Origin of the sequence: Staphylococcus pragensis, assembly GCF_004785665.1 — a bacterium.
Taxonomy (GTDB): Bacteria; Bacillota; Bacilli; order Staphylococcales; family Staphylococcaceae; genus Staphylococcus; species Staphylococcus pragensis.
In genome coordinates, this window is the sequence record NZ_SRPJ01000005.1 from 1 (window position 1) to 57,671 (window position 57,671).

43 protein-coding genes, 2 tRNA genes, 1 riboswitch and 1 other annotated feature (1 of these 47 running past the window's edge) are annotated in these 57,671 nt (G+C 34.9%); of the genes, 29 read left to right on the top strand and 16 right to left on the bottom strand.

Annotation, left to right across the window (positions count from 1 at the left end; genetic code table 11):
• Positions 1-89: 89 nt before the first annotated feature.
• The 6 genes from E2558_RS09230 to lepB all read right to left on the bottom strand — a co-directional run bounded on the left by E2558_RS09230 (position 90) and on the right by lepB (position 5,621).
• The gene (locus tag E2558_RS09230; RefSeq protein ID WP_126564611.1) at positions 90-308 is read right to left on the bottom strand and encodes a hypothetical protein; all 219 of its coding nucleotides are present in this window, start codon (positions 306-308) and stop codon (positions 90-92) included.
• An 87-nt stretch (positions 309-395) separates the two neighbouring features.
• Positions 396-1,016 carry a metallophosphoesterase gene (locus tag E2558_RS09235; protein ID WP_126564610.1) on the bottom strand — a complete coding sequence of 207 codons (621 nt, stop codon included), beginning with the start codon at positions 1,014-1,016 and terminating at the stop codon, positions 396-398.
• Positions 1,017-1,031: 15 nt separating this feature from the next.
• Entirely contained in the window at positions 1,032-2,684 is a 1,653-nt protein-coding gene (locus tag E2558_RS09240) for an ABC transporter permease (protein ID WP_126564609.1), read from the bottom strand.
• Between the two features lies 1 nt (position 2,685).
• Positions 2,686-3,717, bottom strand: a complete 1,032-nt coding sequence (locus E2558_RS09245) for an ABC transporter substrate-binding protein (protein WP_126564608.1) — start codon at positions 3,715-3,717, stop codon at positions 2,686-2,688.
• Entirely contained in the window at positions 3,701-4,765 is a 1,065-nt protein-coding gene (locus E2558_RS09250) for an ABC transporter ATP-binding protein (RefSeq protein WP_126564607.1), read from the bottom strand. The genes E2558_RS09245 and E2558_RS09250 overlap by 17 nt, the downstream gene beginning before the upstream one ends.
• Before the next feature lie 283 nt (positions 4,766-5,048).
• On the bottom strand, positions 5,049-5,621 hold the full coding sequence (lepB, locus tag E2558_RS09255) for a signal peptidase I (protein ID WP_126564606.1): 573 nt from the start codon (positions 5,619-5,621) through the stop codon (positions 5,049-5,051).
• A gap of 425 nt (positions 5,622-6,046) precedes the next feature.
• Between lepB and E2558_RS09260 the strand changes: the two genes are divergently transcribed.
• The 5 genes from E2558_RS09260 (at position 6,047) to E2558_RS12475 (ending at position 18,248) form a co-directional block, all read left to right on the top strand.
• Entirely contained in the window at positions 6,047-6,457 is a 411-nt protein-coding gene (locus tag E2558_RS09260; RefSeq protein ID WP_229716427.1) for a YxeA family protein, read from the top strand.
• Between the two features lie 24 nt (positions 6,458-6,481).
• The gene (locus E2558_RS09265; RefSeq protein ID WP_126564604.1) at positions 6,482-7,240 is read left to right on the top strand and encodes an ABC transporter ATP-binding protein; all 759 of its coding nucleotides are present in this window, start codon (positions 6,482-6,484) and stop codon (positions 7,238-7,240) included.
• The gene (locus E2558_RS09270) at positions 7,230-9,113 is read left to right on the top strand and encodes an FtsX-like permease family protein (RefSeq protein ID WP_126564603.1); all 1,884 of its coding nucleotides are present in this window, start codon (positions 7,230-7,232) and stop codon (positions 9,111-9,113) included. The genes E2558_RS09265 and E2558_RS09270 overlap by 11 nt, the downstream gene beginning before the upstream one ends.
• Before the next feature lie 36 nt (positions 9,114-9,149).
• Positions 9,150-9,341 (top strand): VraH family peptide resistance protein, encoded by a 192-nt coding sequence (locus E2558_RS09275; protein WP_126564602.1) that lies wholly within the window; start codon positions 9,150-9,152, stop codon positions 9,339-9,341.
• A gap of 336 nt (positions 9,342-9,677) precedes the next feature.
• On the top strand, positions 9,678-18,248 hold the full coding sequence (locus E2558_RS12475; protein WP_229716428.1) for a Spy0128 family protein: 8,571 nt from the start codon (positions 9,678-9,680) through the stop codon (positions 18,246-18,248).
• 94 nt (positions 18,249-18,342) lie between these two features.
• On the opposite strand, the gene E2558_RS09305 is transcribed toward E2558_RS12475, so the two are convergent.
• The 9 genes from E2558_RS09305 to rpmH all read right to left on the bottom strand — a co-directional run bounded on the left by E2558_RS09305 (position 18,343) and on the right by rpmH (position 25,544).
• Positions 18,343-18,882: a TetR/AcrR family transcriptional regulator C-terminal ligand-binding domain-containing protein gene (locus E2558_RS09305; protein WP_126564601.1), complete on the bottom strand. Its 540-nt coding sequence runs from the start codon at positions 18,880-18,882 to the stop codon at positions 18,343-18,345.
• Positions 18,845-19,243 (bottom strand): DUF3147 family protein, encoded by a 399-nt coding sequence (locus tag E2558_RS09310; protein WP_103297295.1) that lies wholly within the window; start codon positions 19,241-19,243, stop codon positions 18,845-18,847. The genes E2558_RS09305 and E2558_RS09310 overlap by 38 nt, the downstream gene beginning before the upstream one ends.
• 18 nt (positions 19,244-19,261) lie before the next feature.
• The gene (locus E2558_RS09315) at positions 19,262-19,636 is read right to left on the bottom strand and encodes a DUF3147 family protein (protein WP_371869284.1); all 375 of its coding nucleotides are present in this window, start codon (positions 19,634-19,636) and stop codon (positions 19,262-19,264) included.
• Positions 19,637-19,825: 189 nt separating this feature from the next.
• The gene (noc, locus tag E2558_RS09320) at positions 19,826-20,665 is read right to left on the bottom strand and encodes a nucleoid occlusion protein (protein ID WP_126564600.1); all 840 of its coding nucleotides are present in this window, start codon (positions 20,663-20,665) and stop codon (positions 19,826-19,828) included.
• Between the two features lie 45 nt (positions 20,666-20,710).
• On the bottom strand, positions 20,711-21,433 hold the full coding sequence (gene rsmG, locus E2558_RS09325; RefSeq protein WP_126564599.1) for a 16S rRNA (guanine(527)-N(7))-methyltransferase RsmG: 723 nt from the start codon (positions 21,431-21,433) through the stop codon (positions 20,711-20,713).
• Positions 21,433-23,310, bottom strand: coding sequence for a tRNA uridine-5-carboxymethylaminomethyl(34) synthesis enzyme MnmG (gene mnmG, locus E2558_RS09330; RefSeq protein WP_126564598.1), 1,878 nt, complete (start codon positions 23,308-23,310; stop codon positions 21,433-21,435). The genes rsmG and mnmG overlap by 1 nt, the downstream gene beginning before the upstream one ends.
• 89 nt (positions 23,311-23,399) lie before the next feature.
• Positions 23,400-24,779: a tRNA uridine-5-carboxymethylaminomethyl(34) synthesis GTPase MnmE gene (mnmE, locus tag E2558_RS09335; protein ID WP_126564597.1), complete on the bottom strand. Its 1,380-nt coding sequence runs from the start codon at positions 24,777-24,779 to the stop codon at positions 23,400-23,402.
• 147 nt (positions 24,780-24,926) lie between these two features.
• The gene (gene rnpA / locus E2558_RS09340; protein WP_126564596.1) at positions 24,927-25,271 is read right to left on the bottom strand and encodes a ribonuclease P protein component; all 345 of its coding nucleotides are present in this window, start codon (positions 25,269-25,271) and stop codon (positions 24,927-24,929) included.
• A 135-nt stretch (positions 25,272-25,406) separates the two neighbouring features.
• Positions 25,407-25,544, bottom strand: a complete 138-nt coding sequence (gene rpmH, locus E2558_RS09345; RefSeq protein ID WP_000240855.1) for a 50S ribosomal protein L34 — start codon at positions 25,542-25,544, stop codon at positions 25,407-25,409.
• A 693-nt stretch (positions 25,545-26,237) separates the two neighbouring features.
• Between rpmH and dnaA the strand changes: the two genes are divergently transcribed.
• The 6 genes from dnaA (at position 26,238) to gyrA (ending at position 35,476) form a co-directional block, all read left to right on the top strand.
• Complete coding sequence (dnaA, locus tag E2558_RS09350) at positions 26,238-27,593, top strand: chromosomal replication initiator protein DnaA (protein WP_126564595.1); 1,356 nt, start codon at positions 26,238-26,240, stop codon at positions 27,591-27,593.
• Between the two features lie 290 nt (positions 27,594-27,883).
• Positions 27,884-29,017, top strand: a complete 1,134-nt coding sequence (gene dnaN / locus E2558_RS09355) for a DNA polymerase III subunit beta (RefSeq protein ID WP_126564594.1) — start codon at positions 27,884-27,886, stop codon at positions 29,015-29,017.
• Between the two features lie 386 nt (positions 29,018-29,403).
• Positions 29,404-29,646: a S4 domain-containing protein YaaA gene (gene yaaA, locus E2558_RS09360; RefSeq protein ID WP_186805210.1), complete on the top strand. Its 243-nt coding sequence runs from the start codon at positions 29,404-29,406 to the stop codon at positions 29,644-29,646.
• Positions 29,643-30,758, top strand: a complete 1,116-nt coding sequence (gene recF, locus E2558_RS09365; RefSeq protein ID WP_126564592.1) for a DNA replication/repair protein RecF — start codon at positions 29,643-29,645, stop codon at positions 30,756-30,758. The genes yaaA and recF overlap by 4 nt, the downstream gene beginning before the upstream one ends.
• Before the next feature lie 9 nt (positions 30,759-30,767).
• Positions 30,768-32,702: a DNA topoisomerase (ATP-hydrolyzing) subunit B gene (gene gyrB / locus E2558_RS09370; RefSeq protein WP_126564591.1), complete on the top strand. Its 1,935-nt coding sequence runs from the start codon at positions 30,768-30,770 to the stop codon at positions 32,700-32,702.
• Positions 32,703-32,806: 104 nt separating this feature from the next.
• Positions 32,807-35,476, top strand: a complete 2,670-nt coding sequence (gene gyrA / locus E2558_RS09375) for a DNA gyrase subunit A (RefSeq protein WP_126564590.1) — start codon at positions 32,807-32,809, stop codon at positions 35,474-35,476.
• A 541-nt stretch (positions 35,477-36,017) separates the two neighbouring features.
• Here the strand turns inward: gyrA and E2558_RS09380 are convergent.
• Positions 36,018-36,830, bottom strand: a complete 813-nt coding sequence (locus E2558_RS09380; RefSeq protein ID WP_126564589.1) for an NAD(P)H-hydrate dehydratase — start codon at positions 36,828-36,830, stop codon at positions 36,018-36,020.
• A gap of 301 nt (positions 36,831-37,131) precedes the next feature.
• Positions 37,132-37,336: a binding site (T-box leader), on the top strand.
• An 83-nt stretch (positions 37,337-37,419) separates the two neighbouring features.
• On the opposite strand from E2558_RS09380, the gene serS reads away from it, so the two are divergent.
• From serS to E2558_RS09470, 18 genes are all read left to right on the top strand, one after another.
• On the top strand, positions 37,420-38,706 hold the full coding sequence (gene serS / locus E2558_RS09385; RefSeq protein ID WP_126564588.1) for a serine--tRNA ligase: 1,287 nt from the start codon (positions 37,420-37,422) through the stop codon (positions 38,704-38,706).
• 444 nt (positions 38,707-39,150) lie between these two features.
• Positions 39,151-39,846, top strand: a complete 696-nt coding sequence (locus E2558_RS09390) for an AzlC family ABC transporter permease (protein WP_126564587.1) — start codon at positions 39,151-39,153, stop codon at positions 39,844-39,846.
• Positions 39,843-40,172: an AzlD domain-containing protein gene (locus tag E2558_RS09395; protein ID WP_126564586.1), complete on the top strand. Its 330-nt coding sequence runs from the start codon at positions 39,843-39,845 to the stop codon at positions 40,170-40,172. The genes E2558_RS09390 and E2558_RS09395 overlap by 4 nt, the downstream gene beginning before the upstream one ends.
• A gap of 98 nt (positions 40,173-40,270) precedes the next feature.
• Positions 40,271-40,374: riboswitch (SAM riboswitch) on the top strand.
• 72 nt (positions 40,375-40,446) lie between these two features.
• Positions 40,447-41,415, top strand: a complete 969-nt coding sequence (metX, locus tag E2558_RS09400; protein WP_126564585.1) for a homoserine O-acetyltransferase MetX — start codon at positions 40,447-40,449, stop codon at positions 41,413-41,415.
• 85 nt (positions 41,416-41,500) lie between these two features.
• Positions 41,501-42,427 (top strand): YybS family protein, encoded by a 927-nt coding sequence (locus tag E2558_RS09405; protein ID WP_126564584.1) that lies wholly within the window; start codon positions 41,501-41,503, stop codon positions 42,425-42,427.
• A 27-nt stretch (positions 42,428-42,454) separates the two neighbouring features.
• Positions 42,455-44,422, top strand: coding sequence for a DHH family phosphoesterase (locus E2558_RS09410; protein ID WP_126564583.1), 1,968 nt, complete (start codon positions 42,455-42,457; stop codon positions 44,420-44,422).
• Complete coding sequence (rplI, locus tag E2558_RS09415; protein ID WP_126564582.1) at positions 44,419-44,865, top strand: 50S ribosomal protein L9; 447 nt, start codon at positions 44,419-44,421, stop codon at positions 44,863-44,865. The genes E2558_RS09410 and rplI overlap by 4 nt, the downstream gene beginning before the upstream one ends.
• A 739-nt stretch (positions 44,866-45,604) precedes the next feature.
• Positions 45,605-47,005 (top strand): replicative DNA helicase, encoded by a 1,401-nt coding sequence (gene dnaB / locus E2558_RS09420; RefSeq protein WP_126564581.1) that lies wholly within the window; start codon positions 45,605-45,607, stop codon positions 47,003-47,005.
• Between the two features lie 287 nt (positions 47,006-47,292).
• Entirely contained in the window at positions 47,293-48,576 is a 1,284-nt protein-coding gene (locus tag E2558_RS09425; RefSeq protein WP_126564580.1) for an adenylosuccinate synthase, read from the top strand.
• Positions 48,577-49,027: 451 nt separating this feature from the next.
• Positions 49,028-49,102 (top strand) — tRNA-Glu (locus E2558_RS09430).
• A gap of 7 nt (positions 49,103-49,109) precedes the next feature.
• A tRNA-Asp gene (locus E2558_RS09435) sits at positions 49,110-49,182 on the top strand.
• A 532-nt stretch (positions 49,183-49,714) separates the two neighbouring features.
• Positions 49,715-50,416, top strand: coding sequence for a response regulator YycF (gene yycF, locus E2558_RS09440; protein ID WP_103297271.1), 702 nt, complete (start codon positions 49,715-49,717; stop codon positions 50,414-50,416).
• Positions 50,417-50,428: 12 nt separating this feature from the next.
• Positions 50,429-52,255 carry a cell wall metabolism sensor histidine kinase WalK gene (walK, locus tag E2558_RS09445; protein ID WP_126564579.1) on the top strand — a complete coding sequence of 609 codons (1,827 nt, stop codon included), beginning with the start codon at positions 50,429-50,431 and terminating at the stop codon, positions 52,253-52,255.
• The gene (locus E2558_RS09450; protein ID WP_126564578.1) at positions 52,245-53,576 is read left to right on the top strand and encodes a YycH family regulatory protein; all 1,332 of its coding nucleotides are present in this window, start codon (positions 52,245-52,247) and stop codon (positions 53,574-53,576) included. The genes walK and E2558_RS09450 overlap by 11 nt, the downstream gene beginning before the upstream one ends.
• The gene (locus tag E2558_RS09455) at positions 53,577-54,368 is read left to right on the top strand and encodes a two-component system regulatory protein YycI (protein WP_126564577.1); all 792 of its coding nucleotides are present in this window, start codon (positions 53,577-53,579) and stop codon (positions 54,366-54,368) included.
• 611 nt (positions 54,369-54,979) lie between these two features.
• On the top strand, positions 54,980-55,780 hold the full coding sequence (locus E2558_RS09460) for an MBL fold metallo-hydrolase (protein ID WP_126564576.1): 801 nt from the start codon (positions 54,980-54,982) through the stop codon (positions 55,778-55,780).
• A 403-nt stretch (positions 55,781-56,183) separates the two neighbouring features.
• Complete coding sequence (gene rlmH, locus E2558_RS09465; RefSeq protein ID WP_126564575.1) at positions 56,184-56,663, top strand: 23S rRNA (pseudouridine(1915)-N(3))-methyltransferase RlmH; 480 nt, start codon at positions 56,184-56,186, stop codon at positions 56,661-56,663.
• 795 nt (positions 56,664-57,458) lie between these two features.
• Positions 57,459-57,671, top strand: partial view of a DUF4011 domain-containing protein gene (locus E2558_RS09470; RefSeq protein WP_229716430.1) — the 5' portion only. The gene runs 4,767 nt beyond the window's last position; only the first 213 of its 4,980 coding nucleotides appear in the window; its start codon is at positions 57,459-57,461; its stop codon lies off the right edge, out of view.

A 57,671-nucleotide genomic window follows, 5' to 3' on the forward strand; every position in this document is an offset into this window, starting at 1 on the left:
GATTTTTATCTTTAATTCTTAATGTATTTAATATAGACTTACACATAGGCGCATTACCTTTCTTTTTTATTTGGTGTGGTAGCTAATAATTATAGAGGTAATTGCGCTATTTTTGTATTCAAAACATGAAAATTGGGAATAATATTGAGTAAAAATCCTATCATAAATAACGCCGGAGCAATATTTTTCATCACATCTAGAAAAAGAATAAGAATTAAACTGATTAGACCTAAAAAAATAAATAAATTTGAAATATAATTAAGCGTTTTACACCAAACTGGTTCTTCATTTATCTTCTTATCACTCATTTTTTAACTCCTTCTTAATGATTAATTGATTGCTACGTACACTTTATATCATACAAACTTATTATTTTGAAACTAAATTACGGTTTCTTATAAATTTCTACTCATTGTTTTAATAACGACTTCTTTCTTTTCATCTAAGACATCAATTGAATACTTTATTCGATTCGTTAAATCTACTAACGTTAAATATTTATCATGACCTGCTCCAGTGTCTATGCCGATAATTCTATTTTCAAAAAGAAGTTCGTCATCTTCATAACCAAGTCTAAAATTCGGTACATGCCCATGAACTAAAACTTTATTTTCAGGTAAATTTAAATTTAATTCCTTAGGTTGATGTCCCGTCACGATACTGCGGTCTTGATGTTGTAAATCTTTGTTAGTATCAATGCCTGCATGGGCAAAGATGTAGTTATCTAATATTTTAATATGTGGCAATTCTTCAATAAAATGACGCCACTCTAAAGCTTGTTCCTCATCACTTTCCAACCATCTCATTTCATGATTACCAATTAACACAATGGCACCTTCTGCTTGTAATTGCTTAACTAATTTCAAAGTGCCTATTGAGTCAGGGCCTTTATTCACATAATCACCTACTAAGATAAGTTGATCATTTTTCGAGTTATATTTTGTGACCTCTAGTAATTGTGATAAGGAGTCTACGTGGCCATGAATATCAGAAACAGCTAAAATTCTTTTCTTCAACGGCATTGTACCCCCTTATTCAATTCGTTTTTTCTTTCTTTGATATATTTCAAGTATCATTAAAATAATAGAAGTTAATCCTATAGATAAAAGTGCCATGGCCATCCCTTGTGCAGAATCGCCTTGTTCAAATTGTCGATAAATAAATGTAGAAGACGTATCTGTATTAGGCGGTCTCAACATTAAAGAAGCAACAAGTTCCCTCATCGAAATACAAAATATTAAAATCCATCCCGAAAGAATACCAGGCGTTAATAATGGTAATGTAATAGTTCTAAATAATGTCCATCCCTTACTACCAGATATTTCTGCAGCTTCAATCAAGTTTTTACTTATTTGTTGATTTACTGTTTTAATATTTTGCACAGCATATGGAATATAGAGCACAGTATAAGCAACAGCTAAGATGGCAATCGTATTGTAGATAGGTAATACATTGTATTTATTATTCCAAAAAAGTATCAGACCGATTACTACAATAATCCCTGGTACTGTATTAGGTAATAAACTTGTAAAATCTATAAAGCGACCTAACGTATTCCCTCTTTCTGTAATCAATACAACCCATAAGCCAATTAAACTCGCTAATGTGGCTGACATTGTAGCCAATAAAAAGCTATTAAATAGTGCGATGCTTCCATTGCCCGATAAAACATCAATAAAATGTTGAATTGTAAAATTATTTAAATGAAATCCTTGCGACATCTTTTTCATAAATGCGTTAGCGAAGATGCTCGCATAAGGTAAAACAATCGTTACGATCAGTTCACAAATCACATATACGTAACATAATATATTCCATTTACTTGATTGATGAATTTTAATTTTCCGACCTTTTCCAGAACTAGAGTTGATATTCGTTTTAGTCTGAAACCATTGTTGAAAAGCCCATACCGACATACTTACAGCTAATAATAAGGTTGATAATAACGCTGCTCTTTGAAAATCAATCGGCCATATTGACGCACTATGATGAATCTCAGAAGTCAGTACTCTAAACCCTATACGATTACCCATTGTAACTGGTGTCCCAAATTCTCCTATTGTTTTCACAAATATTAATAGGGCACCCATGCTATAACCCGAGATAAATAATGGCGCGATAATTTTTTTAAAACGATAAAAGAATGTCCCACCGTAAATTTCAGCCGCTTCTTCTTGAGACTGGTGAATATTCATAAGCGCATTTTTTAAAATAATATATAAAAATGGCGTCAAGTGACAGCTCATAATAAGTACCATCCCAAAAAAACTGAAAAAATAAGGCGTCATATGAGAGAAAATAGGGCTAATTTGTTCTAGCAACCCATTTCGTTGCATCGTAAGCATCCATCCCATTGATCCAATATAGGGAGGTGTCATAAAAGGAATCATAATTAATAAATCCAACCATTGGTGTTTTGCTAAAGTCGTTTTAGTCATAATATAGCTTAAAGGAAGGGCAATGAGCGTACATAAAATGACTACAGAAACACCTAATAGAATGGAATTCAATAATATCTTCAAATGGTACGATTGTCCCAGTTGTTTAAGGTGATCAAAAAATGTTTGATCACCTTCTGGAACAAAGCCTTTCAACAGTATGAGACATAAAGGCATGATGATTAAAATAAATAATACAATGAATGCTAAAATCTGATTAAATCTATTTATTAATTTGCTATTCATTCTATCTCATCAATTCCGTAAATTGTTTTAATACTTTCTCACTTTTATCACTTAAATTATTCCAATCATATTTAAATTCTTTAATATCTGCTCGTTTTGCTTTATCTTTTTTCTTTTCTGCTGACTTATCTGCTGGAATTAAATAGTGATCGTCTACTTGTTTTTGTCCTTTTGAACCTGTTACATAATCCATATATTGTTTTGCTAATTCTTTATGAGATGAAGATTTTAAAATAAATGCAGGTCGTGGAGATATAGCAGTACCTGATTTAGGATAAGCAATATCAACTGGTTCTCCCTTAGCTTTAGCTGCATAAACCATATAATCTACGCCACCATATACAACGTCATTTTCACCTTTAATAACCGATTCTAATGCTGGCTTATTAGCCCCAGCTAATTTCATTCCATTGTTTTTTAATGCTTTATATTCATCCCATGCTTTATTTCCTTCATTATTTACTTTAATAGATAATAAATCTAAAGCTGTACCAGATTCAGATGGGTCAGGTATTGCAATCTTATCTTTATATTGTGACTTAGTTAAATCTTTATCATCTTTAGGAGGGTTTTTAACATTTTTAGTATTATAAGACATACCTAAAGCACTACCGCTAAATCCGTAATAATAACCGTCTTTATCAATCCAGTCCTTGTATAACTTGTTATGATTTTTAACTTTATAAGGTTCAATTAAACCTTTCTTTTTATAATCTAAAGCTGCAGGTAAAGAAGCAAGCTGTACAACATCAGCTTTTGGGTTATCTTTTTCAGCTTCTAAACGTCCTAACACCTCACCTGTTGTACCTTGGAAGACTTCTACTTTCTTTCCTGTTTCTTTTTCAAACTCTTTGACCATATCTTTAACTAAGTTGTCAGGTCCAGCTGCATATAAAACAAGCTTACCTTTTCCATTACTATATGATTTCGATTTATCATCACTACTATCGCTATTTTCAGGTTTATTTTGACATGCGGCTAAAACGACAACTAATGCAAGTAATAAAAAAAGATATTTAGTAACGTGCTTCATCTTTATTCTCCTCCGAATTTGAATAAATAAAATAATTTTCTGGAATGTTAAACTCTAAATTAACTTGTGTATCTTTTGCATAAGATTTAATATCGTAAAACATAACTTTTGTATTATTAATGCGAGCTAAATATTGATAACGTTCTCCTGTAAATTGAATGTTTTCTATTGTAGCTGGTAGCGATTTTTCATTTTTTGAAATACTAATATTTTCTGGACGTACAAGTACGCCACATTCGCCACTTTTTAATGAATTAGGAACTTCAAATTTAAAATCATCCAACGTTTTGAAATATTGATTATCTATAGCTCCTTCAATATATGTACCTTTTCCAATAAATGTAGCGATTTTTTTAGATTTTGGATGGTAATATAGGTTTTCCGGCGAACCTTTTTGAATAATTTGACCTTGAGATAGTACGATAATTTCATCAGACATTGTCATGGCTTCATTTTGGTCATGAGTCACAAATATAGCTGTCATGTTATTTTCTTTAATTAATCGTTTTATGAGTATTTGCATATCTTCTCGTAAAGTGGCATCAAGTGCAGATAAAGGTTCATCCATTAAAATCAATTTTGACTGCGATATAATAGCACGTGCTAATGAGACACGTTGCTGTTGTCCTCCAGATAACTGATGAATCGCTTTGTCCCAATGTTCTTCTAGATGAACTTCTTTTAAAGCATCCATGACGCGTTGTTTTAAATTTTTTGTATCTTTTTTTACTTTTAACGGATAGGCTACATTTTGAAATACGGACATATGAGGCCATAAAGCAAAATCTTGAAATACCATCCCTAAATCTCGATTTGCTGGAGAAATGAAACGTTTATTTTCTGTAGAATAGTATGTATTCTCGTCATGTATGATTTTTCCGAAGTCAGGTTTTTCTAGCCCTGCTATGAGTCGTAATAACGTCGTTTTACCACAACCCGATTCTCCCAATAAAGAAACAAACTTTCCATTTTCAATTGTTAAACTCACATCTTTAATTACATTCTTTTTATCAAACGATTTTTTAATATTTACTAACTCTAATGTCATCTTTTCACCTCTTTTCAATATTTACTATAAAAAAAGGTTGTTTATATTAATTGAATATATTATTAATGTATATCAAAAAAATTTATAAAAAATTGAAGTTTAAATAGATTTAATCTATATAATAGTTCGTGAAAAAGAAAAGCTGTTTAATTCTCTTCTCGAATTAAACAGCTTTTCAATTAGTATAATGACAATAATTACCTATAAACACGCCTTCATAACAGTTTTCATAAAAAAAGTTGCTTCACACGTAATAACGCATTAAGCAACTTTTCCTATATTATTAAAATGTACCTGGATTAAAATTTGCTTTCCACTCATTGAACGGCCAGTATCTTAATACAACTTTACCTACAAGTTGTTTCTTATCGATTAAACCGACTTCTGGGAAACGACTATCCACACTATTTTGTCTATTATCTCCTAAAACTAAATATTTGTCTTTAGGAATTTTAGTTTCTCCATTAGCACCTTCAAGTTGGCTAGATTTGAATGTACCTGTTAAGTATTCACCTTGTTTGTGCTTTTTATTGTAATCTAAATACGGTTCAGATACTTTTTTATCATTTACGTATAATTGATCTTTTTTATATTCTACTTTATCGCCAGGTGTACCGATGACACGTTTGATAAAGTCGCGTTGTGCATCTTCATGAAAGACCACGACATCTCCATTATCGATATGATTTAATGATTTTGAAATTTTACTTACGATTACTTTATTTCTGTCTTGGAACGTTGGATACATTGAAGAACCTGATACGGTATAAGAAACACCAATAAATTTCCATACTAGCCCCACTACTAAGAGGGCTACACCAATGGCTACGACCCATTCAATTATTTCTTTTTTCAAGTTAACCCCGCCTATCATCTTTTATAAACATAATTTACTTTATCACAAATTCATTGCAAAGTCGTTTCACTTATTTTTAAATATGATAACGTTCTTGACTTCCATCTTCTTTTGGAAAATATGTATGTTTCACATAGTGTCCTGCGACCACATTTTTTGTCAGTCAAAATAGAACATCTTCTCATCATAAAATCCTTGAGATTTATATATATGATTTCCTCTCTATTGTCTCGATAGCTTCATAGTAACAAACCTCTTACATGATTACTATTCAAGTTGTCACTTTTAAGAATGCCCAACTACTTATTTTTCCAAAAAATAATCTAACCTTTCACATCCGTAAGATATGGCTCCTACTTTGTAAGATTAGATAAAGGCAGTGATAACGCAACACTCCTACAATTATAAATGTAATAGAAAAAGGAGTGAGGATATTGAAAACATTAAGAAATATTCTAATTGCAGTCGTTATTATTGCAATTATTGCTGTAGGAGGACTATTCGGATTAAATGCATATTCAGATAAACATCCTAATAATCGTTCAGTCAATGATTGGAATAAACTCAACCCCCTAGCACCAACATATGCATATTATGTTAAAACCCAAAAACCATCAAAAGTTGAAACGTTAGATAAAGAAAAAGACTTTTATCTCTATCATTACGATCAAAAAGGCTACACAAAAGATGGTAAATCTAAAAAAATTGAATATACAGCACCTAAAAAATTAAAAACAGATCATTATCTAGTTGTAAAAGAAAAATCACATACTATTACTTCATATGAAGAAGTTAAAAAATCAGATATTCCTAATAAAGCTAAAGAAAAACTATAAAATCAGATAAGGAGCGTTGCAACAATGACAATTTTAAATGTGAATCATTTATCTAAAGTATATGGAAGTAAACAAAAATTCAAAGCACTTAATGATATTAACTTTTCAGTAGAAAAAGGAGAATTTGTAGCAATCATGGGGCCTTCTGGCTCAGGTAAAACAACGCTTTTAAACGTGATTAGCTCAATTGACAGTATTTCTAGTGGCACTGTAGAAGTCGATGGCAATGTAATTAATAAACTATCTGATAAAAAATTAGCGCAATTTCGTAAAAAGGAACTGGGGTTCATTTTCCAAGATTACAGTGTTCTTCCTACTTTAACCGTTAAAGAAAATATTATGTTACCGTTATCTGTTCAAAAAGTAAGTAAGGACGATATGGAGAAACATTATAAAGAAGTGACGGAAGCGCTCGGCATTTATGATTTAAGCAATAAATACCCAAGTGAGATTTCAGGTGGGCAACAACAACGTACCGCTGCAGCGCGTGCCTTTGTACACAAACCTTCTATTATATTTGCCGATGAACCAACCGGAGCTCTAGATTCTAAAAGTGCGAAAGATTTATTAAATCGCTTAGAAGAAATGAACAAAAAATTCAATAGTACTATCATCATGGTTACGCATGATCCTTCAGCAGCTAGTTTCTCTGAGCGCGTTATTATGTTAAAAGACGGTAATATTCATTCAGAAATTCATCAACAGAATAAATCTAAACAAGATTATTATAAGGAAATTATTCAATTACAGTCAGCCCTAGGTGGTGTCGCAAATGACGTTTAATCAAATTACGCTCAAAAATTTAAAAAGTAATATAAAGAACTATGCACTTTATTTATTCTCTTTAGTGCTCAGTATTATTTTGTATTTTAGCTTTGTCACTTTGCAATATACACATAGTTTAAATAGTAGTGAATCACCTGGGATTATTCGTAATGGCGCTAAAGTCGGCTCTGTATTTTTATTCATTATTATCATTGTTTTCTTAATGTATGCAAATCACTTATTTATTAAGCGACGTACACGTGAATTTGCGTTATTTCAATTAATTGGGCTAACGCGTGGCAATATTTTAAGAATGTTAGCCATTGAACAACTAACATTTTTCATTATAACTGGCATCATTGGCATTCTCATTGGTACTTTAGTGTCAGTTGGCTTACTCAATATACTAGTTAAGATGATGCATTTATCGGTCCATGTAGCCATCGGATTTGAGCTACCTGCGTTAATTCAAACTATCTTAATGCTTGTACTTGCATTTATCTTGATTATTATTCAGGACTCCCTTTTCCTAAAAAGAAGAACTATCCTTACAATGATGAAGGATAGTACGAAGACTGAAGCAACAAAAGCTAAGATTACACCGGCCGAATTAGTTGCAGGTATTCTAGGCATCGTGATGATTGCATTTGGTTATTACATGTCTACTGAGCTGTTTGGTACGTTTAGACAATTAACAATGAGCTTACTTACACCATTTATTATTCTATTCTTAACTGTAGTAGGCGCTTATCTCTTCTTTAGAAGCTCTGTTTCAATAATCTTTAAATCCCTTAAGAAAGCTAAACATGGACGCGTATCTATTACAGATGTCGTCTTCACATCATCAATTATGCACCGAATGAAGAAAAATGCGATGTCATTAACAGTTATCGCAGTTATTTCAGCAGTAACAGTAACAGTCCTATGTTTCGGCGTAGTAAGCAAAGCTAATGCTGACTATTCAATCCAATCTATGGCACCACAAGATATTAACTTTGCTCAAAAAAGTTCAGCAGAAAAGTTAAAACATTCTTTAGATCAACGTCATATTAATTATGATGAGAAACATTATGAAAGTGCGAATATGCGCATGGGTAAAAATGATGTGTTAACAAGTAAAACGGATGATGATTTTTCACATGCTGAAATGGGAATAACGCCAGATAAAAATATTAAGGGCAATCATGCGACTATTACGAACTTACAAGGCCCTATCGAAGGTATGGTAGATGTTCATATAGACAAAGATATTACACTTATTGGTAAGACGAAAAAAACATTCCATGTCGACAAAAAAGATGACTCTGGAATCATCCCAGGCAATGCTTCAATGGGTGGTCCAGTACTAAAAGTAAGTCCAGAAAATTATCAAGCCTTAAAATCAAAAGATAAAATAATGCATCAATACGGTATCAATATTAAAGATAAGCATGATCTTCCTAAAGCTGAAAAGATAGCTAAAAAAATATATCCTCAAGTTCCTCTTCAAAGTGAAATCAAAAAATTGATTGATGAAAATATGGGTATATTAATGTTTGTCTCTTCATTCTTAGGACTTGCATTCTTAATTGCGGCAGGCTGCATCATCTATATTAAACAGATGGATGAAACAGAAGATGAAGTGAATAATTACCGTATCTTAAGACGTATCGGTTTTACACACACTGATATGATGAAAGGTTTAGCAATGAAGATTCTATTCAACTTTGGTTTACCACTAATTGTCGCATTGTTACACGCACTATTTGCTGCTATGGCCTTCATGAAATTCGTTGGCGAATACGCACCAGTAGCAATTCTAGTTGTCATGGTTATTTATTCACTGGTATACCTTATCTTTGCAGCTATTTCATTCGTGCATGCTAATCGCATTATCAAACAATCTATCTAAGGTGCTTGGTCAAACGTAAAGAAAGAAGGTATCTAAATGAACATTAAAGAATTAATTCATAAATCTTATGAAGATTTATTAAGTTTAAAAGTGAATTGGTTTAACGGTTTCATGCTAGTTCTTATCGTTTTTGTTTTAAGTAGTATTGCGACGCCGATTGTCGGTGTTCCAGTTGGTTTACTTGGTGGCGGTTACTTCTTAAAACGCTACGAAGAAAAGAATGATTAAATTAAAATTGAATGATTTTAGTATTTAAATGCCAAGAGGAGTAGATTCAACTGCTTCACTTGGTATTTTTATATAGTGCTTAATAATGACATTTTCCCAATGACCTTATCATTAGTTTTTCATGGCAAAATTATATATTTCAAATGAAATAAACTTACCTTTACAAAGCTATATTTTCAATATAAATAATTCATGCAAACAACATTTATTTATTCATTAAAATTTTATAATCGTATCTTATAAATATTTTATTTTAATGTTGTATTTTCTTTTAACTCATTTATAATATATGTATTAGGCCTAAGCTTAAAATTTAATACTGGAGGACATCAAGATTTGAAACAACATTTGAAACAGAAATTCTCTATTAGAAAGTTCACAGTCGGTACTGGTTCTGTCTTATTAGGAACGTTTCTAATTTTGAGTGTTCATGATGTAGCTCATGCGAGCGAATTGAACACTAACAACACGAAATCAACAACGGCTAATAGCTCAGCAAATGCTGATGCTCAAGCCCCAGTAACTCAAGCACCTACGAAAGAGGCTTCTCAAACTGAAACTACAAATAAAGATAATACAGTTGCTAAAGAAACTCCGACAACTGAAGTGCAAGCTAGTGAACAGTCAAGTACTCAACATAACACTGTTGCTGATAACTCAGCGACGCCTAAAACTGAAGTTGCCCCTTCTTCAACAACTAAAGGTGAAGACAGAGAAGCAAAAACGGAAGCTGCTCCTCAAACTGAAACAAATACAATTACAGCCGCTTCAGATACAACAAGTCAACCAGCAGTACATAAACGCTCACGTCGCTCAGCTACTGCACCACTTTCATCGGAAGGTATATTAGAAAATAATGCTACAACAGCATCACCAAACATGGATGATCCTAATGGAGCAACAATTCAAAGTAGACCCGTTAAGATTCCAAAAGCTAAAGATCCTAACACAATTCCAACACAAAACGTATTATTCGAAAAAAATCCAGATCCTAATCAATATACTTTTGCGATTACTGACTTGAAAGACTTTAACGCTTCGTATCATACAAAATATTATTATCGTTTATCAAAACCATTTGATGACTCTAAAAATGTAACGATTGAATTAGTAGATGGTGAAACAAACGCCGTAGTAGAAACTAAACGTATTAATTCACCTGGAACTGTATCAATAGGTGAAACTTCTTTAGCAAGAGTTGTCGCTGCACGTGATCCTAAAAAAGCGAAATACGGTCATATTAATTTTACGTTTTTACAAACGTTAGACTCATTTAACAAGACGCTTTCAACAATCAGAGGACGTTTCGCAATAGATGACCAAGGTAGCTTAGAGAATGAACGTAGTGGTATGCAAATCTATGACGTATTTAACCAAGCAAATGAAGGTACAACAATCACGGACCCTCAATACTATGTACCTGAGGTTGTCCCTCAAACTACTTACTATCGTGTCGTAAATAAAAACAATCCTACTTACCAAGCGAATAAAACCGATGTTAATGCGCAAACATACGAACCAAATGAGACTGAAACAGAACTTGCGCGTTATGTAATAAAAGGTATGGATGGTCAAACATACAATGCATCAAACGTGCGACAATTTGAAGGCTATCATTTATATCAAATGGCAGATCCTGCTAACATGACTGGTCCTATTACGCGTCCTTATCAAGTAGGTTTAAGATACGTAGATGCCGAAACTAATAATGGTGGGGTTAAACGTATTAAAGAAATCGTTGAAGAGGATGGTACAACTCGCGTAGAAGTTTGGACATTATCGGCGGACCATATGTCTGAATCAGCTAAAAACACAGGTATCGATACAACAAACTATGTCAAAGTATACGAAACAACATTAAAGCCTGGTCAAAGAAATATGAATGATTTAGGTAAGGAAATTTCGATTCCTAGTTATTCTAAACCATTTAAAATTCTCGACGCTAGCCAAGGTGATGGTGCGGTAGGTAACGTTTTCGTACCTGACCAAACAATTAAAGGTGTTCAAGTAGGTCGTGGTAGTAACTTCCGTTTACAAAACTTATTAACGAAAGCACACCCTGTTATCTACTATTACACTAAGATTGAACCAGTAGAGGTAACATTATCTGCTAGAAAAGTAGTTAAACGTAATACTTCTTTACCAGGCGGGCAACTAACTAATGGACAATTTACATTCAATATCGTAGCTGGACCAAATTCACCAGCCATCCCAGCTGCATCTCAATCTAAAACAAATGCAGCAGACGGTTCGGTAACGTTTGATAAAATTTCATTTACTAAACCAGGTACGTACACTTATACAATAACTGAAAATAAAACTAACTTAAGTCCAGATTATGATGCTGAGCCTTTAACAGTGACTGCAACAGTTACAGTCACTGAAGAAAACGGTGTCTTAAAATCAAATGTAGCTTATGCTTATAATTCTGATACTGATGGGAACCAAGCATTTACAAACTATTATGTTGCACCAAAACAATTAAATTTTGATGTACATTTCACTAAAGATTTAACTGGTCGTCCATTAACTGATGGCGAATTCCATTTCAATATGAAAAATGCTGCTGGTGAAGTCATTGCCACAGGTACAAATGATGCTCAAGGTCAAATTAACTTTGAATTCATCGATGGTAAACGCCCTACTTACACAAATACTGACGCAGGTAGAACTTTCACTTATACTGTTGAAGAAGTGCCTGGTAGCGAACAAGGCGTAACTTACGATCCGATGAAAGCTACAGTAACTGTTAATGTTACTAAAACTCAAAACCAAGACTTACATGTGCTCACTGTAACTTCTGTAGCACCTAGAGATACTGAATTCAATAACGTTTATACACCTACTCCTGCTAAAGCAAAAATTGAGTTCACTAAAGTATTAGCAGGTAAAAAATTAACAGATGGTGCTTTTGAATTCACTCTTTCTGAAGATGGAGAAGTACTTCAAACAGTTAGAAATGTAAATGGTAAGGTAACATTCCAAGATATTTCTTATAGTAGTGAAGGAAACCATACTTACACTATCCAAGAAGTTAGAGGCACAGACGCAAACATCGATTATGACCCAATGGTAGCAACTGTAAACGTTAACGTTATCGAAGATCCATCTACACATAATCTTGAAGCAATCGTTGACAATCCTCAAGATACTGAATTTGATAACTACTATGTTGCACCTAAACAATTAAATTTTGACGTGGACTTCACTAAAGATTTAGCTGGTCGTCCTTTACGCGATGGCGAATTCCACTTCAACATGAAAAATGCTGCTGGCGAAGTCATTGCCACAGGTACAAACAATGAAAATGGACGAATTACATTTACATTTGTTGATGGCAAACGTCCTACTTATACAAATACAGATGCTGGTAAATCATTCACTTATACTGTGGAAGAAGTGCCAAGTGATGAACTAGGTATTACAAGTGACCCTATGAAAGCCACTGTTACCGTTAATGTAACAAAATCTGAAGACCAAGGTCTTCGTGTACTTACAGTAACATCTGTTGCACCTAAAGATACTGAGTTCAATAACTTATTCACACCAACAACTATAAAAGCGAAAATTGAATTGACTAAAACTTTAGCTGGTAAAGCATTAACTGACGGTGAATTCCAATTCACACTTTCTGAAAATGATGAAGTCATTCAAACTGTGACAAACCAAAACGGTAAAATAGTATTCGACAACCTCACATATACTGAAAAAGGCATGCATATGTACAATGTTAAAGAGGTAGTTGGTACTGATACAAATATCGACTATGATCCGATGGTAGCCGTAGTATTAGTCAATGTAATTGAAGATCCTTCAACTGGTGGTTTAGAAGCTGTCATCGTTAACCCTGATGATACTGAATTCGACAACTACTACGTTAAACCAAAAGAATTAGACTTTGGTGTTAAATTCACTAAAGAACTAGCTGGTCGTCCTTTACAAGATGGTGAATTCCACTTCAATATGAAAGATGCAAACGGTGAAGTGATTGCGACTGGTACTAACAACGCAGCTGGTGAAATCACATTTACATTTGTTGATGGTAAACGTCCTACTTATACAAATGCTGATGCTGGTAAATCATTCACTTATACTGTGGAAGAAGTGCCTAGTGATGAACAAGGTATGATTAGCGACCCTATGAAAGCAACTGTTACAGTGAATGTAACGAAAGACTTACATGTTCTTACTGCAACATCTGTTGCTCCAGCAGATACTGAATTCAATAACATCTATACACCGGCACCAGCGAAAGCAAAATTTGAATTTACTAAAGCATTAACTGGTAAAGCGTTAACTGATGGTGAATTCCAATTCACACTTTCTGAAAATGGTGAAGTGATTCAAACCGTTACTAACAAAGACGGCAAAGTTTCATTCGATGAAATTTCTTACAACGAAGAAGGACTTCACACTTATACTGTCAAAGAAGTAGCTGGTACTGATGCAAACATCGATTACGATCCTATGGTAGCTACAGTAATAGTTAATGTTACTAAAAACAGTACAACTGGTAACTACGAAGCTAACGTGATTACACCTGACGATACTGAATTCGATAACTACTATGTTAAACCGAAAGAATTAGAATTTGGTGTTAAATTCACTAAAGAATTAGCTGGTCGTCCTTTAGCTGACCAAGAGTTCCACTTCAATATGAAAGATGCGAACGGTGAAGTGATTGCGACTGGTACAAACAATGCTGATGGTGAAATCACATTTACATTTGTTGATGGTAAACGTCCTACTTATACAAATGCTGATGCTGGTAAATCATTTACTTATACTGTGGAAGAAGTACCAAGTGAAGAACAAGGCGTTACAAGCGACCCTATGAAAGCAACTGTAACAGTGAATGTAACGAAAGACTTGCATGTTCTTACTGCAACATCCGTTGCACCGGCAGACACTGAATTCAATAACATTTATACACCTGCACCAGCGAAAGCAAAATTTGAATTTACTAAAGTGTTAACTGGTAAAGCGTTGACTGACGGTGAATTCCAATTCACACTTTCTGAAAATGGTGAAGTAATTCAAACCGTTACTAACAAAGACGGCAAAGTTTCATTCGATGAAATTTCTTACAACGAAGAAGGACTTCATACTTATACCGTTAAAGAGGTAACTGGCACAGATAGTAATATCGACTATGATCCTATGGAAGCAACAGTTACAGTAAATGTAACGAAAAATAGCACAACTGGTAACTACGAAGCTACTGTCATTACACCTGATGACACTGAATTCGATAACTTCTATGTTGCACCTAAAGAATTAAACTTTGATGTAGAATTCACTAAAGCATTAACAGGTCGCGACTTAAAAGATCAAGAATTCCAATTCAATATGAAAGATGCGAATGGCGAAGTCATTGCGACTGGTACTAATAATGCAGAAGGTAAAATCTCATTTACATTTGTAGATGGTAAACGTCCTACTTATACAAATGCAGATGCTGGTAAAACATTTACTTACACTGTTGAAGAAGTACCAAGTACAGAAGTAGGTGTTACAAGTGATACAATGAAAGCCACTGTAACAGTGAATGTAACGAAAGACTTACATGTCCTTACTGCAACATCTGTTGCACCGGCAGACACTGAGTTCAATAATACTTTTGTACCACCAACACCGCCAACACCACACTTCCAACCTGAAAAATTCGATTTATCAGTAGAAAAATTTGATATCACAGGTAACAAATTATTAGATGATGATAGCGAATTGGCAAATAAATATGCTGATACAGTTAGCAACCCATATGCTGATCAAACAGATAATAATGAACCTGAAAATATTAATACAAAAGCATTAAGCCATGGTGACACAATCGTTTACCAAGTATGGTTAGACACAACTCAATTAACTGCTGCTAACAAAATTAATCAATTAGGTATTACCGATGATTATGATGAAGCAAGCGTAGAAGTTTCTGATATCAAAGCTTATGATGGCGTAACTGGTCAAGATGTGACTCATTTATTCGATATCGTTAACAATAATGGTGTAATCACTGCGACTACTAAAGAAAACTTAGTAACTGACCATGTAATTGATAATAATCAAATGCCATTTGGACGTTATTACAAATTTGATATCGTTGGTACAGTTAAAGCTGACGCAGTCGGTGGAAAAGAAATTACAAACGTAGCTAACCAATCTGCTCAATTCTTTAACCCAGTTAAAGGTGGCAATGAAGTACCACCTCCACCAACAACTGAAAAACGTATTAATAAAGTGAAACCTGAACCAGCTAATATCGAACTTAAAGTCACTAAGAAACTTGAAGGTGGAGACCTTAAAGGCGGAGACTTCACATTCGTATTAACTGATTTAGATCATCCTGAACAACCAGTTCAACAAGCTACTAACGATGCAAATGGTAATGTAAAATTCTTACCAATTAAATATAACGAAGTAGGTAAGCACTCTTACCTTGTAACTGAAAAAGTTGGTACAGAAGCTAACGTTCATTACGATACAATGTCAATCATCGTTAATGTTGATGTAACTAAAGACGAAGTTACTGGCAACTTAAAAACACATGTGAACTATGTAAGTACAGGCGGTAATTCTATTGGCTCAAACGATACTGAGTTCAACAATACAATTACTCCACCGCCACCAGTAGTTCCGCCAACACCGGTATATCAACCTGAAAAATTTGATTTATCAGTCGAAAAATTCGATTTAACTGGTAATAAATTATTAGATGATGACAGCGAATTAGCGAATAAATACGCTGATACAAATAAAAACCCTTACGCTGACCAAACTAATAATAATGAACCTGAAAACATCAACACGAAAGAACTAAACCGTGGAGATAAAATCGTTTACCAAGTATGGTTAGATACTACGAAATTAACTGAAGCGAATAAAATCAATAAATTAGGTATTACTGATGATTACGATGAGTCTAGCGTAGATGTACAAAGTATCAAAGCTTATGATGGCGTAACTGGTCAAGATGTATCTTACTTATTCGACATCGTTAACAATAATGGTGTTATCACAGCTACATCTAAAGAAAGCCTAGTGAAAGATCATGTCATCGATAACGAACAAATGCCATTTGGACGTTACTATAAATTTGATATCGTCGGTACAGTGAAAGCTGACGCAGTAGCTGGAAAAGATTTCACTAACATTGCGAACCAATCTGTTCAATACTTCAATCCAGTTAAAGGTGGCAATGAGGTACCACCTCCACCACCATCAGAAAAACGTGTAAACAAAGTAAAACCAGCACCAGCTGATATCGAACTTAAAGTGACTAAGAAACTTGAAGGTGGTCAACTTAAAGGTGGAGACTTCACATTCGTATTAACTGATTTGGATAATCCTAACCAAGTCGTTCAAGAAGTAACAAATGATGCGAATGGTATTGTGAAATTCTCAACAATGAAATATAAAGAAGTAGGTACACATTCTTACCTTGTTACTGAAAAAGTTGGAACAGATGCAAATGTAGATTACGATGCAATGAACATTTTAGTTAACGTTAATGTAACTAAAGATGAAACTACAGGTAATCTTAAAGCAGCTGTGAAATATATCAGTACAGGTGGTAAATCTATTGGTGCAAATGATACTGAATTTAACAACACAGTTAAACCTCCAGTACCGCCAACACCAGTGGTACAACCTGAGAAATTTGATTTATCAGTTGAAAAATTCGACTTAACTGGTAAGAAATTATTAGACGATGATAGTGAGTTAGCGAATAAATACGCTGATACAAATAAAAACCCATACGCTGATCAAACAAGTAACAATGAACCTGAAAATATTAATACAAAAGCATTAAATCGTGGAGATAAAATCGTTTACCAAGTATGGTTAGATACTACGAAATTAACTGAAGCGAATAAAATTAATAAATTAGGTATTACTGATGATTACGATGAATCAAGCGTAGCTATACAGCACATTAAAGCTTATGACGGTGTTACTGGCCAAGATGTGACTCACTTATTCGATATTGTTGATACAAATGGTGTCATCACAGCAACTACTAAAGAAAACTTAGTAAAAGACCATGTGATTGATAACGCACAAATACCATTTGGACGTTACTACAAATTTGACATTGTTGGTGTAATTAGAAATGATGCTAAAGCTAATAAAGACATCACTAACGTGGCTAACCAATCTGTTCAATTCTTTAACCCAGTTAAAGGTGGCAATGAGGTACCACCTCCACCAACAACTGAAAAACGTATTAACAAAGTCAAACCAGTACCAGCAAAATTCGAATTCAAAGTGACTAAGAAACTTGAAGGTGGTCAACTTAAAGGTGGAGATTACACATTCATCTTAACTGACTTAAATAGTCCTGATCACCCAGTTCAATTAGCAACAAACGATGTTAATGGTAAAGTGAACTTCTTACCAATTAAATTCGATAAAGTAGGAACTTACTCTTACCTAATCACTGAAAAAGTGGGTACAGACCAAAATATCGACTACGATACAATGTCAATCGTAGCTACTGTAGTTGTAACTGAAAATCCAACTACAGGTGACTTACAAGCGAAAGTAAGTTACATCAGTACAGGTGGTAAAGCAATTGGATTAGATGATACTGAGTTTAACAATAAAGTTAAACCACCAGTACCACCAAAACCTGACAAACCACCATATTGCCCACCACGTCATCCAGGTAAGCCACCGGTTCATCCGCCACATCATCCGGGTAAACCACCGGTTCCACCTAAAACACCAGGTGTACCACCGACACATCACGTGCCACCTACACCTGAACAACCAAATAAACCTAAACATCTTCCTAAAACTGGTAGCGAAGAAACTAACACTAACGCGCCATTATTAGCTACAATGTTTGCAGGTTTAGGTAGCATCTTATTATTTGGTAGAAGAAGAAAAAAAGAAGATAAATAATCTCCTTTAACTGCCAAAAGACCTAAGAAGACTTTGCTCTTCTTAGGTCCTTTTTTATACTATAAAAGTGACACAAGACATGTTTAGCCTTGTATCACTTCTCATAAGCTTTCAAAACAATTTTCAACATTTTTTCGATATAATCTTCGTCTAGTACATTAGGTTTAATTAAAATATTAAAATAAATTGGTGAAAAAATTAAATCAATAAACATATCTTGATCCGCTTCATCAATATGTCTAGCTACGATAGCCTTTAAACTCTTGCGATTACTCTCAAAATAACCTTTCATAAACAATTCGCGAGCTTCACTTTGTTGATTACTAATCAATATTTCAATAACTGCGCGTCCCAAATTTGTTTTATAAACTTCCATAATTCTTACTAAAAATGAATATAAATCACTATATAAATCTTCATATCCATGTTCAAAAACTTGAGTTCGACTGACAAACATATCTACAATAATTGAGGATTTATCTTTCCAACGTCGATATACTGTAGCTTTAGATATACCTGTATTCTCTGCAAGTTGATCAATTGTAATTTCTCTAAAATGTGTCGTTTCTAATAACTTATCTATTTCATTAAATATTTTATGATTGATTGTCGGATCTTTCGGTCTTCCAGCCATGTTTTCCCCTTCTTAAATGTGCAATAAATTCTACTAGTTCAAATATGATTACCGCACTAACAAACCATACGATAAATCCTACTACAATACTTAATAACCATTGATTAGTATAGTATAGCATCGCCCAAGTGGCTAAGATACTAAATAGCACACCAGTCATTCCAAAAACAGCGCCCCTACTCACGTGTTTCGCAATGACGTCGCCATGTTGCATGCCCGTAATAAATAATGAAACTAAAAAGACTGCAGGTAATGTAGCAAATACTCCACCTAATTCTTTCCAAGGTAAAATAACTGAAATAATATAGCTTAATGTGACTGCCATGCCACCAACAAGAAATTTGATAAATGCTAATTTCATTGAAAATGCCTCCAACTATTACGAAATATGTCTAATTGCAAAAATAGAAAGTGAAATAATGACCCAGCAAATTAATGCAAAAATCGTTCCTCGTTTATAATCTCTTTTACTGATGTAGAGAGAAGTTAAAAAGACAGTAACAATACATGAAATGATGCCGATAACCGCACCAGCACTTAAATGAATCGACATTTGAACTAACTTGTCTCCACGATGGTCTATAGCTAATGCAATGATAGCTGCGAGGTAGACTGCGGGCATAGTTGCAATAATACCTCCCATTTTACCTCCAACTTTTTCAGCCATAATAGAAGCAAAGGCGACTGCCAATCCGCCAATCACAAAATGAAGTATAGCACTTGAAATTGAGAACACTTTGAAACCCTTCTTCATTAATTATTAAACGAAACGTTTCGTTTAATAATATTGTAAAACTAAACAACTCAGTTGTAAATATCGAATGAAATATCATTAATTTTCAAATTATTACATCTGTTCTCATGCATATCACTCTTTTCTCAAAACACAAAAACCTCCTTTCACGCTTAGCTAAATCTAGCATATTGTGAAAGGAGGATAGTTTTACTTTTTATAAATTTTAATTTTAATTTCGTAATAATCATCATGGTCTTTATCACGTTGTTCTACGCGTATACCTGATGATTCGATAGCTTGTATACTTTTTCCAACTTCATCTCGAGCTTGTGTTAAGTCTTTCTCAAATTGGAAATTCTGAGCTTTAACTTTTTCAGGTCCGATTTTTTGTTTTACACGGGCTTCTGTTTGTTTAACATTTAATTTTTGGCTTATCACTTGTTCAATTAGCTTTTCTTGTTCTTCATGTTCAAGAGATAGCACCGCACGGGCATGACGCTCTGAAATCTTACCTTCTCGTAAGCGCGTAATGACTTTCGGCGCTAATTTCAATAATCTTAATTTATTCGCAATAAAGCTTTGGCTTTTACCTAAACTCTTAGCAAGTTCACTTTGTGTTGTTTCGCCAATCTCAAGTAACTTTTTATAAGCTTCCGCTTCTTCTACCGCAGACAAGTTTTCACGTTGAATATTCTCAATCAACGCAACTACTGCTGTTTCTTCATCATTCATATTTCGAATAATCACGTCTGCTTGAGCTTTATGCAAGGATTGCAATGCACGGAAGCGTCGCTCACCTGCGATAATTTCATACATATTTTCTTCGATAGGTCGTACAACAATCGGCTGTAATAATCCATGTTCGTCAATCGATTCAGCAAGTTCTGTAATTTTACTCGCATCAAAGACTTGTCGTGGTTGATAACGGTTAGGTACGATACGCTCAATTTGAATGGATTCAACGCTTGAATTACGATCTTCTTCAATGTATCCAACGATGTCATCTTTATTTTTCAATCCAAATAATTTTGAAAAAGGTTTTTTCATTATCCATTCACTCCTCTTAAAATTAATTTTAACACGAGTTCACTATTAATTTTCTAATAAAGGAGATTTATTAGGCGTACCGGGCTTTCTAGGATACTTTTTAGACGTTTGGCGACGTTTATCAATAATGATCATTTGTCTTTCGCCAGCATCTTCAGGTAAGTCAAATGTATACGAATCACTGAAGACGCCACCTAAAATACCAATCCCATAATGCGCTTCTTCTAACTCTTCTTCTCCTTTTGAAGACTTCAACGCGATGAAGTGCCCGCCTTTTTTAACTAAAGGTAAGCATAATTCACTTAAAACAGTTAATCTTGCTACGGCACGTGCCGTCACTACATCGTAAGTTTCTCGATTAACACCTTTACCAAATGTTTCGGCACGATCGTGGACAAAGCTGACTTCTGTTAAACCAAGTTCAGCAGCTAAATGATTTAAGAACTGAATTCGTTTATTTAAAGAATCAACGATAGTTACTTTTAACTCTGGATAAACAATTTTCAATGGAATACTTGGGAATCCAGCGCCTGCACCTACATCACAGATAGTCAGTGGTTGGTTAAAGTCATAATAAAAGCTTGGTGTAATAGAATCATAGAAGTGTTTCAAATAAACTTCATGTTCATCCGTAATACTTGTCAAATTCATTTTTTCATTCCATTCAACAAGCAATTTATAATATGTTTCAAATTGTTCTTTTTGTTTATCTGATAATTCAATTCCATGTTCACTTAATTCTTTGGATAGCCATTCTACGCCACTCATTAACTTTTCACCCTTTGCAATTTACCTTGTTCTAAATACACAAGTAAGATTGAGATATCTGCTGGATTTACGCCTGATATACGTGATGCTTGTGCAATATTTAACGGTTTAACTTCAGCTAATTTTTCACGCGCTTCAGTCGCTAAACTATCCACTTTACTGTAATCTAAGTCTTCTGGAATTTTCTTCTCTTCCATACGTTTTACTTTTTCAACTTGTTGTAATGATTTATTGATATAACCTTCATATTTCGTTTGAATTTCGACTTGTTCTTCAACCGCTTCAGGTAATTTATGGTCTTCTTCTAAGATTTCTAAGATTGTATCATAAGTCATTTCAGGACGGCGTAGTAAATCAATAGCTAAGATACCGTCTTTAAGACGTGAACCACCATTTGCTTCAATAACAGATTGTGTATGCTCATTAGGTTTAATTCGAATATTTGTTAAGCGTTCAATTTCGTCTTCAATTTGTTGACGTTTTTCGTTAAATCGCGCATAACGTTCTTCTGAAATCATTCCTAGTTCATGACCTACATCTGTTAAACGTAAGTCTGCATTATCATGACGAAGTAATAAACGATATTCAGCACGAGACGTTAATAAACGATATGGCTCGTTTGTACCTTTTGTCACTAAGTCGTCGATTAACACACCGATATATGCATCTGAACGGCTTAAGATTTTTTCGCCTGTACCTAAAACTTTACCTGCAGCATTAATACCTGCCATGATACCTTGACCTGCCGCTTCTTCGTATCCTGACGTACCGTTAATTTGACCCGCAGTGTATAAGTTTTTAATCATTTTAGTTTCTAATGTTGGCCATAATTGCGTTGGCACGATTGCGTCGTATTCAATGGCATAACCTGCACGCATCATGTCAGCCTTTTCAAGACCAGGAATCGTTGCTAACATTTCGCGTTGCACGTGTTCTGGAAGGCTTGTTGATAAACCTTGAACGTACACTTCGTTCGTATTACGACCTTCAGGCTCTAAGAAAAGTTGGTGTCTAGGTTTATCATTGAAACGCACAAATTTATCTTCAATTGATGGACAGTAACGTGGGCCAGTACCTTTAATCATTCCTGAGTACATAGCTGATAAATGTAAATTATCATCAATGACTTTATGCGTTTTATCATTTGTATACGTTAACCAACATGGAAGTTGATCTAAAATGTATTCTGTTGTTTCAAAGCTAAACGCACGTCCTACATCATCACCAGGTTGGATTTCTGTTTTAGAATAATCAATTGTTTTAGAATTCACGCGTGGTGGTGTACCTGTTTTGAAGCGCACGACTTCAAAGCCAAGCTCTCTTAAATTATCAGCTAAAGTAATTGAAGGAAGTTGGTGGTTCGGTCCACTTGAATATTTCATATTACCTAAGATAATTTCACCACGTAGGAAAGTACCTGTAGTAACGACAACCGCTTTGGCACGATATTCTGTTCCAATATTTGTGCGCACACCTTTAACTTCGTTATCTTCAATCATTAATTCATCTACCATGCCTTGCATGATATCTAAATTCTCTTCATCTTCAATCACACGTTTCATTTCTTGTTGATATAACACTTTATCTGCCTGTGCTCTTAATGCACGTACTGCCGGGCCTTTCCCAGTATTTAACATACGCATTTGGATATGCGTTTTATCAATTGCTTTCGCCATTTGGCCACCCAATGCGTCAATCTCACGTACTACAATACCTTTAGCTGGTCCCCCTACTGATGGGTTACATGGCATAAAGGCGATATTGTCTAAGTTAATTGTTAACATTAATGTTTTAGCGCCACGTCTTGCTGAAGCTAGGCCTGCTTCAATCCCAGCATGACCTGCTCCAATGACAATTACATCATATTCTTGAACCACTTTATTGACCTCCTTCATATATTCCTACTTTTTTTATTTATGAAAATTAAGACACCCTACCGTCTCGATTTTTTAATATTTATTTATAACTACTTACCTAAACAGAATTGACTAAATAATTGATCGATTAACTCGTCACTTGCAGATTCACCAATAATCTCACCAAGTAGCTCCCAAGTACGTGTTAAATCAATTTGAACCATATCCATTGGAATACCTGCTTCAGCAGCATCAATAGCATCTTGAATGGCATGTCTGGCTTGTTTTAATAACGAAATGTGTCTTGAATTAGAAACATAAGTCATATCTTGGTTTTGAACTTCGCCACCAAAGAATAAATCTCTGATTTGAATTTCTAATTCATCGATACCTTCTTGTTTCAACATAGACGTTTGAATAAGTGGCGTATCGCCAATCATTTCTTTCACTTCTGCAATATCTAATTTTTGTTCTAAATCAGTTTTATTAACAATAACAATCGCATCTTCATTTTTAATGACTTCGTATAATGTACGATCTTCTTGTGTTAACGGTTCGTTATTATTAAGTACAAAAAGGATTAAGTCCGCTTCGCTTAATGCTTTACGCGAACGTTCTACACCGATTTTCTCTACAATATCTTCAGTGTCACGAATACCTGCCGTATCCACTAATCTTAATGGCACGCCACGGACGTTAACATATTCTTCTAAGACGTCACGTGTCGTTCCTGCGACTTCCGTTACAATGGCTTTATTATCTTGAATAAGGTTATTTAACATTGAAGATTTACCTACGTTTGGTTTACCTACAATAACTGTTGAAAGCCCTTCTCTCATGATTTTACCTTGCGTACCAGTTTCTAATAGAAGGTTAATTTCGTTTTTTATTTTTTTAGACTGTTCTAATAAGAATTCAGTTGTCGCATCTTCAACATCGTCATATTCAGGATAATCAATATTCACTTCTACTTGTGCGAGAATTTCTAAAATAGATTGACGTTGGCGTTTAATTAAATCACTTAAACGACCTTCAATTTGGTTCATTGCTACTTTTGAAGCACGATCTGTTTTAGAACGAATGAAATCCATTACCGCTTCAGCTTGAGATAAATCAATACGTCCATTAAGGAAAGCACGCTTAGTGTATTCACCTGGTTCAGCTATTCTAGCACCATGCGTCATTGTAAGTTCTAAAATACGGTTGATCGTTAAAATACCACCGTGACAGTTGATTTCAATAATATCTTCACGCGTAAATGTTCTTGGCGCACGTAAGACTGAAATCATTACTTCTTCGACAATTTCATTCGTTTCTGGATCTACTATATGCCCATAGTTAATCGTATGTGAATCTACGTCTTCTAATTTTTTCTTTCCTTTATATAGCTTATCTCCAATTTCTACTGCTTGTGGTCCAGATAAACGGACAATACCAATAGCACCTTCACCCATCGGCGTTGAAATACTAGTTATTGTATCAAAATCCATGATTATCCTCGCCTCCTTATCCAAGTAAAATTTCATTATAACATTGTAATTTGTTTCTTTTGAAAATGCGAATATCTTGATTTATAGCATCTAGGTAAGACTTCGGGTTGTCTGAAGTTAGACTGAAGTCTGTGTAGTATTCGCGATTTACTTTATCTTTTTATTAAATACTTTCGCAATCTTCAACACGTGCTCTAAACTACCTTGTATTTCTAATGTCGACATATCTTTCGCAGGTTGTCTTGCTATTACGATAATATCGCGAGCAATGAAATCTTGTTTGTGTACTTTAAAATTCTCTCTGATAGCTCTTTTAATTCTATTTCTAGTTACGGCATTTCCTAATTTTTTAGATACGCTAATTCCTAAGCGAAAATGTTCATTATTACTATTGTAGGTGTAAACTACGAACTGTCTGTTTGCTACGGATTTACCCTTTTTATAAATAGTTTGAAAATCCGTATTCTTTTTTATACGATACGCCTTCTCCACGTTTACATCACTCGCTTATTTTATTCTCTACTTTAAATTTATCTATCTAGTTAACTATCTGCGTTTGAATTTATAATTGAGACGCCTCAAACTACCTTTCAAACGAAAAAAAAGACCACTGAGAAGTCAGTGATCTTATGCTGATAAAACTTTACGGCCTTTACGACGACGACGCGCTAAAACTTTACGGCCATTTTTAGTGCTCATGCGTTTTCTGAAACCATGAACTTTACTATGTTTACGTTTATTTGGTTGATAAGTACGTTTTACCATGCAAAACACCTCCATCTACTTATTATCCAGTTCATTATTAATCTGAATGAACCTGATTATTTTAATAGATAAATTATACTTTCTGATATCAGAATTCTTGATTTAATTAAATTTTATCTAGTCATAATTCAAGCAACTACTACAATATAACAAATTACCATTTATAAAGCAAGCAGCATTTAAAAGCAAGCCTACATTTTTTTTATAAAATTTGCATTTTCTTCATTATTAATATTTATACATTTGTAGTTCCTCATCATCGGACCAATTTTATTCATTTTTAATACACGTTTATAAATTATTTCCCAAAACTGTTATAGTACATTTTTAGTTTCTGGAAAAATGGCATTCATTTTTATCCACTTATTCACATATGGTATTGGAAATATTGTGGATAATCAAGTCATTATTCACAACTTTATACCTAATTTAACAACATATTCACAGCCAATTGACATCTGTCCGGGTTAAAAAGTATAATTGTGTGGATAAGTCGTCTAACTCATTATTTTTACAGGATTTATTTATAGATTTTATAGACATAATTAGTGTGAATAAATCATAGCATTACTAAAGTTATCCACCGATTGTTATTAACTTGTGGATAATTATTAACATGCTGTGATTATTTTTATCCACTCATTCTAATTTCTGTGTATAAGTCTTAAATTTATAGAAAGATGGAGTTTATATATGTCAGAACAAGAAATTTGGAAAAAGGTATTAGAGGTTGCTCAAACAGAAATCTCAAAGACTACTTTTAATACGTTTTTAAAAGATACAGAACTCAAAGAAATTCGTGATAATGTAGCATACATCTTTGTTATTGAGGAATTTTACGCCGATTGGCTAAATGCGAATTACAAAGATGTTATTCAAAACATTATGAAAGATATTATCGGTTATGAAGTTGATCCCAAATTTTTCACTGCTGCACAGTTAGCTGAACTCGATGAAAGTAATCGTAAATCTTCTCATAGTAAAGAAGCTACGACTCAAACGATTGAAGATCCTCATGAGGGTACTGATCAATTCAATACTCACAACACATTTGATACTTTCGTCATCGGACCTGGTAACCGTTTCCCTCATGCTGCAAGCTTAGCTGTTGCAGAAGCACCCGCTCAAGCCTATAACCCTTTATTTATTTACGGGGGCGTTGGTTTAGGTAAAACACATTTAATGCATGCGATTGGACATCATGTATTAAGCAATCAACCTAATGCCAAAGTGCTTTATACCTCTAGTGAGAAATTTACTAATGACTTCATTAAATCTATTCGTAACAATGAACCTGAAGCATTCAGAGAGAAATACAGAAATATCGATGTTTTACTGATTGATGACATCCAATTCATTCAGAATAAAGAGCAAACACAAGAAGAATTCTTCCATACTTTTAATGAGTTACATCAAAATAAAAAACAAATTGTTATTTCAAGTGACCGTCCACCTAAAGAAATTGCAAAGCTTGAAGATCGCTTACGTTCACGCTTTGAATGGGGCTTGATTGTTGATATTACGCCACCTGATTATGAAACTCGTATGGCTATTCTTCAGAAGAAAATCGAAGAAGAGAATTTAGAAATTCCTGCTGAAGCGCTGAATTATATCGCAAATCAAATTCAATCTAACATCCGTGAATTAGAAGGTGCTTTAACGCGTTTACTTGCCTATTCAAAACTTCAAGGAAGACCTATCACAACTGAATTAGCTGCTGAAGCACTTAAAGACATTATTCAAGTCCCTAAATCTAAAAAGATTTCAATTCAAGACATTCAAAAAGTTGTTGGTCACTACTACAATGTGCGCCTTGAAGACTTTAGTGCGAAGAAACGTACGAAATCAATCGCTTATCCACGCCAAATTGCAATGTACTTATCTAGAGAGCTAACTGATTTTTCATTACCAAAAATTGGGGAAGAATTTGGTGGCCGCGATCATACAACAGTAATTCATGCACATGAAAAAATTGCTAATGATATTAAAGCAGATAGTATTTTCAAACAAGAAGTGGAAGATCTGGAGAAAGAAATTCGTAAGCAATAAGTTATAACTGTTATATAACAGATTTCACGCTTACAAACTGAGAAATAAAAATCGGGCTTAGAAGTTAAATTTTGTAGTTAAAAATTGATTTCGCTGTTTTAAAATATAAAGTGGGATATGTGGATAATGTTTAAAAGTAATACACACCATCAACAGTTTATCCACATGTGTATAACTTTGCCATTCCAGGCTTTTCATAAGATATCCACTAATCCACAAGCCCTACTACTATTACTATGATTTTAAAACCTATATAATTTATATATAAACGACTGGAAGGAGTTTAATTAATAATGGAATTCACAATTAGAAGAGATTATTTTATTACTCAATTAAATGACACATTAAAAGCAATCTCACCAAGAACAACTTTACCAATCTTAACAGGTATCAAGATTGACGCTAAAGATAATGAAGTGATTCTAACTGGTTCAGATTCTGAAATCTCTATTGAAATCACTATTCCTAAACAAGTAGATGGTGAAGATATTGTCACTATTGCTGAAACTGGTTCTGTAGTACTTCCTGGTCGTTTCTTCGTAGATATTATTAAAAAATTACCAGGTAAAGACGTTAAATTATCAACAAATGAACAGTTCCAAACACTAATTACATCAGGTCATTCAGAGTTTAACTTAAGTGGTTTAGATCCTGATCAATACCCATTATTACCACAAGTTTCACGTGATGACGCGATTCAATTATCAGTAAAAGTACTTAAAAACATCATTGCGCAAACGAATTTCGCAGTGTCCACCTCAGAAACACGCCCAGTATTAACTGGTGTGAACTGGCTTATACAAGATAATGAATTAATATGCACTGCAACTGACTCACACCGCTTGGCTGTAAGAAAGTTAAAACTTGAAGATGCATCTGAAAACAAAAATGTGATTATTCCAGGTAAAGCTTTATCTGAATTAAACAAAATTATGAGTGACAGCGATGAAGACATCGATATCTTCTTTGCATCTAACCAAGTGTTATTCAAAGTAGGCAACGTTAACTTCATTTCTCGACTACTAGAGGGACATTATCCGGATACAACACGTCTGTTCCCAGAGAACTATGAAATCAAATTAGGATTAGATAATGGCGAGTTTTATCACGCAATTGACCGTGCTTCATTACTTGCACGTGAAGGCGGCAATAATGTTATTAAACTAAGTACAGGTAACGAAGTAGTAGAATTATCTTCTACATCACCTGAAATTGGTACTGTAAAAGAAGAAGTGAGAGCAACGGATGTTGAAGGTGGCAACTTAAAGATTTCGTTCAACTCTCGCTACATGATGGACGCTTTAAAAGCAATCGACAATGACGAAGTTGAAGTTGAATTCTTTGGCACAATGAAACCATTCATCCTTAAACCTAAGGAAGATGATTCAGTAACACAATTAATCTTACCAATCAGAACATATTAGAAATAATCGAAGCAGGATAGTGAAATCTTTTTAGTAAATTAGATTTCCTTCCTGCTTTTTATTTATCTTTGAAAATTCATTCTAAGCCCTCTCAGCCGTTCACTGTGGCTAAAGAGTTAGTGACTTGTGGATAAATATTGTTTTTCTCATTTTCAAGCTAAAATAGGCCTTAAAATTAAAAATTGGATATGTGCAAATCCTCAGGACATGGATTTAGCATTTTCCAAAAGTAAAAAAGCCGCTTCAAACGCCTTAAATTCTAGATAAAATTCAATCAAAATCAGAGTGTAAAAAACTTTAATAAAGTAAGCGGTTTCACATTCCATTTTAAATGAAATTTAATCCTAAAAAAGGTATAATATATTAATGACACATAAAGAAACGGAGTGATTATTTTGGTTCAAGAAGTCATAGTTGATGGCGACATCACGTTAGGTCAATTTCTTAAAACAGAAGGCATCATAGAGTCTGGTGGACAAGCCAAATGGTTCTTACAAGATTATGAAGTCTTAATTAACGGAGAACGTGAAACACGTCGCGGTAAGAAACTAGCTGACCAAGATCGAATTGATTTCCCTGATATTCCTGAAATTGATTCTGTAATCATTATTCATCAAGGTGAACAATGAAGCTTAAAACACTCCAACTAGAAAATTATCGTAACTATGAAGCGGTTACGTTAAATTGTCATCCTGAAGTGAATATTCTTATTGGCGAAAATGCCCAAGGGAAGACAAATTTACTTGAATCAATTTATACGCTAGCTTTGGCAAAAAGTCATCGTACTTCTAATGACAAGGAGCTCATACGATTTAACGCTGATTATGCTAAAATAGAGGGTGAGCTAAGTTATAGACACGGAACAATGCCACTGACAATGTTTATAACTAAAAAAGGTAAACAAGTTAAAGTGAACCACTTAGAGCAAAGTCGTCTAACGCAGTATGTTGGACATCTTAATGTGGTTCTTTTTGCGCCCGAAGATTTAAATATTGTTAAAGGTTCTCCTCAAATACGTCGTCGTTTTATAGATATGGAATTAGGTCAGATATCTGCCGTTTATTTGAACGATTTAGCTCAGTATCAACGTATCCTTAAGCAAAAGAATAACTATTTGAAGCAGTTACAACTTGGTCAGAAGACGGACACCACCATGTTGGAAGTGTTAAATCATCAATTTGCACAGTATGCCCTTAATGTGACGTTAAGACGCGATCATTTTATAAAAGAGCTAGAATCTCTAGCTAAACCTATTCATGCAGGTATTACAAATGAACGTGAAACACTGTCGTTAAAGTATTTACCAAGTATTAAGTTAAGTGATGCGGAGAAAGATGAAAACGAATTGTTAGATGAAGTGCTTACTTTGTTAAATGACAATATTAAACGCGAAATGGAGCGTGGCGTGTGTTTATATGGCCCGCATAGAGATGATCTAGGGTTTAACGTCAACGGAATGGACGCTCAGACGTATGGTTCACAAGGGCAACAACGTACGACGGCGTTATCCATCAAGTTAGCAGAAATAGAATTAATGAATATTGAAGTAGGAGAATATCCCATCTTGTTATTAGATGACGTACTAAGTGAGTTAGACGACTCACGTCAAACCCATTTATTAAGTACGATTCAACATAAAGTACAAACCTTTGTAACAACAACGTCAGTAGAGGGCATCGATCATGAGATTATGAATAATGCGAAACTCTACCGAATCAGTCAAGGTGAAATTATTAAGTAATAGAAAGTGATGGTGAATACATTGTCAGATGTAAACAACACAGATAATTATGGTGCTGGACAGATACAGGTATTAGAAGGGCTAGAAGCGGTTCGTAAAAGACCTGGTATGTATATTGGTTCAACTTCAGAAAGAGGCTTACACCATTTAGTATGGGAAATCGTGGATAACAGTATCGACGAGGCACTTGCTGGTTATGCTAATAAAATAGAAGTCATTATTGAAAAAGACAATTGGATTAAAGTAACTGACAATGGCCGTGGTATTCCTGTTGATATACAAGAAAAAATGGGACGCCCAGCAGTAGAGGTTATCTTAACTGTATTACATGCCGGTGGTAAATTCGGCGGTGGCGGATACAAGGTTTCTGGTGGTCTTCACGGCGTAGGGTCATCTGTAGTAAACGCCTTATCAGAGCAGTTAGAAGTATACGTTCATCGTAACGATACAATTTATCATCAAGCTTATAAACGAGGCGTACCTCAATTTGATCTTAAAGAAGTTGGCACAACTGATAAAACAGGTACGGTAATTCGCTTTAAAGCCGATGCGGAAATTTTTACTGAAACGACAATTTATAATTACGATACACTTCAAAAGCGTATCAGAGAGTTAGCTTTCTTAAATAAAGGCATTTCAATCACTTTAAGAGACGAACGTGAAGAAGAAGAACAACGTGAAGATACATATCACTATGAAGGTGGTATTAAATCATACGTTGAATTATTAAACGAGAATAAAGAGCCTATCCATGATGAGCCAATTTATATTCACCAAACTAAAGATGACGTAGAAATTGAAATTGCGATGCAATACAACAGTGGCTATGCGACGAATTTATTATCTTACGCTAATAACATTCACACGTACGAAGGTGGTACACATGAAGATGGCTTCAAACGTGCGTTAACACGTGTACTGAATAGTTATGGTACACAAAGTAAGATCATTAAAGATGATAAAGAACGCTTATCTGGTGAAGATACACGTGAAGGTTTGACTGCGGTTGTTTCAATTAAACACGGCGATCCTCAATTCGAAGGACAAACTAAAACGAAATTAGGTAACTCTGAAGTGCGTCAAATTGTGGATAAATTGTTTGCAGAGCACTTTGAAAGATTTTTATACGAACATCCTAATGTGGCTAGAACGATTGTTGAAAAGGGAATTATGGCATCACGCGCACGTGTAGCTGCTAAAAAAGCACGTGAAGTGACACGTCGTAAATCAGCCTTAGAAATCTCAAGCTTACCAGGTAAACTTGCAGATTGTTCTAGTAAAAAACCGGAAGAAAGTGAAATCTTCTTAGTAGAGGGTGACTCTGCCGGGGGGTCTACGAAAGAAGGTCGTGACTCTAAAACACAAGCGATTTTACCGTTAAGAGGTAAAATTTTAAACGTAGAGAAAGCACGTTTAGACCGTATCTTAAATAACAATGAAATTCGTCAAATGATTACAGCATTTGGTACGGGTATTGGTGGCGAGTTTGATATTTCTAAAGCACGTTATCATAAAATCGTTATCATGACAGATGCCGATGTCGATGGTGCACATATCAGAACGTTATTATTAACATTCTTTTATCGCTTCATGCGCCCACTTATTGAAGCGGGATATGTTTACATCGCACAACCACCATTGTACAAATTGACACAAGGTAAACAAAAATACTATGTATTTAACGACCGTGAATTAGACAAATTGAAATCAGAACTTAACCCTACACCTAAATGGCAAATTTCTCGTTATAAAGGTTTAGGAGAGATGAATGCGGATCAATTATGGGAAACAACGATGAATCCTGAAAACCGCATGATGTTACAAGTAAAACTTGAAGATGCGTTAGATGCCGACCAAACATTCGAAATGTTAATGGGCGACGTTGTTGAGAATCGAAGACAATTTATTGAAGAAAATGCAGTATACGCAAACTTAGATTTCTAATTGATTGCCTATTTGCATAAGTTATAGCACAGGCTGTTAATCAATCTTACGTATTAACAGTCTGACTATTCATTTTTAAGTGATGATAGAAGGAGGATATCTTGATGGCTGACTTACCTCAATCAAGAATTAATGAACGAAATATAACCAGCGAAATGCGCGAATCATTTTTAGACTATGCAATGAGCGTTATCGTTTCACGTGCTTTACCTGATGTGCGTGATGGTTTAAAACCTGTACACCGTCGTATCTTATATGGTTTAAATGAACAAGGGATGACACCTGACAAACCTTATAAGAAATCAGCTCGTATCGTTGGGGACGTAATGGGTAAATATCACCCTCACGGTGACTCTTCAATTTATGATGCCATGGTCCGAATGGCACAAACGTTTAGCTATCGTTATCCACTTGTAGATGGTCAAGGTAACTTTGGTTCAATGGACGGCGATGGTGCTGCGGCTATGCGTTATACAGAAGCCAAAATGACAAAGATTACATTGGAACTGTTACGCGACATCAATAAAGATACAATTGACTTTTTAGATAACTATGATGGTACTGAAAGAGAGCCGGAAGTCTTACCTTCTCGTTTCCCTAACCTTTTAGTGAACGGTGCTTCAGGTATCGCAGTAGGTATGGCTACTAATATTCCTCCTCATAACTTAACTGAAGTCATTGATGGTGTATTACATTTAAGTAAGAATCCAGATGTTACAATCGCTGAACTTATGGAAGATATCCAAGGCCCTGACTTCCCTACAGCGGGCTTAATTTTAGGGAAAAGTGGTATTCGACGTGCTTACGAAACAGGACGTGGTTCCGTTCAAATGCGAGCACGTGCAGAAATTGAAGAACGTGGTGGCGGTCGTCAACGTATCGTAGTCACTGAAATTCCATATCAAGTGAATAAAGCACGTATGATTGAAAAAATTGCAGAACTTGTACGTGATAAAAAAATCGAAGGTATTACAGACTTACGTGATGAAACAAGTTTACGTACAGGTGTAAGAGTTGTGATTGATGTACGTAAAGACGCTAATGCGAATGTTATTCTTAATAATTTATACAAACAAACACCATTACAAACATCATTTGGTGTGAATATGATTGCCCTTGTAAATGGCCGTCCTAAACTAATTAACTTAAAAGAAGCGTTAGTAGAATACTTAGAACATCAAAAGATTGTAGTACGTCGTCGTACTGAATACAACTTGAAGAAAGCGAAAGATCGTGCACACATTTTAGAAGGTCTACGTATTGCGTTAGACCATATCGATCAAATCATTTCTATCATTCGTGAATCTGACACAGATAAAATCGCTATGGAGACGTTACAAGAACGCTTTAAGCTTTCAGAACGCCAAGCACAAGCTATTCTTGATATGCGTTTAAGACGTTTAACAGGTTTAGAACGCGACAAGATTGAATCAGAATATAATGAGTTATTAAGCTATATTGCTGAATTAGAGGAGATTCTAGCAGACGAAGAAGTGTTACTTCAATTAGTCCGCGATGAATTAACTGAAATTAAAGAGCGTTTCGGCGATGGACGTCGTACAGAAATTCAATTAGGTGGTTTAGATGATTTAGAAGATGAAGACTTAATTCCAGAAGAACAAATCGTCATTACATTAAGTCATAATAACTACATTAAACGTCTACCTGTTTCAACGTACCGTTCTCAGAACAGAGGTGGACGTGGCGTGCAAGGTATGAACACGCTTGAAGAAGACTTTGTCAGCCAATTAGTTACGCTAAGTACACATGACAATGTATTATTCTTCACGAATAAAGGTCGTGTTTATAAACTTAAAGGTTATGAAGTGCCAGAACTTTCTCGTCAATCTAAAGGTATTCCAGTTATCAATGCGATTGAACTTGAGAATGACGAAACAATTAGTACAATGATTGCGGTAAGAGATCTTGAAGATGAGGATAGTTTCTTAGTATTTGCGACTAAGAACGGTATTGTGAAACGTTCTGCGTTAAGTAATTTCTCACATATTAATAAGAATGGTAAGATTGCGATTGGTTTCAAAGAAGATGATGAACTCATTGCGGTACGCTTAACAGATGGTAGCCAAGATATCCTAATTGGTACATCTCATGCATCATTGATTCGCTTCTCTGAGAATAGTTTACGTCCATTAGGTCGTACAGCTGCCGGTGTAAGAGGTATTTCATTACGTGAAGACGACGTTGTAGTTGGTTTAGACGTCGCGCATGCAGACAGTGAAGATGAAGTTTTAGTTGTTACTGAAAATGGTTACGGTAAACGTACGCCAGTAAGTGAATACCGCTTATCTAATCGTGGTGGTAAAGGTGTTAAAACAGCTACTATAACAGAGCGTAATGGTAATATCGTATGTATCACTACAGTAACTGGCGATGAAGATTTAATGATGGTTACAAATGGTGGTGTTATTATTCGCTTACAAGTAGACGACATTTCACAAACTGGCCGTTCAACACAAGGTGTGCGTCTAATGAAATTAGGCGAGGATCACTCTGTTTCAACTGTAGCTAAGGTTCAAGACAATACAGAAGATGAAGATACGACAGAAGCGGCTCAAGCAGAAGGTACATCTAATGCGGAAAGTACAGAAAGCCCAAGTGAACATGTTGTAGATGATGCTACGCCAGGTAATGCACTTCATACGGAAACAACAGAAGATGATAGTAATGAACGCGTTGAACTTAGACAAGACTTCATGGATCGTGTGAATGAAGATATTGAAAATAGTTCAGAAAACGACAGTGATAACGAATAATAATTTAAAAATAAGACTACCCTCTCATGAAGGTAGTCTTAATTTTTATATAGTTTTTAGATAGATGTCTACTTGCTTAATTTGAGATGCTTGCCTAGGGGGATGGGTTGAGCCTTGGTCTTGTAAAGTAGTTCTTAGATAGATATTAACTCACTTAAGTTGCTACGCGTTCCTGGGGTGCCGTCTCAGCCTGTAGTCTTCGACTGGCACTGCTACCCTAGGAGTCTACGCAACTACGTTTCGTTATCTATCTTAGAACTACTTACGTAAGTGAGGAAGCATTTACGTTCATTAATAAATTAATCCTTCAGGCGTCACTCAACTACGTTTCATTATCCATTTTAGAACTACTTACATAAGTGCATAGCACTTATGTTCATTAACAATCAATATAGGAGTCTATGCAACTACGTTTCATTATCCATTTTAGAACTATTTAGTTAAGGAAAAATAGATTCAAATTTACGACTTCTAGTTTTATATAAAATAAACGCTCTGAGTTTCTTTCAATAAGAAGGTCAGAGCGTTTTTATTTCAAGTCTTAGTGTTCTAATTCTTTCATGACGTATGGTATTTCACTAATCAAGCGTGAAGGTGGTACAACGTACATTTTTTCTGAGAGCTTTTCGCCAATATAACTATGTGTATAAGTAGCACTTGTTACGGCGTCTTTTAAGCTATCGAATTGGCCTACAAAGCTTGTAATCATACCAGCAAGTGTGTCACCCATGCCACCTGTTGCCATGGCAGGTGTACCAATTGAAAGTTTATAATCTTCATCTTTAAAATAGATTTCTGTACCATGTTTTTTTAAGACTACTGTAGCGCCTAATTTGTCTACAGCTTCTCTATTACGTTCATAAGTTTGTTCTTCAATAGGAATACCACTTAAACGTTCCCACTCTTTTTGATGTGGCGTAAAGATAACACGACATGTTGGAATGTCTGGTTTCAACTTACTAAATATTGTAATCGCATCTCCATCAACAATTAAGTTTTGGTGAGGTTGAATATTTTGTAGTAAGAAAGTAATCGCATTATTACCTTTGAAGTCTACGCCAAGTCCCGGACCAATTAAGATACTATCTGTATTTTCAATGAGCTTTGTTAACATTTTTGTATCGTTAATATCTGTTACCATTGCTTCTGGGCAGCGTGAATGAATAGCTGCATGATTATTTGGATGTGTAGCGACTGTAATTAAACCACTGCCGCTAAATACACAAGCACGAGCAGCTAACATAATAGCGCCACCTAAGTTCGCACTACCACCGATTAACAAGATTTTACCGTAATCGCCTTTATGTGTTTCATCTTTACGTTTTGGAATATTAACAGTAGTTAATGTTTCCATGAACAAAACCCTCCCTATCTATGAGGTCCGGACAATGTGTATATTCTTTACGTCCAAGCCCCTGTTTTTACCTATATTTTCAATGTCTGAACTCTAAATCTGTAGCGAAAGATCAGCCATTTATGAGCTTTAAATACAATAGAAAATACTATACCTGCTAGAGACTTTCGTCAACACTATTCTGAGAAATAATTAAAAGTCTGAATTATTGAAAATGATAGCGTTTACTTAAATGAAAATTTAACATTAGCAATTGCTTGAAAATTCTAAAAGACTTTGCTATATTAAAAATAACTTAATAAGTTATTGTTCGTAGGCCAAGTAACATAACACGTTAATTTCAGAGAGCTTGTGTTGAGTGTGAACAAGTAATTAATGATTATGCGAATCTACCTACAATTGTGAGCAATCGGTAATAACCGTTATTTTAGTAAAGTGCAATTTAGTGCATGATCTATGTATTAAATTGTTAAATAGGGTGGCAACGCGTAGACCACGTCCCTTGTGAGGGATGTGGTCTTTTTTTATTTATTTAAAAGTAGCGACCATTCTTAATAATTTTTTCAAAAATGGGAAGGATGAATGTTAAATGTTAGATATCAGACAATTTAGAGATGAAACTGACAAAGTTAAGAGTAAAATTGAGTTACGTGGAGACGATCCAAAGGTTGTCGACGAAGTATTAGAATTAGATAACCAACGTCGTGAATTAATTGGTAAGACTGAAGAAATGAAAGCACGTCGTAACAAAGTAAGTGATGAAATCGCTCAAAAGAAACGTAATAAAGAAAATGCTGATGACGTTATCAAAGAAATGCGTGAACTTGGCGATGAAATCAAAGAAAACGACGCTAAATTAAATGAAGTAGATAATAAAATTAGAGACATCTTAATTCGCATCCCTAACTTAATCGCAGACGATGTACCACAAGGTGACTCTGATGAAGATAACGTAGAAATCAAAAAATGGGGTACGCCTCGTGAGTTCGATTTCGAACCTAAAGCACACTGGGACTTAGTTGAAGAATTAAAAATGGCTGACTTCGAGCGAGCTGCAAAAATCTCAGGTGCACGTTTCGTTTACTTAACTAGAGACGGTGCGTTATTAGAACGTGCGTTAATGAACTACATGCTTACTAAACATACAACTGAGCACGGTTATACTGAAATGATGACACCTCAATTAGTTAATGCAGATACTATGTTCGGTACAGGTCAATTACCTAAATTCGAAGAAGACTTATTTAAAGTTGAAAAAGAAGGTTTATACACAATCCCAACTGCAGAAGTTCCATTAACAAACTTCTACAGAGACGAAATCATCCAACCAGGCGTGTTACCTGAAAGATTCACTGCTCAAACTGCATGTTTCCGTAGTGAAGCGGGTTCAGCTGGTAGAGATACAAGAGGTTTAATCCGTTTACACCAATTCGACAAAGTTGAAATGGTTCGTTTCGAACAACCAGAAAATTCTTGGGATTCTTTAGAAGATATGACTCAAAATGCTGAAGCTATCTTAGAAGAATTAGGTTTACCATACCGTCGTGTTATCTTATGTACTGGAGATATCGGTTTCAGTGCAAGTAAAACTTACGACTTAGAAGTTTGGTTACCAAGTTACAACGACTATAAAGAAATCAGCTCTTGCTCAAACTGTACTGATTTCCAAGCGCGTCGTGCAAACATCCGCTTCAAACGTGACGCTTCTGCTAAACCAGAATTAGCACACACATTAAATGGTAGTGGTCTTGCAGTTGGTCGTACATTCGCAGCTATCGTTGAAAACTATCAAAACGAAGACGGTTCAATTACAATCCCAGAAGCATTAGTACCATTCATGGGTGGTAAAACTGAAATCCGTCCAGTAAATGACTAATCTAAAATTTAAATAGAGGTTTATTAAGAAAAGTGGCTGGGACATAATAAAATGTCTCAGCCTACTTTAGCATTTTGGCAGTAGCTGACTGATTTGAAAATGTAATCAAATCTAGTCATCCTTGCCAGGGCGGGACAACGAAATTACTTTAATTTCTGTCCCGCTCCTTTTTTACGTCTATAAATCACTTTTTCTTGCTAAAGTAGCGCAGTAAAATATATCAAATAAGACCACTCTTATAGAGGTAACTCTACTTTGATTCTCTAAAATTCCGACATTTTAAAATACCTTAATATCAACGTTTTAACACATCTTTCAGTATAACTTCACACAACCCTACGTCTAAGACTATTGCTACTATTCAGGGCGTGTATTAGACTAAGTTTAATTACTTATAGATTCATTTTTTCTTTAATACAAAATTTAATCAAAGGGGGTACTTAGATGACGTCACATGTGACATTTAAACAAGGGGTTAAAGAATGTATTCCTACATTATTAGGATATATCGGAATTGGATTGTCATTTGGAATCGTGGCGGCTTCCCAACATTTTAGTGTTTTAGAAATTCTGTTGCTATGCTTACTCGTTTACGCAGGCGCAGCACAATTTATTATTTGCGCACTTGTAATTACAGGTACACCTATGTCTGCAATTGTCTTAACGACATTAATTGTAAATTCACGTTTCTTTCTCTTATCAATGACACTCGCACCAAACTACAAAGATTACGGCTTTTGGAATCGTTTAGCCATGTCTTCCATTCTTACTGATGAAACATTTGGTGTAGCCATTACGCCTCATTTAAAAGGGGAAAAGATTAACGATCGCTGGTTACACGGTCTAAATCTCACAGCCTATACGTTTTGGGCACTCGCAAGCATAGCAGGTGCCGTATTCGGTAAATACATTTCTAACCCAGAAATGTTTGGGCTAGACTTCGCCATCACGACCATGTTCATTTTCCTGGCAATGGCACAATTTGAAACTATTAGAGGCTCAAAGATTAAAATATATCTCGTATTAATCGCATGCGTCATTGTGATGATGCTCATTTTAAGCTGGTTCATGCCATCATATGTCGCTATCCTTATCGCATCCACCTTTGCAGCAACACTAGGGGTGGTGATGGACCGATGACAACATCTTGGCATATGTTTATCCTAATCGTCTTATGTGGACTCGTAACCATAATCATTCGAATCCTACCATTCTTGATGATTTCACGAATACAACTCTCAGAAACCGTCATTAAATGGTTATCATTCATCCCAATCACATTGTTCACAGCACTCATCCTAGACGGCATCATCATGCAACAAGAAGGCGTTCAAGGTTACACACTTAACATCCCGTATATCATCGTAACCATCCCAACCGTCATCATTGCACTTGTTACACGCAGTCTGACTATAACTATACTCGTCGGCATCGCACTTATTGCCGGGATACGTTTCTTCTTTTAAAAGGCAGTCCCAAATAGCTGACGATTGAAGTTATACCGACAATCAGATAAAATAAATTCAAACTAAAGTTAACGTGTAAATAAATAAAATAACATGAAACCTTATTATGAGAAGCAGAGGGACTTGGCCCAAAGAAGCTTCAGCAACCGGCAACTTCACGTACGGTGCTAAAACCAACGAGACACTACTCGAATGATAAGTATTAAAGCACAACCGCTTCTTACTTCTTCTAACAAGAGTAGGAAGCGGTTTTTATTTTAAAGGAGGTAATCGCATGACAAATTATACCGTAGATACTTTGAACCTAGGATCTTTTACGACAGAATCAGGAGAAACCATTGAGAATTTGCAGTTACGATACGAACATGTCGGCTATTCAGGTCAGCCACTTGTCGTGGTTTGTCATGCCCTTACAGGTAATCATTTAACCTATGGCACAGATGAACATCCAGGATGGTGGCGTGAAATCATTGATGGTGGCTACATGCCCATCTATGATTACCAATTTCTTACATTTAACGTTATCGGTAGTCCATTCGGTTCTAGTTCGCCATTAACGGATCCACATTTTCCAAAGCAATTAACCCTAAGAGATATAGTTAAAGCTATTGAAAAGGGCATTCAGGCACTCGGCTTCGATAGAATTAATATCTTAATCGGGGGCAGTCTTGGTGGTATGCAAGCGATGGAATTGCTCTATAACAACCAATTTCAAATAGATAAAGCAGTCATCTTAGCTGCTACGGACAAAACATCGTCATATAGTCGTGCCTTTAATGAAATTGCACGTGAAGCCATTCAGTTAGGTGGCAAAGAAGGTTTGAGTATCGCACGCCAACTTGGCTTTCTTACTTATCGCTCCTCTAAAAGTTACGATCAACGTTTTACGCCAGATGAGGTGGTTACTTATCAACGCTACCAAGGCGACAAATTTAAAGAAAGCTACGATTTAACATGTTATTTAACTATGTTAAATGTATTAGATAGTCATAATTTAGATCGAGGTCGTGATGATGTTGATGAAGTGTTGCAGTCTTTAGATACGAAAGTCTTAACAATGGGCTTTACAGACGATTTACTCTATCCAGATGATCAAGTAAGAGCAGTAGGGGAGCGGTTTAAATATCATCGTCACTTCTTTGTGCCAGATAATGTCGGCCATGATGGTTTCCTATTAAACTTTAATGACTGGGCGCCAAAACTCTATCATTTCTTAAAGGTCACTCATTTCAAACGTAAATAATGGGAAAGACTTCTAATAAGAAGCATTCGCGCTATTTGTTTTAATCTTCCATAGAGGTTAAAATAGAGGTTATAGTCAAAAAAGTATAGGAGTGGCGAATGTGTTTTCAAAAGTACATCCTAAAGCAACCATTCTAGGAACGTTAGCACTTGTGGTTGTTGCTTTAGTAACGTATGTATTACCAGTTCTTGGTTTAATATTATGTCTATTCGCTACCATTCCCGGTGTGATTCTATGGAACAAATCGATACCATCGTTTGGAATTGGAGCTTTAGTAACCGTAATCTTAACCACTTTATTAGGTAATACGTTCGTATTAAGTGCCATGATTTTAGTTTTATTATTTAGTTTCGTAATTGGCCAATTATTAAAAGAACGTGCTTCTAAAGAACGTATCTTATATATAGCCACAGCTTATTTAAGTATATTTACTTTAGTCGCAATGATGTTATTACAAGTATTTAAAAAAATTCCAAGTGCCTCAACACTAATTAAACCATTTAAAGATACAATGCATGAAGCGATTGTAACCGCAGGCGTGGAATCAGATTATAAAACGATTTTAGAAGAAGGCTTCCGACAAATGTCAGTTCAACTTCCAAGTTTTATCATCATTTTAATTTTTATTTTTGTTTTAATTAATCTAATTATTACATTTCCAATTCTTCGTAAATTTAAAGTAGCAACACCTATTTTTAAACCGCTATTTGCTTGGCAAATGAATCGTTCATTACTATGGATATATATGGTTGTATTGCTATGTGTCATGGTGGCAACTGAACCAAGTATTTTCCAAAGTATCGTGTTAAATTTCGAAGTTGTGTTATCATTATTGATGTATATCCAAGGATTGAGCTTGATTCATTTCTTTGGTAAAGCAAGACGTATGCCAGACGGTGTTTCAATATTATTAATGGTCGTGGGGACAATTATAACGCCATTTACACATATTGTTTCATTACTTGGGGTACTTGATTTAGGAATTAATTTAAAACGAATGATTAAAAAATGACTTTAAAAAGCGAATAGAGGTGGAACAATGAACCGTCAATCCACTAAAAAGGCATTAATGATACCTTACATTTTAATGGTACTTACTGCGATAGCACTTGTTGTCGTATGGTTTATTTTTAAGCCATTAGTCGCAACGATTGCGGCTGCAATCTTAGCAGTCGTGATTATTATCAGTATCGTCTTAGTAAGACAAGCCTTATTAAAAATGGATAATTATGTGGATAACTTGAGTGGTCATGTGTCGGCAGGAAGTAATAAAGCAATTAAGCGTATGCCGATTGGTTTGGTTGTTCTTGATGAGGACAATCATATTGAATGGATTAACCAATACATGTCTGAACACTTAGAAACAAATGTCATTTCAGAACCAGTTAATGAAGTGTTTCCTAACATTTTAAAGCAACTTGAAAAGGTTCAAGAAATTGAAATCGAACATGGTCAATATCATTATCATGTACGTCATTCTGAAGAAGAGAATTGTTTATACTTCTTCGATATTACTGAACAAGTACATACAAATGAATTGTACGAAGAATCGAAACCAATTATTGCAACGCTTTTCCTAGATAACTACGATGAAATCACGCAAAATATGAACGATACACAACGTTCTGAGATTAACTCAATGGTGACGCGTGTCATTAGTCGTTGGGCTTCTGAGTATAATATCTATTTCAAACGTTATAATTCAGATCAATTTGTTGCTTACTTAAATCAAAAGATTTTAGCTGAAATTGAAGAATCTAACTTTGAAATTCTCAGTCAGTTACGTGAAAAGAGTGTCGGTTACCGCGCTCAATTAACACTAAGTATTGGGGTCGGGGAAGGCACTGAGAACTTAATCGATCTTGGTGAACTATCTCAATCAGGTCTTGATTTAGCATTAGGACGTGGTGGGGACCAAGTCGCTATTAAGAATATGAACGGTAATGTCCGCTTCTACGGCGGTAAGACTGACCCGATGGAGAAACGTACTCGTGTAAGAGCGCGTGTTATCTCTCATGCATTAAAAGATATCTTAACTGAAGGCGATAAAGTGATTATTATGGGGCATAAACGTCCTGACTTAGATGCGATTGGTGCCGCAATTGGTGTTTCTCGTTTCGCACTAATGAATAATTTAGAAGCCTACGTTGTATTAAATGAAGAAGATATCGATCCAACGTTACGTCGTGTGATGGATGAAATCGATAAGAAACCCGAGTTGAAAGAACGTTTCGTAACGTCTGATGAGGCTTGGGATATGATGACATCTAAAACCACGATTGTAGTCGTAGATACGCATAAACCTGAAATGGTTTTAGATGAAAATATTCTAAATAAAGCAAACCGTAAAGTGGTTATTGACCACCATAGACGTGGCGAAAGCTTTATTTCAAACCCATTATTGGTATATATGGAACCATACGCAAGTTCGACTGCCGAACTTGTGACTGAGTTACTTGAATATCAACCAACTGAACAACGCTTAACACGTTTAGAATCTACAGTAATGTACGCAGGTATCATCGTAGATACACGTAACTTTACATTGCGTACGGGTTCAAGAACATTTGATGCGGCAAGTTACTTACGTGCTCACGGCGCAGATACTATCTTGACGCAACACTTCTTAAAAGATGATGTTGATACGTATATTAATCGTTCAGAATTGATTAGAACGGTCGAAGTTCAAGATAACGGCATTGCGATTGCCCATGGTTCTGACGAAAAAATTTATCATCCCGTTACAGTTGCACAAGCTGCGGATGAGTTGTTAAGTTTAGAAGGTATTGAAGCTTCATATGTTGTGGCGAAACGTGAAGATGATTTAATTGGTATCTCTGCACGTTCATTAGGTTCTATCAATGTTCAATTAACGATGGAAGCATTAGGTGGCGGTGGTCACTTAACGAATGCAGCGACACAACTTAAAGGCTTTACAATTGAAGAAGCAATTAATCGTTTACAACAAGCAATTACTGAACAAATGAGTAGGAGTGAAGACGCATGAAAGTAATATTCACACAAGATGTTAAAGGTAAAGGTAAAAAAGGTGAAGTTAAAGACGTGCCAGTAGGTTACGCTAATAACTTTTTATTAAAAAATAACTATGCTGTTGAGGCAACTCCAGGTAATTTAAAACAATTGGAACAACAAAATAAACGTGCTGAAGCGGATAGACAACAAGAGATTGATGACGCGAAAGCATTAAAAGCTAAATTAGAAGAAATTGAAGTTGAAGTAAGTGCGAAAACAGGCGAAGGCGGTAAGTTGTTTGGTTCTGTAAGTACTAAGCAAATTGCTGAGGCACTTAAAGCACAACATGATATCAAGATTGACAAACGTAAAATGGATTTACCTCACGGTATCCACGCGTTAGGTTATACAAATGTTCCTGTAAAATTAGACAAAGAGGTTGAAGGAACTATTCGTGTTCATACAGTAGAGAAATAATACTTCTTCAAATACTTTCCTAGCGGAAAGAAATTTTGTAGGTTGGTTTTTAACTTCGCTTAAGTTGAGACGCTTGCCTAGGGGGCTGGGTCGAGCCTTGGTCTCGACACTCATCCTGCTCCCTCAGGCGTCGCTCAACTACGCTACGTTAGCCAACCACAAAATTTCTCTTTTCTAAAAAAGAATTTATTACTTTATCATAAGTGGAATTACTCAAAATTGTAATTTTAGAAACAGAGTTATTATCTAACTTACGTATTCATATATTTTATTAAGAAATTCTAATTAGAAACTTTTATCTTATTCAGTTAGCTTCGCTTTCCGTGGATACAGTCTCAGCCAGAATTACCTCACAGATAAGTCTGTGGGTAATTCTAAGGTCTTCGACTTGTATTGTTTCCACAGGAGTCTCGCTACTTTATTCGATATGTTTCTAAAAGAATTTCTAATATTCTTATATAAAGTAAATGATTTTAGAATCTAAACTAATCAAGGCATTAGTATGTTAAGGAATTAAATTTTTATAGATTAAGATAGACAACGAATGATGTTGTACGACTCTTGGTGGAAAAGAAAGAGCTTAAGACTACAGGCTTAAGCCTTTCCCGCAAGAAAACGTCACAACAGAATGAGTGAATGATTATAAGAAATAATCAAAGTAAGAATTAAAATATAATTGAACAATGTTGCACTGTATTTGTGAAATTTGAGATGGATTGATTTAGAGGTGTGATGATTGATGGATAATATGTATGATCAAAAACAAATGCCCCATAATAATGAAGCTGAACAATCTGTCTTAGGTGCAATTATTTTAGATCCACAATTAATTGGAACGACTCAGGAGGCCCTACTTCCTGAGTCATTTTATCGAGGCGCCCACCAACATATCTTCAGAGCAATGATGAACTTGAATGAAGATAGTAGCGAAATTGATGTTGTTACGTTAATGGATCAATTAACGAAAGAAGGTACATTAAGTGAAGCTGGTGGTCCTCAATATTTAGCGGAACTCTCTAATAATGTACCGACGACACGAAACATTCAGTATTATACGAATATCGTTGCTAATTTGGCATTAAAACGTAGATTAATTCAAACAGCGGATAGTATCGCCAATGATGGTTATAATAATGAACTAGAATTAGATGCAATTCTAAGTGATGCAGAGCGACGTATACTTGAGTTATCCGCTAACCGTCAAAGCGATGGTTTCAAGGACATTAGAGATGTTCTAGGACAAGTATATGAAACGGCAGAGGAACTTGACCAAAACAGTGGCCAGACGCCTGGTATTCCTACAGGGTATCGTGATTTAGACCAAATGACGGCAGGATTTAACCGTAATGATTTAATCATTTTAGCGGCACGTCCTTCGGTAGGTAAGACTGCCTTCGCTCTTAATATTGCTCAAAAGGTAGCGACGCATGAGGATAACTACACTGTGGGCATCTTCTCGCTTGAGATGGGTGCAGACCAATTAGCGACGCGTATGATTTGTAGTTCTGGGAATGTAGATTCAAACCGTTTAAGAACAGGTACAATGACGGAAGAAGACTGGAATCGTTTTACGATTGCAGTTGGTAAGTTATCTCGTACGAAGATATTTATTGATGACACACCAGGTATTCGAATTACAGATTTACGTTCTAAATGTCGTCGTTTAAAACAAGAACATGGTTTAGACATGATTGTGATTGACTATTTACAATTGATTCAAGGTAGTGGGTCACGCTTTTCAGATAACCGTCAACAAGAGGTTTCGGAAATTTCACGTACGTTAAAAGCGATTGCGCGTGAATTAGAATGTCCGGTTATTGCTTTAAGTCAGTTATCTCGTGGTGTAGAACAACGTCAGGATAAACGTCCGATGATGAGTGATATTCGTGAATCTGGATCTATCGAGCAAGATGCGGATATTGTTGCATTCTTATACCGTGACGATTATTATAATCGTGGTGAAGGCGAAGATGACGATGATAGTACAGATTTCGAACCGCCATCTAATGATGATAATGGGGAAATTGAAATTATCATTGCTAAGCAACGTAATGGCCCAACTGGAACCGTGAAACTACACTTTATGAAACAATACAATAAATTTACAGATATTGATTATGCTCATGCTGAAATGACATAATAAATTAAAAAATATTTTTACCGTACATTTTTTATTAATTATAATTCAATGTACGGTTTTTATTTTGTTTAGACCTAATCACATTTTTTGAAGTATGTGTTCTTCATTTTGAAAAATGTGCTATGAAATGTTGATATTACAGGAACTTTCAAAGTTTATCGATTAAATTCATTTTCAAAAAGAGAAGTGATAAGTGTAAAACTCAACGTTCGATTTTTATTTGCATTATGAGGTTCGTATTGATAGAATACTTAATGGTTAATTGAGAAAACTTTGGAGGTGCTCACATGTCATCAATCGTAGTAGTTGGGACACAATGGGGAGACGAAGGTAAAGGTAAAATTACAGATTTCTTAGCGGAACAAGCAGATGTTATTGCACGTTTTTCAGGTGGTAATAACGCAGGCCACACAATTCAATTTGGCGGAGAAACGTACAAATTGCATTTAGTGCCATCAGGTATTTTTTATAAAGATAAATTAGCAGTGATTGGTAATGGTGTAGTTGTTGATCCAGTTGCATTATTAAAAGAATTAGACGGTTTAAATGAACGTGGTGTGTCTACGTCAAACTTACGCATTTCAAACCGTGCGCAAGTGATTCTTCCTTATCACTTAGCACAAGACGAATACGAAGAACGTCGTCGTGGCGATAATAAAATCGGTACAACTAAAAAAGGTATCGGTCCAGCTTATGTAGATAAAGCGCAACGTATTGGTATTCGTATGGCTGATTTATTGGAAAAAGAAACTTTTGAAAGACGCTTAAAAGAAAATATTGAAATTAAAGATGCTTATTTCAAAGGTATGTTCAATGAATCTTGTCCACGTTTCGATGAAATCTTTGATGAATACTATGCTGCAGGTCAACGCTTAAAAGAGTTTGTTACTGACACAGCTAAAATCTTAGACGATGCTTTTGTAGCTGAGGAAAAAGTATTATTTGAAGGTGCACAAGGTGTAATGTTAGATATCGACCACGGTACATATCCTTTCGTAACTTCAAGTAACCCTGTTGCAGGTAACGTGACAGTTGGTACTGGTGTAGGCCCAACTTTCGTATCTAAAGTGATTGGTGTATGTAAAGCTTATACATCTCGTGTAGGTGATGGTCCATTCCCTACTGAATTATTTGATGAAGATGGTCACCATATCAGAGAAGTTGGTCGTGAATATGGTACAACTACAGGTCGTCCACGTCGTGTAGGTTGGTTCGACTCAGTTGTATTACGTCACTCTCGTCGTGTAAGTGGTATTACAGATTTATCTATTAACTCTATCGATGTGCTTACAGGTTTAGACACTGTGAAGATTTGTACAGCATACGAATTAGATGGAGAAGAAATCACAGAATATCCTGCGAACCTTGATCAATTACGTCGTTGTAAACCAATCTTTGAAGAGTTACCAGGATGGAAAGAAGATATTACAGGTTGCCGTACTTTAGAAGAGCTACCTGACAATGCACGTAAATATTTAGAACGTATTTCTGAATTATGTGGCGTACGCATTTCAATCTTCTCAGTAGGTCCAGACCGTGACCAAACAAACTTATTAGAACAATTATGGTAAAAGGTGTGAAAGTGAGCGCTTAGGTTTTGAGCAGAACCGAAAAGTGAGCAAAACTGTTTCTCAAGTTTTGTTGAGCTTTGAGTATTTCTGCCGAAAAACCTGCTCACTGTAGCCCGTCTATCACAAGGTGTGAAGAAAAGCGTTTAGGTTTTGGAAGGAACCGAAAAATCTGCTTATTGGAGCGTCTATCACATTGTGAATGTAAATAATGAATTGTTATTAAAGATAATTGTTTATTTAAAAAGCAGACATTGATTATTCAATGTCTGCTTTTTTTATTTTAATCGAGGTGTAAAAGGGTTGAAAATGAAGGATATGTAAACTTGAAACCCTTGATATCATAGGCTTTTCTAAGGAAAATTAAGATTTCTAAAAAAATATTAAAATTATGTAAAAAAAGTCTTGTCTTTAAATTAAAAGCTGTGCTATAATCTATCTTGTGCTTAAGAACGGCTCCTTGGTCAAGCGGTTAAGACACCGCCCTTTCACGGCGGTAACACGGGTTCGAGTCCCGTAGGAGTCACCATTTAGGAGGTCTCGTAGTGTAGCGGTTAACACGCCTGCCTGTCACGCAGGAGATCGCGGGTTCGATTCCCGTCGAGACCGTACTGCTTACCCAAAAGGGTAGGCATTTTTTTTTATGCTTTTTTTGCTTCATAACCCCTTCTTTTTTGTGGCGGTCCTCTTTATACACCCTTTTCAAAAAATAAGACTACGGGCATAGTCTAAAAGTTAAATATTCCTCAATTATATTCAATGCGTTACAGGTGTGTGACGGTGCAACACATTCTTAATATTTCAATGTGAATACTCTGATAAATGTTGATAGAGCGACTTTAAAGACGATTATCTATTTGTAATAATCTTCAAATCATGCGTCACTACGACTATTGTCTCATTTCAAAAGCATTCAACTTATTTGTAATATTAAATTAGAGTGGTAAACTTGAAACTAATATTATTCTATAAATTTAATTATGAAAATAGAATTAAGTGACTATTAATGGTAAATTATATAATAGATTAATATGCGCTATAAACTTAATTTAACGCATCAAATCACTGTTTATTCTTTACTGATTAACATAAATATTTAATGAAATATAGAACTACAATTTGAGAAATGAGGTTTATAGATATGGCAAGAAAAGTTGTTGTAGTTGATGATGAGAAGCCAATTGCGGATATATTGGAATTTAACTTAAAAAAAGAAGGTTATGATGTTTACTGTGCTTATGATGGCAATGATGCAGTGGATTTAATTTATGAGGAAGAACCAGATATCGTCTTATTAGATATCATGTTACCTGGACGCGACGGAATGGAAGTATGTCGTGAGGTACGTAAAAAATATGAAATGCCTATCATTATGTTAACGGCGAAAGACTCTGAAATTGATAAAGTGTTGGGTCTTGAATTAGGTGCGGATGACTATGTAACGAAACCGTTTAGCACACGTGAATTGATTGCGCGTGTGAAAGCGAACTTACGTCGTCACTATTCACAACCTGCTCAAGAAGTGGCGAGTACTTCTAATGAAATTACAATTAAGGATATTGTCATTTATCCAGACGCGTATTCTATTAAGAAACGTGGTGAGGATATCGAATTAACACATCGTGAGTTCGAATTGTTCCACTATTTATCTAAACATATGGGTCAGGTTATGACACGTGAACATTTATTACAAACGGTTTGGGGTTACGATTACTTCGGCGATGTACGTACAGTGGATGTAACGATTCGTCGTTTACGCGAGAAGATTGAAGATGATCCCTCTCATCCAGAATATATTGTGACACGTAGAGGCGTTGGATACTTCCTCCAACAACATGATTAGGGGTTTAAGGTTATGAAGTGGCTGAAGCAATTACAATCCCTTCACACAAAGCTTGTTATTGTCTATGTGTTACTGATTATTATTGGGATGCAAATTATTGGTTTGTATTTCACTAATAGTTTGGAAAAAGAATTAACGAATAACTTCATGAAGAATATTAAACAATATGCGACGCAGCTTGAAGTTAATATTGAACGGATTTATCGAGATGATCCGTCTAATGCACAAAAAGAAGTGCAAAGTTTATTAAATGAGTATGCCAATCGTCAAGAAATCGAAGAAATTCGTTTTATTGATAAAGATCAAATTATTATGGCAACGGCGAAGTTATCGTCTCATAATTTGATTAATCAGAAGGTAAATGATAATTCAGTTCAGAAAGCTTTATCACTAGGAGAACCTAATAATCATAATGTATTGAAAGACTACGGTAGTGGTAAAGAACGAATTTGGATTTATAATTTACCCGTGAAGAATGGTAACGAGACGATTGGTAATATTTACATAGAATCGAATATTAATGATGTATATAATCAGTTGAATAATATTAACCAAATCTTCATTATTGGTACGGCTATTTCCCTTTTCATAACGGTAATTCTTGGTTTCTTCATTGCGCGAACAATTACGCGACCAATTACCGATATGCGTAACCAAACGGTTGAAATGTCGAAAGGGAATTATACGCAACGTGTGAAGATTTACGGGAATGACGAAATTGGTGAACTTGCCTTAGCATTTAACAATTTATCGAAACGTGTGCAAGAAGCACAAGCCAATACGGAAAGTGAAAAACGTCGTCTAGATTCTGTTATCACGCATATGAGTGATGGGATTATTGCGACGGATCGACGCGGACGTGTGCGTATCGTTAACGATATGGCGCTTAAAATGTTAGGCATGGCACGAGAAGATTTAATAGGTTATTATATGTTAAATGTCTTGAATATCGAAGACGAGTTCTCTTTAGATGAGATTCAAGAGAACAATGATAGTTTCTTACTTGATATAAATGAAGAAGAAGGCATTATTGCGCGTGTGAACTTTAGTACTATTGTTCAGGAAACGGGCTTTGTAAATGGTTATATTGCCGTGCTCCACGATGTTACAGAGCAACAACAAGTAGAACGTGAACGTCGCGAATTCGTAGCCAATGTGTCTCACGAACTACGTACACCATTAACGTCAATGAACAGTTATATTGAAGCGTTAGAAGAAGGCGCGTGGAAAGATGATAATTTAGCGCCACAATTCTTATCAGTGACACGTGAAGAAACGGAACGTATGATTCGTTTAGTTAACGATTTACTCCAATTATCGAAAATGGATAACGAATCTGAACAAATCACTAAAGAAATTGTCGACTTCAATATGTTTATTAATAAAATTATTAATCGACATGAAATGGCAGCGAAAGATACAATTTTTGTGCGTGAAATTCCTCAAGATACAATTTTCACTGAAATTGATCCAGATAAGATGACGCAAGTGTTCGACAACGTTATTACTAATGCGATGAAATATTCTCGCGGTCAAAAACGTGTCGAGTTCCACGTGAAACAGAATGCGTTATATAATCGTATGACCATTCGTATTAAGGATAACGGTATTGGTATCCCTATTAACAAAGTAGATAAAATCTTTGATCGTTTCTATCGTGTAGATAAAGCACGCACACGTAAAATGGGCGGTACTGGTTTAGGTCTTGCGATTTCAAAAGAGATTGTTGAAGCACATAATGGGCGTATTTGGGCAAACAGCGTTGAAGGTCAAGGTACATCGATATTTATTACACTTCCATGTGAAGTTATAGACGATGGTGATTGGGATGAAGAGTAAGGAGTATATTAAATCTATTATTCTGATTTTATTAGTCATGATGAGTATTGTCTTAACGTATATGGTGTGGAACTTTACGCCTGATTTAACGAATATCGATAGTGCAGAGAGTAAAAAGGGTAATGTGAAGTCGATTGGTAAACCTATGGCAGCGCATATTGAGAATGTGATTGCACCGTATCAAATCGTCGAGGTTAAAGATGATAAAGTTAAAGGTATGGCGCCGTCACGTGTGCAATTATCACAAGTGTCAGAGGCTTTAAAGAATCACGAAGTAAGTAAAATTGAGCATTTACAACGCGATTATAATTTAACGCTTCCGACGTTAAATACCCGTTTTACTGTATTAGATTTTACTTATGACATGCCTTTAACTACATATTTAGGACAAGTCTTAAATACATCGGCGAAAGTGCCTAAAAACTTTAATTTTAATCGTTTATTGGTTGATGAGAATTCAAAAGGTAATTTAGAGCTATATGCGATAAGTAAAGACCGACATCAAGTGATGAAGGTAACAATGAATGCGAAAGCTAAGAATTTTGCTAAAACGATGGATCAATTAAGTGAGGATATGCAGAAATATTCAGAGATTATTACGAATAAGGATACCATTGATAAAGCGACACACGTTTTTGCGCCAAATCACCCTCAACGTATGCGTTCTTATCGTATGGTGTATGACACCATTCCTGTAGAAACGATGAATTCAATTTTATTTGATGATTCTGTTATTATTCGAAGCGGGAAAAGTGGCGCTACGACCTATAACAACAATACAGGCGTAGCGAACTATAATGATGAGAGTAAAAAATATCATTATAAGAACTTATCAGAAGATGAATCAAGTTTGAGTGATATGGATACCACGATTCCAAGTACTTTTGAATATATTAATGGTCATGGTGGCTTCTTTAACGATGATTTCCGTCTATTTAGCACAGATAATTCATCAGGTGAATTAACCTATCAGTTATTCCTCAACGGCCATCCAACATTCAATGATCAGAAGTTGAATGATATTGAAGTCACATGGGGAGAGAAAGGTATTTATGATTATAAACGGGCGTTACTGCGTTCTAGCGTGCCTTTAGAAGGTGAAAGTGTTTCTTTTGATAGTGCAGAAACAGTGCGTTCAGCTTTAGCTAACAATCATAATATTGATTTCCAAAAAGTAACGAATATGGCGGTTGGCTATCGTGAAGATGATCAACCTACGAAAGATGATATTGAAGTACAACGTAATAGTGAGTTTGTTCCAACGTGGTATGTTGAATATGATGGAGATTGGTATGCATATGAGGATGGGAGGCTTGAATAAATGAACTGGAAACGAACGAAGACATTGTTTATTTTCGTATTTGTTCTTGTTAACATCCTGTTAGTTATGATTTACATTAACAAGGTGACGAAGTCTCAGATTAATGAGTCAGAGAGTGATAATGAGGTTAATTTTCAACAGGAAGAAATTAAAATTTCGAAAGATGTGTTGAATAAAGATGTCAGCGGTACGAAGATGCAGATGATTACTGCGACGACGAAGAACTTCAATGATTATGCAGAAGATAAATCATCGTTGGAAGCGGATGATTCAGGTTATACGTTGACAGGCGAGATTAATAGTACGGTTAATGTAAGTGATAGTAATTTGAGTGATTTAAAGAATTACATTATGGATAATATTTATAATGGTAAGGCGTATCAATTAGGAAGTGTGTCAGGAGATTCGGTGACATATGAGCAAACGTATGATGGTTATCCGTTGATGAATAATAATAAGGCACGTTTACGTTTTAATGTGAGTGATGGTAAGGCGACGAGTTATAAGCAGACAGTGATGAGTAAGATTGAGCCTGCGAAGAGTGATAATAATCCTAAGAAGCAGGTGATTACGCCACGTAAGGCGATTGAGACGTTGTATTTTAATCGTTATTTAAAATCGGGTGATGAAGTATTGGATGCGAGACTTGGTTATTACTCAGTCGTGAGGGAAACAAATGTGCAGTTGTTGCAAGCGAACTGGGAGATTAAGGTGAAGCATAAAGGTAAAAATAATACGAAGACGTATTATGTTGAGGCGACATCAACCAATCCTAAGGTGATTGATAACTAGGGTTACTTTAGTGTGTTAGAGGAAAGGATAATTCTTACGAATTATTCTCGCTTCTTTGAATTTGTAATAGGTTTTATACTCTTAGCTCATTTCGTAGCGATGCTTTCTTGCGGGAAAGGCTCAAGCCTGTAGTCTTGAGGCTCTTTCTTTTCCGCCAAGAGTCGCGCTACTTCTTTCGCTAATATTTATGTTTTTATTAATTAGTGAAGAAAGAAAACAAAACGATTGCTCGAATCAATTCTTCAGAATTCTTTACTGAAATTAAGTTTAATAAACTTTTTCAATAATAAATAACTATCCTCATCCTTTCTCTTCTCTTATTTAAGAGAGGGAGTGGTTTGGATGTGGAAAGTATAGTAAGTGTGTGAGGCTTAGGTTTCATGCACTTACTTTTTTATGTTTGTGTGGAGATGGCTAATACATAAACAAGGAATTGGCACTTTAATTTCTGTGTTGGTATAGTATAATATAAAGGTATTTTTCATGGACTGGAATGTTTCGGATGATGTGAGTTGTTCGAAACATCATTTTTTAGAAAAAAAGAGTGCAGAATAAATATTTTAGACTGAAGGCACTCTAACATATAGAATAGGTTGTCAGAAGTAGAAAGGATGAGCTGCTTGATACGTATGAGTGTTCTGGCTAGTGGCAGTACGGGAAATGCCACTTATGTTGAAAGTGATAAAGGCAGTCTTTTAGTAGATGTTGGACTCACTGGTAAGAAGATGGAAGAGTTATTTAGCCAAATAGATAGAAATATGAAAGATTTGAACGGTATATTAGTTACTCATGAACATAGTGATCATATTAAAGGATTAGGTGTAATTGCGCGTAAATATGGTTTACCGATTTATGCGAATGAGAATACTTGGAAAGCTATCGATAAAAAAGACGGTAAAATTCCAATGGATCAAAAATTCATTTTTAATCCATATGAAACAAAATCCATTGCAGGTTTTGATATAGAGTCATTTAATGTATCTCACGATGCGATTGACCCTCAGTTTTACATTTTCCATAATAATTATAAGAAATTTACGATGATTACAGATACAGGTTATGTTTCTGACCGAATGAAAGGTATGATTCAAGGTAGTGATGCCTTTATGTTTGAGAGTAATCATGATGTGGATATGTTACGTATGTGTCGTTATCCGTGGAAGACAAAACAACGTATTTTAAGCGATATGGGACATGTATCAAATGAGGATGCAGGACTTGCGATGACAGATGTTATTACAGGTAACACAAAACGTATTTATCTTTCACACTTATCTCAAGATAATAATATGAAAGAGTTAGCCCGTATGAGTGTGGGACAAGTGTTAAACGAACACGATATTGATACAGAAAAAGAAGTATTATTGTGCGATACAGATAAAGCACAAGCTACACCTATTTATACATTATAAAATTTTAGACAGACGGCCTACTTACAATTTTAATAATTGTAAGTAGGTCTTTTTTTATATTTTGATGTAATTATCTAATAATTTGAACTATACATTAATATTCATAAGTAACCCTATAAAAGTAAGATTTAGTTAAAATATGTGAATAAATATTTAAGACTTACTTTGAGTTATCCCCAAAAATGATTTAAGTTACCCACTATTGTGTATAATACACACAGAAATACTCACATTATTCACAGAGTTATCCACAAAATAAAGGTGTTAATAACATATTTTAGTACTATTTCTTAATTTTTCCACAGAATTTATATACATTACTGTTATAATTAGAGGGAATTCTGTTAACAAGTGAATAACTTGTGGATAAGTGGGATAACTATTAATATCTATGGAGGTTTATATGAAGATAACTATCTTAGCTGTGGGTAAATTAAAAGAAAAATATTGGAAACAGGCTATTGCAGAATATGAAAAAAGATTAGGTGCTTATTCCAAAATTGAAATTATTGAAGTACCCGATGAAAAAGCTCCAGAAAATATGAGCGAAAAAGAAATTGAACAAGTAAAAGAAAAAGAAGGACAACGCCTTCTAGCCAAAATTAAACCACAAGCGACTGTCATCACTTTAGAAATACAAGGGAAAATGTTGTCATCAGAAGGATTAGCACAAGAACTTCAACAACGCATGACTCAGGGACAAAGCGACTTTGTCTTTGTCATTGGAGGATCTAACGGATTGCATGAGGATGTCTTAAAACGCAGCAACTATGCACTTTCTTTCAGTAAAATGACATTTCCACATCAAATGATGCGCGTCGTCTTAATTGAACAAGTATATCGAGCATTTAAAATAATGCGAGGCGAAGCATATCATAAATGATGCGGTTTTTTCAGCCGCTTCATAAAGGGATTTTGAACGTATCGGAACGTATGAGGTTTATGAGAATTGCTGTTATATTGTTGTGAAACATATCATAAGTGGTGTGATTTTTTAGAATCGAAATCCATCTCGAAGAAAAAGGAAAAAAATGAATAACTTAAAGGTATAGATAATATTAAATAAAATAATTTAGCGTTAACCTCAATATTATAAAGACGCATTGAAGAACTTCTTTTAATAAAACTTTATTTCATATTAAGAAATGTCAAATTCGGTTATAGATTATTGAATCTGACATTTTAATTATATATAAAGCTGATAATTCAAAGAACTATTAATATCTTGTTTATCATTTTATGTAATTTATCTTAATTAATCTTTTTATTGATACGAATGTTCTAATTATAGAATAAAAAAATAGAAAATGTAGTGGAATATAAGTATATAAAAGGGAGAGAAAGTACGGTTTCTTTTTAATAGTTGAGAAATCAATGAATTTAGAAATAGAGGTAAAAGTAAAAATTTTTGAGTTAATATATTAATCTATTAAAGTTTGAAATATTATAGTAATTTATTAAAATGTTTAATACAATAGTTTAATAGAAGTATAGCTTAAAATTTCAATTTATGGAGGAAGAATTTCGTGGAATCAGTTTTCATTGAAGACTATAATTTGAAACTTGATATAGATTATGTAGATATGTTGAATTATTCACTAACACAAAACGACTTTTCATTAATAAAAAAATTGCGATTTTTAATAACTCAGAAGAGGATGAAATTAGCAATGTTAAGTTGAAAGTTTATTCAAATACAGAATTTATTTATAATTATGAACAGTTAATTCCAGTTATTAATAATCAGCATGCATATGTTTCAGAATCAGTTGATGTAAATTATAATTATGATTTTTTTAGAAAAATTAACGAAAGAATAAAAACATATTTTTTCATAGAGTTAATAGATGAGAATGGTAACACTTTTTTTACCAAGAATTTAAAAATTAGT

Excerpts from the sequence above, each read along its gene's own strand:
- E2558_RS09315 (WP_371869284.1), bottom strand. The coding sequence starts at position 19,636 with ATGAAGAAGGGTTTCAAAGTGTTCTCAATTTCAAGTGCTATACTTCAT.
- rpmH (WP_000240855.1), bottom strand. The coding sequence starts at position 25,544 with ATGGTAAAACGTACTTATCAACCAAATAAACGTAAACATAGTAAAGTT.
- E2558_RS09390 (WP_126564587.1), top strand. The coding sequence starts at position 39,151 with ATGACGTCACATGTGACATTTAAACAAGGGGTTAAAGAATGTATTCCT.
- E2558_RS09245 (WP_126564608.1), bottom strand. The coding sequence starts at position 3,717 with ATGAAGCACGTTACTAAATATCTTTTTTTATTACTTGCATTAGTTGTC.
- E2558_RS09380 (WP_126564589.1), bottom strand. The coding sequence starts at position 36,830 with ATGGAAACATTAACTACTGTTAATATTCCAAAACGTAAAGATGAAACA.
- E2558_RS09250 (WP_126564607.1), bottom strand. The coding sequence starts at position 4,765 with ATGACATTAGAGTTAGTAAATATTAAAAAATCGTTTGATAAAAAGAAT.
- noc (WP_126564600.1), bottom strand. The coding sequence starts at position 20,665 with ATGAAAAAACCTTTTTCAAAATTATTTGGATTGAAAAATAAAGATGAC.
- recF (WP_126564592.1), top strand. The coding sequence starts at position 29,643 with ATGAAGCTTAAAACACTCCAACTAGAAAATTATCGTAACTATGAAGCG.
- mnmE (WP_126564597.1), bottom strand. The coding sequence starts at position 24,779 with ATGGATTTTGATACAATAACTAGTATTTCAACGCCGATGGGTGAAGGT.
- rlmH (WP_126564575.1), top strand. The coding sequence starts at position 56,184 with ATGAAGATAACTATCTTAGCTGTGGGTAAATTAAAAGAAAAATATTGG.
- dnaB (WP_126564581.1), top strand. The coding sequence starts at position 45,605 with ATGGATAATATGTATGATCAAAAACAAATGCCCCATAATAATGAAGCT.
- E2558_RS09305 (WP_126564601.1), bottom strand. The coding sequence starts at position 18,882 with ATGGCTGGAAGACCGAAAGATCCGACAATCAATCATAAAATATTTAAT.
- E2558_RS09240 (WP_126564609.1), bottom strand. The coding sequence starts at position 2,684 with ATGAATAGCAAATTAATAAATAGATTTAATCAGATTTTAGCATTCATT.
- rplI (WP_126564582.1), top strand. The coding sequence starts at position 44,419 with ATGAAAGTAATATTCACACAAGATGTTAAAGGTAAAGGTAAAAAAGGT.
- rsmG (WP_126564599.1), bottom strand. The coding sequence starts at position 21,433 with ATGAGTGGCGTAGAATGGCTATCCAAAGAATTAAGTGAACATGGAATT.
- E2558_RS09460 (WP_126564576.1), top strand. The coding sequence starts at position 54,980 with ATGAGCTGCTTGATACGTATGAGTGTTCTGGCTAGTGGCAGTACGGGA.
- metX (WP_126564585.1), top strand. The coding sequence starts at position 40,447 with ATGACAAATTATACCGTAGATACTTTGAACCTAGGATCTTTTACGACA.
- E2558_RS09455 (WP_126564577.1), top strand. The coding sequence starts at position 53,577 with ATGAACTGGAAACGAACGAAGACATTGTTTATTTTCGTATTTGTTCTT.
- E2558_RS09230 (WP_126564611.1), bottom strand. The coding sequence starts at position 308 with ATGAGTGATAAGAAGATAAATGAAGAACCAGTTTGGTGTAAAACGCTT.
- walK (WP_126564579.1), top strand. The coding sequence starts at position 50,429 with ATGAAGTGGCTGAAGCAATTACAATCCCTTCACACAAAGCTTGTTATT.
- E2558_RS09265 (WP_126564604.1), top strand. The coding sequence starts at position 6,482 with ATGACAATTTTAAATGTGAATCATTTATCTAAAGTATATGGAAGTAAA.
- E2558_RS09275 (WP_126564602.1), top strand. The coding sequence starts at position 9,150 with ATGAACATTAAAGAATTAATTCATAAATCTTATGAAGATTTATTAAGT.
- E2558_RS09425 (WP_126564580.1), top strand. The coding sequence starts at position 47,293 with ATGTCATCAATCGTAGTAGTTGGGACACAATGGGGAGACGAAGGTAAA.
- dnaA (WP_126564595.1), top strand. The coding sequence starts at position 26,238 with ATGTCAGAACAAGAAATTTGGAAAAAGGTATTAGAGGTTGCTCAAACA.
- yycF (WP_103297271.1), top strand. The coding sequence starts at position 49,715 with ATGGCAAGAAAAGTTGTTGTAGTTGATGATGAGAAGCCAATTGCGGAT.
- serS (WP_126564588.1), top strand. The coding sequence starts at position 37,420 with ATGTTAGATATCAGACAATTTAGAGATGAAACTGACAAAGTTAAGAGT.
- E2558_RS09270 (WP_126564603.1), top strand. The coding sequence starts at position 7,230 with ATGACGTTTAATCAAATTACGCTCAAAAATTTAAAAAGTAATATAAAG.
- E2558_RS09310 (WP_103297295.1), bottom strand. The coding sequence starts at position 19,243 with ATGAAATTAGCATTTATCAAATTTCTTGTTGGTGGCATGGCAGTCACA.
- E2558_RS09410 (WP_126564583.1), top strand. The coding sequence starts at position 42,455 with ATGAACCGTCAATCCACTAAAAAGGCATTAATGATACCTTACATTTTA.
- gyrB (WP_126564591.1), top strand. The coding sequence starts at position 30,768 with ATGGTGAATACATTGTCAGATGTAAACAACACAGATAATTATGGTGCT.
- gyrA (WP_126564590.1), top strand. The coding sequence starts at position 32,807 with ATGGCTGACTTACCTCAATCAAGAATTAATGAACGAAATATAACCAGC.
- E2558_RS09395 (WP_126564586.1), top strand. The coding sequence starts at position 39,843 with ATGACAACATCTTGGCATATGTTTATCCTAATCGTCTTATGTGGACTC.
- E2558_RS09450 (WP_126564578.1), top strand. The coding sequence starts at position 52,245 with ATGAAGAGTAAGGAGTATATTAAATCTATTATTCTGATTTTATTAGTC.